General features: G+C 65.0%; 40 protein-coding genes (1 of these 40 cut by a window edge). 23 read left to right on the top strand and 17 right to left on the bottom strand.

Features of this window, described 5'->3' with window-relative positions:
- On the bottom strand, positions 1-587 hold a 587-nt coding region (locus XI08_RS19835; RefSeq protein WP_271575654.1), incomplete at its 3' end, for a family 16 glycoside hydrolase.
- A 71-nt stretch (positions 588-658) separates the two neighbouring features.
- On the bottom strand, positions 659-1,255 hold the full coding sequence (locus XI08_RS19830) for a superoxide dismutase (RefSeq protein WP_027548195.1): 597 nt from the start codon (positions 1,253-1,255) through the stop codon (positions 659-661).
- Between the two features lie 537 nt (positions 1,256-1,792).
- Here XI08_RS19830 and XI08_RS19825 point away from each other — a divergent pair.
- Both XI08_RS19825 and XI08_RS19820 read left to right on the top strand, forming a co-directional pair.
- Positions 1,793-2,524 (top strand): haloacid dehalogenase type II, encoded by a 732-nt coding sequence (locus XI08_RS19825; RefSeq protein ID WP_271575653.1) that lies wholly within the window; start codon positions 1,793-1,795, stop codon positions 2,522-2,524.
- Positions 2,525-2,565: 41 nt separating this feature from the next.
- Positions 2,566-3,033, top strand: a complete 468-nt coding sequence (locus XI08_RS19820; RefSeq protein WP_271575652.1) for a YbaK/EbsC family protein — start codon at positions 2,566-2,568, stop codon at positions 3,031-3,033.
- A gap of 91 nt (positions 3,034-3,124) precedes the next feature.
- Here the strand turns inward: XI08_RS19820 and XI08_RS19815 are convergent, their stop codons facing one another.
- Positions 3,125-3,346 (bottom strand): hypothetical protein, encoded by a 222-nt coding sequence (locus XI08_RS19815; protein ID WP_271575651.1) that lies wholly within the window; start codon positions 3,344-3,346, stop codon positions 3,125-3,127.
- A gap of 164 nt (positions 3,347-3,510) precedes the next feature.
- On the opposite strand from XI08_RS19815, the gene XI08_RS19810 reads away from it, so the two are divergent.
- Positions 3,511-4,341, top strand: coding sequence for an adenylate/guanylate cyclase domain-containing protein (locus XI08_RS19810; protein ID WP_271575650.1), 831 nt, complete (start codon positions 3,511-3,513; stop codon positions 4,339-4,341).
- Positions 4,342-4,399: 58 nt separating this feature from the next.
- Here the strand turns inward: XI08_RS19810 and XI08_RS19805 are convergent, their stop codons facing one another.
- From XI08_RS19805 to XI08_RS19795, 3 genes are all read right to left on the bottom strand, one after another.
- Positions 4,400-4,750 carry a hypothetical protein gene (locus tag XI08_RS19805; RefSeq protein ID WP_271575649.1) on the bottom strand — a complete coding sequence of 117 codons (351 nt, stop codon included), beginning with the start codon at positions 4,748-4,750 and terminating at the stop codon, positions 4,400-4,402.
- A gap of 210 nt (positions 4,751-4,960) precedes the next feature.
- Positions 4,961-5,944, bottom strand: a complete 984-nt coding sequence (locus tag XI08_RS19800) for a helix-turn-helix transcriptional regulator (RefSeq protein WP_271575648.1) — start codon at positions 5,942-5,944, stop codon at positions 4,961-4,963.
- A complete protein-coding gene (locus tag XI08_RS19795; RefSeq protein WP_271575647.1) occupies positions 5,931-6,059 on the bottom strand; it encodes a hypothetical protein in 129 nt (42 codons plus the stop codon). Before XI08_RS19795 ends, XI08_RS19800 begins: the two co-directional genes overlap by 14 nt.
- A gap of 170 nt (positions 6,060-6,229) precedes the next feature.
- On the opposite strand from XI08_RS19795, the gene XI08_RS19790 reads away from it, so the two are divergent.
- Positions 6,230-8,842 (top strand): autotransporter outer membrane beta-barrel domain-containing protein, encoded by a 2,613-nt coding sequence (locus XI08_RS19790; protein ID WP_271575646.1) that lies wholly within the window; start codon positions 6,230-6,232, stop codon positions 8,840-8,842.
- 9 nt (positions 8,843-8,851) lie between these two features.
- On the opposite strand, the gene XI08_RS19785 is transcribed toward XI08_RS19790, so the two are convergent.
- Entirely contained in the window at positions 8,852-9,838 is a 987-nt protein-coding gene (locus tag XI08_RS19785; RefSeq protein ID WP_271575645.1) for a tripartite tricarboxylate transporter substrate binding protein, read from the bottom strand.
- Between the two features lie 147 nt (positions 9,839-9,985).
- Between XI08_RS19785 and XI08_RS19780 the strand changes: the two genes are divergently transcribed.
- Entirely contained in the window at positions 9,986-10,243 is a 258-nt protein-coding gene (locus XI08_RS19780; RefSeq protein ID WP_271575644.1) for a hypothetical protein, read from the top strand.
- Between the two features lie 109 nt (positions 10,244-10,352).
- Here XI08_RS19780 and XI08_RS19775 read toward each other — a convergent pair whose 3' ends face one another.
- Positions 10,353-11,288: a LysR family transcriptional regulator gene (locus XI08_RS19775; protein ID WP_271575643.1), complete on the bottom strand. Its 936-nt coding sequence runs from the start codon at positions 11,286-11,288 to the stop codon at positions 10,353-10,355.
- Between the two features lie 114 nt (positions 11,289-11,402).
- Between XI08_RS19775 and XI08_RS19770 the strand changes: the two genes are divergently transcribed.
- The 3 genes from XI08_RS19770 (at position 11,403) to wrbA (ending at position 13,638) form a co-directional block, all read left to right on the top strand.
- On the top strand, positions 11,403-12,155 hold the full coding sequence (locus XI08_RS19770; protein ID WP_271575642.1) for an SDR family NAD(P)-dependent oxidoreductase: 753 nt from the start codon (positions 11,403-11,405) through the stop codon (positions 12,153-12,155).
- A gap of 37 nt (positions 12,156-12,192) precedes the next feature.
- Complete coding sequence (locus tag XI08_RS19765) at positions 12,193-12,891, top strand: pirin family protein (RefSeq protein ID WP_271575641.1); 699 nt, start codon at positions 12,193-12,195, stop codon at positions 12,889-12,891.
- Between the two features lie 147 nt (positions 12,892-13,038).
- On the top strand, positions 13,039-13,638 hold the full coding sequence (gene wrbA, locus XI08_RS19760) for an NAD(P)H:quinone oxidoreductase (RefSeq protein WP_271575640.1): 600 nt from the start codon (positions 13,039-13,041) through the stop codon (positions 13,636-13,638).
- Positions 13,639-13,915: 277 nt separating this feature from the next.
- Here the strand turns inward: wrbA and XI08_RS19755 are convergent, their stop codons facing one another.
- On the bottom strand, positions 13,916-14,800 hold the full coding sequence (locus tag XI08_RS19755; protein ID WP_271575639.1) for a protein-L-isoaspartate O-methyltransferase family protein: 885 nt from the start codon (positions 14,798-14,800) through the stop codon (positions 13,916-13,918).
- A 114-nt stretch (positions 14,801-14,914) separates the two neighbouring features.
- Positions 14,915-15,391, bottom strand: a complete 477-nt coding sequence (locus XI08_RS19750) for an Lrp/AsnC family transcriptional regulator (RefSeq protein ID WP_092187500.1) — start codon at positions 15,389-15,391, stop codon at positions 14,915-14,917.
- Positions 15,392-15,480: 89 nt separating this feature from the next.
- Between XI08_RS19750 and XI08_RS19745 the strand changes: the two genes are divergently transcribed.
- Entirely contained in the window at positions 15,481-16,053 is a 573-nt protein-coding gene (locus tag XI08_RS19745) for an RBBP9/YdeN family alpha/beta hydrolase (protein ID WP_442869844.1), read from the top strand.
- 21 nt (positions 16,054-16,074) lie between these two features.
- Here XI08_RS19745 and XI08_RS19740 read toward each other — a convergent pair whose 3' ends face one another.
- From XI08_RS19740 to XI08_RS19730, 3 genes are all read right to left on the bottom strand, one after another.
- Complete coding sequence (locus XI08_RS19740) at positions 16,075-17,220, bottom strand: GNAT family N-acetyltransferase (RefSeq protein ID WP_271575637.1); 1,146 nt, start codon at positions 17,218-17,220, stop codon at positions 16,075-16,077.
- 92 nt (positions 17,221-17,312) lie between these two features.
- The gene (locus XI08_RS19735; protein WP_271575636.1) at positions 17,313-18,692 is read right to left on the bottom strand and encodes an O-antigen ligase family protein; all 1,380 of its coding nucleotides are present in this window, start codon (positions 18,690-18,692) and stop codon (positions 17,313-17,315) included.
- A 45-nt stretch (positions 18,693-18,737) separates the two neighbouring features.
- Positions 18,738-19,805 (bottom strand): glycosyltransferase, encoded by a 1,068-nt coding sequence (locus XI08_RS19730; protein WP_271575635.1) that lies wholly within the window; start codon positions 19,803-19,805, stop codon positions 18,738-18,740.
- A gap of 240 nt (positions 19,806-20,045) precedes the next feature.
- Here XI08_RS19730 and XI08_RS19725 point away from each other — a divergent pair, with 240 nt between their 5' ends.
- Positions 20,046-21,032, top strand: coding sequence for a glycosyltransferase (locus XI08_RS19725; RefSeq protein ID WP_271575656.1), 987 nt, complete (start codon positions 20,046-20,048; stop codon positions 21,030-21,032).
- A 15-nt stretch (positions 21,033-21,047) separates the two neighbouring features.
- Here the strand turns inward: XI08_RS19725 and XI08_RS19720 are convergent, their stop codons facing one another.
- Positions 21,048-22,076: a glycosyltransferase family 2 protein gene (locus XI08_RS19720; protein WP_271575634.1), complete on the bottom strand. Its 1,029-nt coding sequence runs from the start codon at positions 22,074-22,076 to the stop codon at positions 21,048-21,050.
- 406 nt (positions 22,077-22,482) lie between these two features.
- On the opposite strand from XI08_RS19720, the gene XI08_RS19715 reads away from it, so the two are divergent.
- The 5 genes from XI08_RS19715 to XI08_RS19695 all read left to right on the top strand — a co-directional run bounded on the left by XI08_RS19715 (position 22,483) and on the right by XI08_RS19695 (position 28,321).
- Positions 22,483-23,283, top strand: coding sequence for a class I SAM-dependent methyltransferase (locus tag XI08_RS19715; RefSeq protein WP_271571242.1), 801 nt, complete (start codon positions 22,483-22,485; stop codon positions 23,281-23,283).
- Between the two features lie 291 nt (positions 23,284-23,574).
- Positions 23,575-25,938, top strand: coding sequence for an exopolysaccharide transport family protein (locus tag XI08_RS19710; RefSeq protein WP_271575633.1), 2,364 nt, complete (start codon positions 23,575-23,577; stop codon positions 25,936-25,938).
- Positions 25,931-26,737, top strand: coding sequence for a WecB/TagA/CpsF family glycosyltransferase (locus XI08_RS19705; protein ID WP_271575632.1), 807 nt, complete (start codon positions 25,931-25,933; stop codon positions 26,735-26,737). The genes XI08_RS19710 and XI08_RS19705 overlap by 8 nt, the downstream gene beginning before the upstream one ends.
- A gap of 19 nt (positions 26,738-26,756) precedes the next feature.
- Positions 26,757-27,749, top strand: a complete 993-nt coding sequence (gene galE / locus XI08_RS19700) for a UDP-glucose 4-epimerase GalE (RefSeq protein WP_271575631.1) — start codon at positions 26,757-26,759, stop codon at positions 27,747-27,749.
- A gap of 230 nt (positions 27,750-27,979) precedes the next feature.
- Positions 27,980-28,321: a hypothetical protein gene (locus tag XI08_RS19695; RefSeq protein ID WP_027547470.1), complete on the top strand. Its 342-nt coding sequence runs from the start codon at positions 27,980-27,982 to the stop codon at positions 28,319-28,321.
- On the opposite strand, the gene XI08_RS19690 is transcribed toward XI08_RS19695, so the two are convergent.
- The gene (locus XI08_RS19690) at positions 28,295-32,410 is read right to left on the bottom strand and encodes a bifunctional diguanylate cyclase/phosphodiesterase (RefSeq protein ID WP_271575630.1); all 4,116 of its coding nucleotides are present in this window, start codon (positions 32,408-32,410) and stop codon (positions 28,295-28,297) included. The genes XI08_RS19695 and XI08_RS19690 overlap by 27 nt on opposite strands.
- A gap of 304 nt (positions 32,411-32,714) precedes the next feature.
- Between XI08_RS19690 and XI08_RS19685 the strand changes: the two genes are divergently transcribed.
- The 3 genes from XI08_RS19685 to XI08_RS19675 are packed head-to-tail and all read left to right on the top strand — an operon-like array spanning position 32,715 to position 35,975.
- Positions 32,715-33,767, top strand: coding sequence for an Ldh family oxidoreductase (locus XI08_RS19685; RefSeq protein WP_271575629.1), 1,053 nt, complete (start codon positions 32,715-32,717; stop codon positions 33,765-33,767).
- Positions 33,768-33,788: 21 nt separating this feature from the next.
- Complete coding sequence (locus XI08_RS19680; RefSeq protein ID WP_271575628.1) at positions 33,789-35,156, top strand: LLM class flavin-dependent oxidoreductase; 1,368 nt, start codon at positions 33,789-33,791, stop codon at positions 35,154-35,156.
- Positions 35,157-35,171: 15 nt separating this feature from the next.
- On the top strand, positions 35,172-35,975 hold the full coding sequence (locus tag XI08_RS19675) for a fumarylacetoacetate hydrolase family protein (protein ID WP_271575627.1): 804 nt from the start codon (positions 35,172-35,174) through the stop codon (positions 35,973-35,975).
- Here the strand turns inward: XI08_RS19675 and XI08_RS19670 are convergent.
- Positions 35,958-36,878: a LysR family transcriptional regulator gene (locus XI08_RS19670; RefSeq protein WP_271575626.1), complete on the bottom strand. Its 921-nt coding sequence runs from the start codon at positions 36,876-36,878 to the stop codon at positions 35,958-35,960. The two genes, XI08_RS19675 and XI08_RS19670, sit on opposite strands and share 18 nt — an antisense overlap.
- A gap of 61 nt (positions 36,879-36,939) precedes the next feature.
- Here XI08_RS19670 and XI08_RS19665 point away from each other — a divergent pair, with 61 nt between their 5' ends.
- From XI08_RS19665 to XI08_RS19655, 3 genes are all read left to right on the top strand, one after another.
- Positions 36,940-37,386 carry a hypothetical protein gene (locus tag XI08_RS19665; protein ID WP_271575625.1) on the top strand — a complete coding sequence of 149 codons (447 nt, stop codon included), beginning with the start codon at positions 36,940-36,942 and terminating at the stop codon, positions 37,384-37,386.
- Positions 37,387-37,458: 72 nt separating this feature from the next.
- Entirely contained in the window at positions 37,459-37,962 is a 504-nt protein-coding gene (locus XI08_RS19660; protein WP_271575624.1) for a hypothetical protein, read from the top strand.
- Between the two features lie 73 nt (positions 37,963-38,035).
- Complete coding sequence (locus XI08_RS19655; RefSeq protein WP_271575623.1) at positions 38,036-38,710, top strand: MFS transporter; 675 nt, start codon at positions 38,036-38,038, stop codon at positions 38,708-38,710.
- Between the two features lie 14 nt (positions 38,711-38,724).
- On the opposite strand, the gene XI08_RS19650 is transcribed toward XI08_RS19655, so the two are convergent.
- Positions 38,725-39,180: an Lrp/AsnC family transcriptional regulator gene (locus XI08_RS19650; protein WP_271575622.1), complete on the bottom strand. Its 456-nt coding sequence runs from the start codon at positions 39,178-39,180 to the stop codon at positions 38,725-38,727.
- A gap of 153 nt (positions 39,181-39,333) precedes the next feature.
- Between XI08_RS19650 and XI08_RS19645 the strand changes: the two genes are divergently transcribed.
- Together XI08_RS19645 and iaaH are read left to right on the top strand one after the other, a co-directional pair.
- Positions 39,334-42,783: an indolepyruvate ferredoxin oxidoreductase family protein gene (locus XI08_RS19645; protein ID WP_271575621.1), complete on the top strand. Its 3,450-nt coding sequence runs from the start codon at positions 39,334-39,336 to the stop codon at positions 42,781-42,783.
- A gap of 76 nt (positions 42,784-42,859) precedes the next feature.
- Positions 42,860-43,100: the 5' portion of an indoleacetamide hydrolase gene (iaaH, locus tag XI08_RS19640; protein ID WP_271575620.1), read on the top strand. Its footprint extends 1,181 nt past the window's final position; only the first 241 of its 1,422 coding nucleotides appear in the window; it begins with the start codon at positions 42,860-42,862; its stop codon lies off the right edge, out of view.

Below are 43,100 nucleotides of genomic sequence, written 5' to 3'. Positions count from 1 at the left end.
AGCGCACCGTATGTCAGGTCGTCGAATACGGTGACACTGTCGGCCTTGGTCCACAAGCCGATCATGCCGGCGTCCCTGATCGATTCGTCCTCGACCTCGAACATCGGCTTGCCGTCATACGTTACCTTGAATAGCTTTCCCGCGAATTCGCAACGCAGGGAGTGCCATTGACCTGATGGCACCGACACCTTGACGCCATAGCCGCCTTTCCGGCCGACGATATCGAGCGCGCTGCGAACACCCTTGATCGTCTTGTAGAGTACGACATTGTCTTCAAGCGCGTTGGCCCGCACGACATAGTAATTGTCGGCATCCCTTGCGCGCCAGACAATACCGGCCGCACGATCCTCGGAGCCTGCGATCGCCTTGAACTTGACCTCGACGAACCCATCTCGGATGCTGGTGCCGTTCCTGAGCGCCACTGGAAACGTCGCCTGACCGGATTGTTTCAAGACGTTCGGCTTGCTTGGCGCCGTCGACTCCAGCTCGACCGTCCATTTGGGTCGGCCACGACCCGTCATCGTCAGAGTCCAGCCTTCGGGCGCTGCGCCGGTTGCTGCATTGTCAAAATTTACAGTTTCTGCCATCGCGTTTCCTTCCACCGACAATAGGAACAACGCCGCCCCCAGGAGCGCTACGCTCAGTCTTTGCACGACGCCTAAGCTTCCCGCCTGTATTGATCGTACAGTGCTGCAGCGTTGTCCCATTTGATCGCTTCCATGTAGATGTCGACATACTTCGCGGCCGCGGCGCCATAATCCATGTGATAGGCGTGCTCATACATATCGAGCACGAGCACGGGACGTCCGCCGGCCAGCGTCGTCGTGTGGTCGGCGGCCCACTGATTGACCAGCCGCTTGTCGCGCGGCGAGTAGGACAGAATCACCCAGCCGGAACCGCCGCCTTCGGCCTTGCCCATGGCGGAGAACTCCGCGCGCCACCGCTCCATGCTGCCGAAATCGCGCGCGATCGCGTCGGCAAGTGCTGTGCTCGGCTTGCCGGCACCGCCGAGCCCGTCGAAATAGATTTCATGGAGAATCATCGAGTTTGACGCGACGAGTTCCTCGCGCTTCAGGCCGTTGATGACGAAGTTCGGAGCTTTCGCGAAGTCGAGCTCGGCGAGTTGCGTTCCGATCGCGTTGAGTCGCTTTACGGCGCCGACATAGTTGTTCTCGTAGTGGCTGACGAGCACCTTCTCCGAGATGCCGGCAATGGATTTCGGATCGAACGGCATCGGCTTGGGCTGGTATGTCATTGGCTTGGCTCCTGTTGGCTGATTGGCTTGCGCAAGGACTTGCGTCCCCGCGAGTATTGCGGTCGATGCCGCGGCGGCCCCTACGCCCCTGATGAAGTCTCGGCGGTCGGTATTCGTGGTCATGGAGTCCTCCACTTGATCGTCGTCCCCAACGGGCCCCGTGTGCTCGCTAGCTCTTGGTGCTCGCCGTCTTGTCGCGTGCGCAAATAGACCGCGCGGTCCTCGCCGATACGAACATCGACGAGGGCCGGCGCGCTGGCGGCACCAATTGACGGGACAATTTCTGTGATGAGATCGAGATGAAAGAAGACATGCGGCGTCCTTGGTGACCAGGACGCGATACTTGGGCATGTCGCCTCGCGGGGAGATCGCAAATCCCCGTGCCCCGAATTAAACGCCTGCCGGCGGCAGTGTCAATCTGCTGCGCGAGGTCGACGGGGTGACGATTTCTTGAAGAAGGTTCCGACCTTGTCGCGCACCGGGCCGTTTCGGTATTGTCCGTGCGGCTTCCGCAAGGGATCCCGAAGGAGCGAGCCAATGAGAATCAAAGCCGTCGTCTTCGACGCCTACGGAACGCTCTACGACATCCAGTCGGTCGCGGAGACCACCGAAGACGCGTTTCCGGGCTATGGCGAGATCATCACGCAGGTCTGGCGGATCAAGCAACTCGAATACACCTGGTTGCGCTCGCTGATGCGGCGCTACCAGGACTTTGCCACTGTGACGCGCGACTCGCTGGCCTATACGCTGCGCATGCTCGGGCTCGCCTATCAGAGCGAGGCATTCGAGCGCGTGATCGGGAAATATCTGCATCTCGACCTCTATCCGGACGCGACGAGCGCGCTCGCAGCCTTGAGGCCGCGAAAACTCGCCATCCTCTCCAATGGCAGCCCGGAGATGCTCGATGCGCTCGTGCGCAACTCCGGTCTCGACCGCCTGCTCGATGCCACCATCAGCGTCGATGCCAGGAAGGTCTACAAGCCGAGCCCGGAGGCCTATGCGCTGATCGGCGAGGTGCTCGGCACCAAGCCAGACGAGGTTCTGTTCGTGTCCTCCAATCCCTGGGACGTCGCCGGCGCAAAATCGTTCGGACTGAACGTCGCCTGGATCGAACGGGTGACACCCGAGGCGATGGCGCTGGCTTGCGTCGAGGCCGAACTCGTGGCACCGCTGACGATGTTCAAGGCGATCCGCACCCAGATGGACGAGCTTGGCTTTGCGCCGGACCACCGCGTCCGCGCGCTCTCCGAGCTGCTAAGGATCGCCTAAGCATCGCCGCCCGCCCATGAGTTTGGAATGAGCTAACTGGAATGAGCCTGCAATCCGTTCGCGCCTTCTTCGCCGAGAATGCCCCCGACATCTCCGTCATCGAATCCCCGATCAGCTCCGCGACCGTGACGCTGGCCGCCGAAGCCTATGGTGTCGAGCCCGGCCGGATCGCCAAGACGCTGTCCTTGCGGATCGGCGAGCGCGTGATCCTGATCGTAGCGGCCGGCACCTCGCGGATGGACAACAAGAAGGTGAAGGCGCAATTCGGCGGCAAGCCGAAGATGCTGGGACTGGAAGAGGTCGCAGAGATCACCGGTCACGAGGTCGGCGGCGTCTGCCCGTTCGGACTGAAATCGCCGCTGCCGGTCTATTGCGACGTGTCGCTGAAGGCATTCGACGTCGTGGTGCCGGCGGCAGGCTCGACCCACAGCGCCGTGCGCATTACGCCGGAGCGGATGGCCGAGCTCACCGCGGCCGAATGGGTCGATGTCTGCGAGCACAGGCCGTAACTCGGGCACGTGTACACTTTGATAGCGCTGTTAGCGGTAGCGCCAACTGAAGCGATGAGCCAACAATGCTTATGTGGCGACAGGTCCGAAGTTAGCCGCCCCAGCCGCAATAGGGACGGCAGCGATAGCCTATACGATGCGAATGGCCCCAGCGCCAGTGCGCCCAGCCGAAACGCGCTTGCACCAGGTCGCTCTCCTGCACCATCGACTTGGCGGCGCCGGACAAAGGAGTGGCGGGAGCAGCCATTGCAGGTACGCCGAGCAATATCGCGCCAATCACGAAAAGTGCGGCAGGAATTTTGGTCATGGACATGACATTCCTCCGATCCACAGCTTCCGACCACAATCAACTTGGCTGACGGCAATTTGTTGCACGGTTATGACGGTTTCGGGACGGGACGGCCGGTCGCTGAACCGCGATGGCGCCAGATGTGACGCCTGATGCATTTGCCGGTCAGGGAGGCTAATGTAGGAACCATGACCGACGACAAGGTGAAACGACGACTGACCACCGTGCTGTGCGCTGACGTGTACGGCTATTCTCGTCTCATGGAAGCAGACGAGACCGGAACGCTGGATACGCTCCGCCGCTACCGCACGGCCATTGCGCGATTGGTCGAGCGTCACGACGGCCGCATCGTGAATACCTGGGGCGATGCCGTGATCGCCGAGTTCGCCAGCGTCGTCGAGGCCGTGCAATGCGCGGTCGAGATTCAGCAGGAAATTTCCAATCAGAATTCGGACCCGCCTGATGCGAGCCCGATGCGGTTTCGCATCGGCATCAACCTCGGCGATGTGATGGTGGACGGCTCCGACATCTATGGCGACGGGGTCAATATCGCCTCGCGGCTGCAAGAACTCGCAGAACCCGGCGGCGTCGTGATCTCGAGCTCCGTCTACGATCAGGTGCACAACAAATTATCCGTTGGCTTCGACTGCCTCGGCCAGCGCCCCATGAAGAACATTGCGCCCCTGACCAGCTATCGGTTGACCCTGGGCGGCCGGACCGCCGGACAAGGGAGCTTCCCGATCGAGGAACGCCCAACTCCCCGAGAGACAGCTCGTGCTCCGCGGACTGGCGACAGGCACGAGCCATCCTCGTGGACGCAAGTCGTGTTGGATTGGCTAGCGAAGCTGCCCCGCCCGATTGCAGCAGCCCTCACGGTCTCGGCCTTTCTGATTCTGATCAACGTTTTCACCAGCCATAAGATCTGGTTCCATTGGCCAGTCGCAGCCATTCTCTTCGCTGTCGTCCTGCGGACGGCGCTTCGAGATCGACCTGAATCGGACCGCAAGGGAGAGCGCTGAACGAGGCGGCACGACCGCATCTTCGCGCCTACCGCTGCATACCATGCGCCAGAGAGCGCTAGTCGTCGTCATCGTAAGGCCGCGGCTGCGCCGGCGGAGGTGGCGGCACAGCATTGTAGCGCGGTGGCGGCGCGGCCCGCCCTCGCGGGGCCTGCTGTTGCGGCGGCATCTGGTTGTTGGACTGGAACACCGCACGGCAGCCGCTGGAGAGTTGCGGCGTGTTCTGCTGCAAGCAGGCTGTGATGCGGCTCACATCCGGAATCTGGTCGCTGCACAGGCGCCACACATCGGGTGTGCAGGCCATCTGCTGTTCCATGGTTCCGCGATATTCTTCGGCGAATGCTGCGCCTTGCGCGACGATGCCGCCAATCGCGAGCGCCACACCCAGCGCAATCCGCTCTGTTCGCATGTCTCGATTCCTTCTCGATTCCCTCGAATTCTCTTCAATCAATGAGACGCGAGCTGGTTCTGGACCAACAAAAAAATGTGAAAGCGGCGTTGGAACCTTGTTCGATTTTGCCGATCTTCACCGCTGCGATTGGCCGCGCTGCGGCGACGCAACCTCGCGCGCCGCCGTTTGCGCCACGAGATCAAGGACGGACCAAAAACGTCCTTCCGACTACGGCTTGTCGCCCGTTTCCGCGTGCCGCGCTTTCGCGTCCAGCGGCGTCATGCCGAAACGGCGCCGAAATGTCCGGTGAAAATATGAGACGTCGTTGAAGCCGGAGAGATGGGCGATGTCGCTGACCTTGGCCGCCCGGTGCCTCGGATCGCGCAGCAGCCGTGCCGCCCGCAATAGCCGCTGCTCCAGCACGAACTCCGAGAACGTGACGCCGCTGCGCTCGAACAGCAATTGAATGGTGCGAGGGCTGGCGCGATGGCGCCGCGCGAGGTCTGCAAGCGTGAGGACGCCTTCGCCGAGCCGCGCCACAATGTCGGCCTTGATGGCTTCCAGCCGAGCCGCTGCGAAGCCGCGCTCTTTCGCCTGTTCGGTGGCGTCGCGCCTGCCGCCGAGCACCAGCACCATCAAATCCATCAGGTGTTGCGAAACGGCGTGCTGCGCCAGTGCATCGAGTCCCGGGGCGTGCTGAACCGCGAAGTCGTAATATCGATGCAGCAGCGCAGTGAGCGCGGGGTTGTGATCGAGCGGTCGCGCCACGCTGTCTTCGGCATCGGGGCAATAAGACAGCAGCGTCTTGCGGTCGAACAAAGCTGCCTTGTTGCCGCCCTCCTCGAGCTGCGAGACGAATGCGCCCTTGATCGAGGCGTCGATGAGGCTAATGCCCAGCGGCGCGACTTCGAGCGCGCGACGGCCCATGACGGCGTGCAACGGCGAATCCGGCGCCATCAGCAATGCCAGATTGTCGCTGGCGTTGAGCGTCATAAATCTGATCGGCGTGCCGCTGCAGGAGGATATAGTTGCCTGCGGCAACATCAGCGCTTTGACGTCGCAGTGAAAAGAGCCGTCGGACAAAGGCGAAAGATCGGCTGCCATTACGCGGCGGCAAAACTCCTCCCGCCACATCTCATAGGCAGGCCCATGCGGCTCGCCGGCATAGCCGAGGCGCGGCGCGCCATGGATCGATTGGTCATCGGCCGCCATAGGCGCGCGTCTCCAGGCTGGTGTAGCGGAATACCAATATCGCGTTGGCGGCTGCGCGCAACGCGCCGCACACAAGGTTGCGCGCCGGGCCATCGAGCTTTGCACCTCTGTCCATTTGCTGCGTCAACGCGCCGCGCCGCTGGCCCGGCCGTGCGTGGCATCGCCGCAACAGGCCGGCGCAAACCGGCGTCCTTGCGCCTTCAGCCATAATGCGTTTCGCATGGCTCCAAGAAGCGCCGCGCCGTTCCCGCTAGCAGTTCGGAGACTGCTACAAGGGAATTGTCGATGCCGATTGGAATACAGACCCGCGCGCAAGACGCCGTGACGGCGACCGTCCTGCGCAACAGGCTGCTCGTCACTACAGCGCTGGCGCCGATCATGCTCGGGGGACTGCTCTCGCTGGTACCCGATCTGGCGTTCGCAGCCTGCACCGTGGCCGGCACCGGCGTCATCGGCGCGCTCAATTCGGGTGACGTTGCGACCTGCACCGGCCCCGGCAACACCAACCACATCAACGCCACAGGCGGCAGCAACGTCACGGTCAATATCGGCGATGGTACGTTGACGTCACTCCTGCCCGGCGCCGGAATTCCCGCGATCGTTTACGACAGCACGTCGAATTCGAATGTGACCATAAATAACCAGGCCACGGTCTCCACCTATAGCGGAGCCGTCCTCCTGTCCAACGGCTCGAACAACAACAATGTGACGATCGCGGCCGGCGGGATCGCGGAAGGTACGGGCAACGCCGAAGCGGCGATCGTCATCGACAATTCGAACGGTAATCTCGTCAACATTCGCGGGACGGCAGTCGGCACCGGAGCAAACACGACGGGCCTCCGAATAGGCGGGAACGCCAATGTCGTCACTGTTTATCAGGGCGGATCCATCGGTGGCGGCCATACCGGCGTGCAATTCATTGCCGGCGGCAACACCCTCATCAATGCCGGCACGATCTCCGGCGGCTTCTTCATCGCCATCCAGGGCTCTTCCGGCACCGACACTATCCTCAATTCCGGAACCATCTCGGGCGGCGGCAGCGGAGCGATCGACCTGTTCGGGGGCGATGACGTGCTCACCCTCGCCCCCGGCTCGACGATCACCGGGTTTGTGTTCGGGGGCACCGGTACCGACACGCTGAGATTCGGCGGCAATGGCAGCGCCACGTTCGACCTCGGCACTCTTGGCGGCGGTGTGCAATATCTCGAGTTCGAGCAGCTCGCCAAGGTCGGCTCCTCGGTCTGGACGCTGACCGGCACCACCGCCTTCAATGGCGCGACGACGGTGGACGCAGGCGGCCTGATCGTGAACGGCACCTTGCCTTCGGTGGTTACCGTCAACGGCGGCTATCTCGGCGGCACCGGCACGGTCGGCGGCATCGTCGTCAACAATGGCGGCACGGTCGCAACAGGCAATTCGATCGGGACTCTCAATGTCAGCGGCAATGTCACCTTCAATGCCGGCTCGACCTTCCAGGTCGAGATCAATGCCGGCGGCCAGTCCGACAAGATCGCCGCAACCGGCACCGCAACCCTCAATGGCGGCACGGTGCAGATCGTGCCGCTCGGCGCGGGCTTTCTCGCCAACACCCAATACACGATCCTCACCGCGACCGGCGGCGTCAACGGCACTTTCGCGACGCTCACGACCTCGGGCAGCCCGCTGGTTTCGGGGCAGCTCAGCTACGACGCCAACAATGTCTACTTCCTTCTGCAACAGATCGGCGGCTTCGGCACGCTGTCGGGCCTGACACCGAACCAGGCCGCGGTAGCCGGCGCGCTGGATCAGGCGCAGTCCGGCGGCGCGTCGGGACCACTCGGGACCGCGATCAACACGCTCGCCGTGCTCAATGCATCGGGCATCAAGGCAGGTCTCGACGATCTCGCCGGGCAAATTCACGCCGATGGCCGCCGCTTTAGCACCGACCAGGCCGATGCATTCCAGGGATTCATGTGGAACGCCGGTACGCAATCGCACGGCGAGACCCTGCGCATGTCGGTGTCCTCCTACGCCGCGGAGCCGGCCGACCCGATCGGCAAGGCGCTCGGCGCGCGCCGCGCCGCGCCCGCGCAGAGCGTATGGTTTGGCGGCTACGGCAATTGGGACAAGGTGGCGGCGACCGACATCGCCTTCGGAACAAATGCAAGTGTCGCCGGCGCCGCGCTCGGCGTCGATCTGTGGCGCACGACGGGCTTCACCGCAGGTCTTGCGGTCGGCGCCTCGACCGGCAAGCTGCGGACGGCGGGCCGCGCCGACAGCATCGAGGCCAATGCCGGTCATGGCGGCTTCTACGCGCGTGGCGAGAGCGGCGGATTCAATCTCGCATCCGCGATCAGCTATTCCTTCGCGGCGCTCGAATCCTCGCGCACGATCTCGTTCCTGGGAGAAACCGCGACCGGCTCCTCGCATACCCACACCTTTGCCGCATCGCTCGGAATCGCGCGGCCGTTCGACGTCGGACGGGGTGTGACAGCCGAGCCGTTCGCCAAGGCCGACTGGTATGCGACGCGCCAAAACGGCTTTTCCGAGACCGGCGCACCCGGCGTGAATCAGCTGGTGCGGGCCGGCGGCTTCGACACCGCCTATGGCACGGCCGGTCTGCGGGCGCTTTACGACACCATGATGCCGAACGGTCGCGCGGCGCAGTTCGGCGCGACACTTGCCATACGCCACGAGTTTTCCGGCAATGCGCCATCCATGACCGCGGCCTTCGACGGCGCGCCGGGCATTCCGATCGCGATCACGGGCGTCGGACGGGCCCGCACGGCGGCACTCACCGGTGCCGAGATCCGGTGGGATCTCACTGCCGCGACGTCGTTCAAGGCCTCCTATGAGGGCGCGTTCGCACCGGGTCTCGACCGGCACACCCTGCGGGGCACGGTCCGCAGCGAATTCTGAGCCGGGCCCCTACTCCACCCGGCCGATCTTCTTCACCGCCGTGATCAGGCGCGCGCTATCGTCGGCGACGAAACGCGAGAACTCCGGCGCGTCCTGATAGGCGACGAGACTGCCTGAGGTGTCGAAGGCCTTGAGGACGTCCGGACTCGTCATCACCTGCGCCATGGCCTCGCGCAGCCGGGTCGCGATCGGCGCGGGAAGAGAGCTCGGTGCAAAGAGCCCGGCCCAGATGTACATCTCGACATCCTTGTAGCCGAGCTCCTGGAAGGTCGGCACGTCGGGGAAGCTCGCGATGCGTCGCGCGCCGCAATTGCCGAGCACGCGCAGCTTGCCGTCATCGACCTGCGGCTTCAGCGTGCCGGGCGCGGCGGCGATCGCCTGCACGGTGCCGCTGAGCAACGCGGTGAGCGCGGGACCCGCGCCGCGGAACGGCACATGCAGCAACTTGATGCCGGCGCTGTTGGCAAACATCTCCATCGCCACATGCAGCGTGCCGTAAGGTCCGGACGAGCCATAGGTGATCTGGCCCGGCCGCTTCTTCGCGTCCTCGATGAAATCCTGCGCAGTCTTCCATGGCGCCGAGACCGGCACCGCGAGCAGCGTGGGATCGGCGAGCACGCGCGCGATCGGCATGAACTGCGAGACCTCATAGGCGACGGGACGGTCGAACAGCCGGTCGGCCTCCGGCAGCACCGCGAGCGACGAAAGGGTCATCAGCAGCGTGTAACCATCAGGCTCGGCGCGCGCCGCCGCGGCATTGCCGACCGATCCGCCGCCGCCTCCGGCGCGGTTGTCGACGATCACGGGCTTGCCGAGGATCCGCTCCAGCGCCATGGCCACGGGGCGCGCGGCGAGATCGGCCTGGCCGCCGGCCGGAAACGGCACGATCATGGTGATGTTGCGGGCCGGATAGCTCTGTGCGAACGCCCGATCCGGTGACGCAGCCCGCAACAACGGCAATGCCGCGGCCGCGCGCAAGAGATCGCGTCGATCCATGATGGTCCCTCCCCTCGATCTTCTTTGTTTCGCAGCTAGCCTAGCGTGGCGATCGGCAAGAACAAGACGTTTACGAAGTCTTAACCATGCCCGGTCCGGCCCGGAACACATCCCTTCGCCCGCTGTTGCCCTCCCAGGGAGTGAGTGATGCGCAATCTTCGGACCATTGACGTCGCGTTGGACGAGATGCTGGTGAATCTCGCGGCGGTCGTGCTGCGGCTGTCAAAGCCCGAGGTGACGCGAACCCCGGAAGCGCGGCGCGCCTTGGCGCAATCGGTCCACCAATACGCGGTCTGCGCGGCACACTCGACGGATCCGCGCGTGCACGAATTGAAATCGGAGCTGGAAGAGACGCTGAGGCCGAACTTGCGAATTGTCGCAAGCAACGGCGTGAAGGTGTCGTAGCCGAACACCGTCATTGCGAGCGCAGCGAAGCAATCCAGAATCCCTCCGCGGAGACACTCTGGATTGCTTCGCTGCGCTCGCAATGACGAGATTGTTGAGGCCGCTCGCTCTACGACCCCTTCACCTTTCCGCGCGTCCGCCGCTTGCAGGTGCCCGGCAGCTTTGCCGCGAGAAAATCGCCGAGCGCTTCGACGCGCGCGGGGCGTGGGCCGCCGGGCGGCGTCACCAGGTGCACGGCGCCTTCGGCCTGCTTCCAGTCCTTCAGGATCACCTCGACCTCGCCGGAGGAGATGGCCTCGCCGACGATGAATTCGGGAAGCTCGGCGATGCCGAGGCCGGCGATCAGCGCCGGCATCACCGCTTCACCGTTGTTGACGCGAAGCTGGCCGCCCGGGCGCACGCTCGCCTGCTCGCCGGCGGAATTGGTGTAGTGCCAGACGTTGGGCGTCGAGAGATAGGCGTAGCTGAAGCATTTGTGCTCGGCCAGATGCATCGGATGCGTCGGGCGGCCGTGGCGCTTGAGGTAGGACGGCGCCGCCACCGTGAACCGCGGCATGGTGAAGAGCCGGCGCGCGATCAGCGAGGAATCCGGCAGCCGCGCGATCCGCACCGCCATGTCGAAGCCCTCGCCGATCAGGTCGATGGTCGCATCGCTTAAGTGCAGATCGACCGAGACTTCCGGATAGGTCTCGAAGAACTCCGGCAGCAGCGGCGCCACCGCCTTGATCCCGAACGTCATGGGCACGGCGAGCCGCACCAGGCCGCGCGGCGCCACCGATTGCGCCAGCGCCTCGTTCTCCGCCGCCTCACCATCGACGAGCAGGCGCGTCGCCCGTTCGGCGAGCTTGTGCCCGGCATCGGTCAACGCGAGCCGGCGCGAGGTGCGGTTGAACAGCCGCGCGCCGAGCCGCTCCTCCAGCCGGGTGACGGCCTTCGACACCGTCGCCTTGGACATCGCGAGCTCGCTCGCGGCCCCCGCAAACGACCGTAATTCCACGACTTTTGCGAAAATCGCGAGCGCCTCGAAATCGGGGAGTTTTGCCATGGGCCGATCCAATCGGGCTATTTAGGAAACAATGTGTTTCAACAGTTTCTATTTTTATACCACAGGCGGAGGCTTATCCAAGGGTCATCAGAAATTCAGGAATGGAGAAATCCAATGACCAAGAAGCTCTCAGGCAAGGTTGCCCTCGTCACCGGCGGCTCGCGCGGCATCGGCGCGGCCTCCGCCCGCGCACTCGCCGATGAAGGCGCGGATGTCGCCATCAGCTATGTCGCCTCGCCCGACAAGGCCGAAGCGGTCGTCACTGAGCTGAAGGCCAGGGGCGTCAAGGCCCGTGCCTTCAAGGCCGACCAGGCCTCGGCCAAGGACGTCACGAAGCTCGTCAACGACGTCGCCAAGGAATTCGGCCATCTCGACATCCTCGTCAACAATGCCGGCGTCGCCGCCGGTGGTGCGACCGACGATGCCAATGCCGACACTGGCGCGCTGGAACGGCAGGATCAGGTCAACGTGCACGGCGTGATCGCGGCAATCCGCGCCGCCTCGCAGTTGATGGGCGAAGGCGGTCGCATCGTCACGGTCGGCTCGATGCTGGCCGACCGCGCCTCATTCCCCGGCCTTGCCGACTACGTCGCCACCAAGGCGGCCGTGGTCGGCTACACCAAGGGCGCGGCGCGCGACCTCGGCCCGCGCGGCATCACCGTCAACGTCGTGCAGCCCGGCTCGATCAACACCGACATGAACCCGGACGACGACCGCGACTTCGCGGAAGCCCAGCGCAAGCAGCACGCGCTCCAGCGCTTCGGCCGCCCCGAGGAAGTCGCCGCCGGCGTGGTCTTCCTCGCAAGCCCGGAGGCCTCCTTCGTCACCGGCACCGTGCTCAATGTCGACGGCGGGTTCGGCGCCTGATCAAGGCGCCACCCGCTCAACCCAAGGAATTACGCAGATGATCGAACTCAGACCTTTCGCAAAGCTCGGCGGCGCCGATCACGGCTGGCTCAAGGCCAAGCATCACTTCTCCTTCGCAAGCCATTACGACCCGGACAACATGGGTCACGGTGCCTTGCGGGTGTGGAATGACGACGAGATCGCGCCGAACACCGGCTTTCCCGCCCATCCCCACGCCAACATGGAAATCATCACCTATGTGCGCGAAGGCGCGATCACCCATCAGGACAGCCTCGGCAACGAGGGACGCACCGAGGCGGGCGACGTGCAGGTGATGAGCGCCGGCAGCGGCATCCGCCATTCCGAGTACAATCTCGAGCCGAGCAAGACTCGGATCTTCCAGATCTGGATCGAGCCCGTGACGCGCGGCGGACAGCCGACCTGGGGCTCGAAGCCGTTCCCGAAGGCAGACCGCTCCGGCAAGCTCGTCACCATCGCGAGCGGTTTCGAGGACGACACGGACGCACTGCCGATCCGCGCCGATGCCCGGGTGCTCGCCACCACGCTGAAGGCCGGCGAGAGCGCGGAGTACGAGCCGCAGAAGTCGCGGCATCTTTATCTGGTGCCCGCGGCGGGCTCAGTCGAGATCAACGGCGTGCGCGTCAACGCCCGTGACGGCGCCGCGATCCGCGACGAGAGCACGCTGAAGATCACGGCGCTCGAAGACTCCGAGCTCGTGCTCGTCGACGCAGCCTAAAGCCCACCCCCACACCAACTCGTCATGCCCGGCCTTGAGCCGGGCATCCATCACCTTCGCATAAAGCTTTTCGAAGAGCGATGGGTTGCCGGGTCAAGCCCGGCAACGACAGCGAATAGAACAACTCATCACCCACCGGAGACCACCATGACCAAAGTTCTCGTCCTGTATTATTCCGCCTACGGCCACATCGAAGCGATGGCCAATGCCGTTGCCGAAGGCGTGCGCGAAGCCGGCGTCACCGTCGACATCAAGCGCGTGCCCGAGCTGGTTCCGGCCGAAGTCGCGAAAGCCTCCTATTACAAGGTCGACCAGGCCGCGCCGATCGCCAAGATCGAGGACCTCGCCAATTACGACGCGATCATCGTCGGCACCGGCACCCGCTTCGGCCGGATGGCATCGCAGATGGCCAACTTCCTCGACCAGGCCGGCGGGCTCTGGGCCAAGGGCGCGCTGCACGGCAAGGTCGGCGGCGCCTTCACGTCCAGCGCGACCCAGCATGGCGGCCAGGAGACGACGCTGTTCTCGATCATCACCAACCTCCTGCATTTCGGCATGGTCGTGGTCGGCATGAACTACGGCTTCGCCGGCCAGATGAAGCTCGACGAGGTCACCGGCGGCGCGCCCTACGGCGCCACCACGATCACCGGCGGTGACGGCAGCCGCCAGCCCAGCGCCAACGAGCTCGCCGGCGCGCGCTATCAGGGGCGCCAGATCGCGGAGACCGCCAAGAAGCTGCACGGCTAGCTGCACGGCTCAGCCTCGCAGTTAAGCTTTACGATCGACTGCATGGCTGATGCGACGAGGGCGGCATTCTCATTCGGGAATGCCGCCCCATCTCTGTGGGCAGGATATTTGACCAAAAGCGATACGAATGGCTTTCGAACTCTTGTTGATAGCGCAGATGATCCGCAGGCCCGCGCAGGCACTGGCGCGGCGCTGGTATTGCCGCAGCCTGTTCCGCGCCTCGCGCGGCCGGTTTCAGTGTGCCGGGTGCACGCGGTCGTAAGGCGCGTGTGACCCGCTAGGCCTGCGTGATGTCGGCGTGGGACGGAGTTGGATTTGTAAGGACAGGCGCAGGCGCCGTCGACAGCCACCAGCCCTCACCGGCGAACCAGCATGTCTGGTCGGGGGCGCCTTCCCTCCGCAACGACTGCACGCTCTCCCATCCTCTCGCGAACGCGTCGGCCAATCGCCGGCCGGCGTCCGCATCCTGCAATCCCGCGCAGCCGATGAACTGGGCACGGCTGAGGAATTTCGCCGGCCAGATCACGCCGTCGTCCGGGCGCGTGATCATCAGCATGCCGCCGAGCATGCCTTCGGGCGCGAGCGGAAACACCAGCCGCCCGCCGGGCCGCAGCGCATCGAGCCATTCGGCGGCCGGCTGCGCCGCGCCCGCGCAGACATAGATCACGTCGGCTTTGGGCAGATCGGACGCGATGCCCGAACGGTCGCGCACATCCGCATGGGTGATATCCTTCAGATTCGCGCGCGCAAGCCCCGCCAGATGTTCGTCGATCTCATAGGCATGGACGCGGCCGCCGGGGCCGACGAGATGCGCCAGGATTGCGGTGTAGTAGCCGCTGCCCGCGCCGATCTGGATCACGGTCTCGCCTTCCTTCACGGCGCAGCCGCTGAGCCAATAAGCGTGCGCACCGGGCATCCCGATATTGAGGCCACGCGTGCTGTCGAGCGCCAGCAGCGTATTCTGATAGAGGAACGCGGGATCATCATCGGGCGTCACGACATAGGGGTGGCCGCCGAGAGCGATCGACCACGGCCCGGGCCCGGCGAAAGGCTCGCGCCTCACGGTCCGAAAGGCCTCCTCGATACGGGGATCCGCGGTCCTCGCCGCGGCGCAGATCAACTGCGCATAGAATGCGCGATATTTTGCCGAACGATCTTCCATGTCGCCTCCGGGAAACAGAGGCGACGATAACACAACGCGCGCGATAATCGGAAGCTCTGCGCAATCGAGGGCTTTGTGACGGCGTGGTGACCTGTCGATCGCGCAGACAGCGCCTCAACCGCGTTCGGCTTTCTTCCTGATAAGGTCCTTGCCGATCGGCCGCGCCGGCTCGCTCCGCAGCACCAGCGAGGTCGTGACGGCACCGAAGCCGGCAATACGATCCACGATCGTCTCGAGATCTTCCGGCGCCGGAACCAGCACCTTCAGCACGAAGCAGTCATCGCCGGTCACGCGATGGACTTCGACGATGTGGGGAATCTCGCTGAACCGTTTGAGGCAGGTCTTGATGTGTTCATGCGAGGTGCGCAGGCGCACCAGCGCCATCAGGCCGAGCCCGAGGGCGCGCGGGTTGATGCGGGCGCCGTAGCCTTCGATGATCCCGGCTTCCTCGAGCCGCTTGACGCGTTCGGAGACGGCCGGCTGGGACAGCCCCACGGAACGGCCAAGCTCGGACAACGGCACGCGCGCATTGGCTTGCAGCGCCTCCAGGATCTTCAAGTCCTTGGCATCGATGCTCCCGAAGCGATCCAACAAAATTCTCCATTCCGCCTTGAGATCATCGGCAGACGGTCGATTCCGCCGATGACTTGCCATGTGATGCAGGACCGGGATCGGCCACACTGCAACGTCACCTCAGATATCACGGGACGATCATGCACGACATCATCACATTGCCGGGCCTCGGCGGCTCCGGAGACACCCATTGGCAGACACTCTGGGAGCGCACCGACACGCGCTTCACCCGATTTCAACCGGCGAGCTGGGACCAGCCCGACCTCCATGACTGGGAGCAATCCCTGGAGCGAGCGGTCGGGCACTGCGCGAAGCCGCCTGTGGTGGTTGCACACAGCCTTGCCTGCCTGCTGGTGGTGCACTGGGCCGCTCGCTTCCCATCCGCGATTGCGGGTGCGTTACTGGTCGCGGTCCCCGATCCGGACGGCGCCAATTTCCCCTCGGAAGCCGCCTCGTTCAAGCCGGTCCCGGACCGTACGCTGCGCTTTCCCTCGCTCATCATCGCCAGCACGAATGATCCCTATGGCGAGCTCGAGGTGACGCAGCGACGAGTGCGCGCCTGGCAGTCCGGCTTGATCGTGCCGGGCGCCCTCGGCCACATCAATGCGTCGAGCGGGCTCGGCGACTGGCCGCAGGGGCGCGCATTGCTGGATGCCTTCTGCGCAGGCCTTTCGAGATGATGAGCGAACAGGGGGCGCCTGTCAGCGCGTGCCCTTGCCGATCGCCCGCGCCGCGACGGCGGCGAGCCTGGGGTGGCGGCGCAGGCCCTGCGCAGCATGGTCGCGCCATGCGTAAGGAGCGCCGCGCCAGGACAGCGCGACGCTGACGTCGGTCAACGGCACCGGCTCGGCGCCGAAGCGGCGTTTGTAGTCCTGGTTGCCGATGCTGAGATCGAAACGGCGCACGCCCTGTGCATGCAGCGCCGCCATGGTGCGTTCGGTGACGAGCAGCCCCGGCGAGCAGCTCGACCATGGATCGCCGGCGTGGCTGATGCGCAGCAGGAAATAGGTCACGCCATGCCTGACGCCGAGCGTGGTGGCAACGACGCCCTCGTCGCACACCAGCGCCGAGACGACGGCATAGCCATCCGCAACGCCCTGGCGCGCGACCTCGCGATAGAATCGGGCATGCGTGTCGTCGTTGAGGACGAACCGCGAGCCGAGCTTGCGCATGCGCGCCTGCTGCTGGGCATCCATCACGTCCAGCAGCTCATGCGCGCGCGTGACATCCGCGGCGATCTCGAAGCGCGCGCCGGCATAGCGACTGAACACGCGCCAGCAGCGTGGCATCTGCATGCGCTTGATCGAGGCCTGATAGTCGTCATAGCTGTCGCCCGTCAGCACGAGATTTCCGTTCAGCGAGCTGGATCCGATATGACCGAGCGACACCAGCGGGTTCGGCTTGCCGCCGACATGCGCGGGCATCTTCCTCAGGCGCAGCAGGTCGAAGCGGTCGGGCAAGGCGCAGAGCGCGTCGACCAGCGCCTTGCCGATCATATCCATCGCCGCTCCATCCAGCGCGGCATCGAGCGCCAGGATCGGCGCGTTGTTGTCGGAGACGCCGAGGTCGGCGAACTCGACGACGCGGATGCCGCGCCTGATATGGCTGGTCAGCGGCACCACCGCGATGTCCTTGCCGGTCGCGGCATCGGAGATCACGGCGATGAGCGGGGCAAGATCGTGAAACGCCTCGTACCAGGCGCTGAGCCAGTAACCATGCTGGAAGGCGGTGCGATGGCCGGCATTCAGGCGCAATGCGGCCTGCCGCCAGTCACGCACGAAATCGACCGCGATTCCCGACGTGCTGGACACCCGATCATCTGGTTGCTCGACGCTGAGAAACGTCATCCGCGGGTCATGCAGTTACTGAATGTTTCCAGATAGATTATGTTTGCCGCAGACCACAAGTGACGTCGCTGCATATCGTTAAGCCTATGCCACTACGACGGTCCCGACTGCGACAAGCTGTCAGTGCACGGTTCCGTTTGCTCGACGCACTGGAATCTGGCCAGGAAGTGCAGACCGGCCACGGCAAGCGCGAACATGAACCAGATCGGATTCTGCCGTTCGAGCAGGAAGGTCTCGGTGGTCCCGTAATACAGGCCGAACAGCCACACGGTCAGGAACAGCTTGACCAGCGCAGCGCTGCGGTTGTGAGCCTGGGCCGACTGGAAATTGCGGAGCGGCGCAAGCACGAAGACGAGGATGACGAGCAGCAAGCCCGGCAGGCCGATGGTGACCGCGAGGTCGAGATAGCTGTTGTGGCTGTGCGCAGCGGACGTCGCCCATTCGGCGCCCTGGGCGGTCTGCCGCGCCGTCACGTCGTCCCAGAAAGCCGCATAGCCGTGGCCGATGATCGGCTTTTCGGCGACGGCTGCGAGCGCAAACTCCCAGATGTCGGAACGGCCGGTGAAAGTGGGATCGAGGGGAAGCAATCGAGTCATAGCGCCGAGCGACGGGCTCACGACACTGCCGACCGTCAGCAGGTTCATCACGATCAGCGGCACGAAGCAAATGAGCCGCTTCAGCCACAGGCTCGGTGTGAGACAGACCAGCGAGGCAAGGGCGTAGATCGCAAGGCACAGCACCGACGACGTCTTGCCGCCGGTGAAGATCAGGAAGATGCCGGCCAGCGCGGCGATCGTCGGTCCCATCACGAACGGCCCGGCGCCGCAGAGGTAGATGCCGACATAGACCAGGATGGTCATCACCGGCGATGCGACGTTCTTGTGGCCGAAACTGCCGCGCCAGTCGCCGGCGAGCTGCGGCTCGGTGAGGTCGAGCGCGGTGTGCATGGAATATTGCGGCGCGAGGAAGACGCCGAGATAGCACAGCACCAGCAGCACGAGCGCGGCAGCACCGAGGCACAGGTTGAAGCTGCGCTGCGTCGGCGGCAGCAATGGCAACAGGACGGCGAGCGACGTCATGCTGGCAGCGAGCACGAAGCGCTGCATCGAAACGCCGCGGCTCTCGGAGAAGACGATGTTGATCAACAGCCAGCCGACGAGGCAGAGATGCAGCGGGGTCACCAGGCTCTTCAGCGCAGGCGCATCCGTGACGGCGACGAGCGGCACTGCGACCACAGCCAGCAGACCCCAGGAAACATAGGTGAGCGCCATTCGTCCGCCGACGACGGCGGTAACGTCGGGATTGCGCAAATCGGGAAACGGATCGAGCGTCACCAGCACGAGGAGCAGGGCCGCAACCGCAACGAGGCAGCGCGCCGCCAGCACGGCATTCAGGCCCGCAAGCCCATCGCGCAGGACGTGGCCGAACGATCGGGCCTCGACGTCGGTCATGTCAGCGGCGCTGCGATCCATGGCTCAAGGCCGGCCTGGTGAACCCGGGGAAGCAAGCGCCAAGTCTTAGCCCATCCCCGTTAACCATCCGTCAACCAGCAGGCCGGATGCGTCGGACACCTTCTGCTGCCGCGCCACGCTTCGCGCGATCTCGTAATATTGCAGCGCCCGCTGTTCCAGCGTGAGATTGTCGAGCACGAAGCCGCGCGGATCGAACGTGTCAGCGGCGCAGCCGGTCCAGAAATCGTCCCAGCCCGCCTCGAACCCGGCGGTGTCGACGAACCTGGTGCCGCAACGGTGATCCCAGTACGGCACCGATGACACCGGCTCGAACTTCACCCGATGCGGATAATAGTCGGGGTCCCGCCACGGCCCGCCAGGATCCCAGGCGAACACCGGCACGCCGCAGGACAACGCCTGCTGATAGGCGATACCCTGGCTTTCGTTCTGGCACAGGAAGATCATCGCGCGCGAACGCGCCAGCGCGGCCTGATAGTCCTCTTCCTTGTAGCTGCCGTAGCGCAGCTCCGTGAACGAGCGTCCCTCCTCGAGCAGCCGGGCGCGGACAGGCTCGATCAACTCCGGCGCATAGCGCTCGCGGTCCCAGTGGACCTTGTCGTAGATCAGCACATCGATGGTCTTCTGCGAAGCGGGCGACGGCGCCCAGAGATCCGTATCGATGCCGACGGGCCAGGCCTCCGTGTCGGGCCAATAAGGCCGGTACATGTCGACGTACCATTGGCCGGGCACCACGACCTTCTTCACCGGCAGTCGCTTGAACAGGTCGGGATCGTCGAGCGGATGATTGTGGGCGGCGACGCCGAGCAGGATCGGATTCTTCCACACGAACTTGTCGAGCAGGAAGGTGCGACCGATGATGCAGGCGACTTCCTCGGGATGCTGCGCGATGTAGCGGTAGTCGTTGACGCGGTAGCGGATGCCGAGCCGATTGAGCCCTGCGCAGAGATTGCGGAACACGCGAAGCTGCCCGCTCATGCGCGGCTCGCCGAGCAGCATGCGGCGCGCCATGCGCCGCAGATGCCGGTCGCCGGGAAACCAGCGATCGTCCTTGTCCTCGTAGAAGAGGTTGAGGATCATGTCGTCGGGATCGTAGTCGAAAGTCGTTGCGGGCACTGGAATCCATCCGCGGCAGCCGGGTACGCATTCTCGCATGGGGCCGGCTGTCGCACTCCTCCAAATTTGCCACAGGCTTAATGCTGTTGGCTTAACGTTATTCTGTGAAACCGGCGTCGCGCAGGCCTTCCGGGAAACGATTTCGCCGTAATGCGAGTATCATCCGCGGCGGCCAAGGTTGCGATCGATCGCGTCAACAGATGCGCCCTGGTTAACAGACCCTTAAAGATGAGCCGCAGCTTGATCACCGCCGAAGACGTTCTCGATCTACCGGTCAGCTCACGCGTGGCGACGCCAGCGCGCCTTCCGCTGCCGGTGGGCTCGACCACATCGGTGTCCGTCGTCATTCCCGCCAAGAACGTTGCGGCCTATGTCGGCGAAACCCTCGCCAGCGCACTGGCGCAAGGCGAGGTGACCGAGGTGATCGTCGTGGACGACGGTTCGACCGACAACACCATTTCGATCGTCCGCGCCATTCGCGACCCGCGGCTGCGCCTGATGACCAACGATTCAGCCGGGGTATCGGCCGCACGCAATCTCGGCGCGCGACATGCCAGCGGCGAGTGGCTGCTCTTCCTCGATGCCGACGACCGCATGCGCACCGGCGCGGTGGCGGCACTGCTGGCGGCAGCGCGCGGAGCTCCGCGCGCCGTTCTCGTCTACGGCGACTACAACACGATCGACAGCGAGGGACGGCAGATCGGCCGGCGCGACCTGTTGAAAGGACGCCGCAAGCCCTCCGGCGACGTGCTGACGCGGCTCGCGGCCGGCAATTTCATCGTCAATGGCGGTATCGCGCTCGCACGCGCGGAGGCCTTCCGCGCCATTGGTGGCTTCGACACCTCCCTCAGATATTGCGAGGACTGGCACTGCTGGTGCCGCCTTGCCGCGATCGGCGAGTTCGAGTTCGCACCGAATCTTCTGCTCGACTACCGCCTGCACACGGCCAACACCATGAACGCGGCGATACGGACACCGCAGGATTTCTTCCCGGCGATCGCGCGGGTCTTCGACGACGGACTGATCCTGGCGAGATTGCCCGCGGGCAAGGCAGCCGGGCTGCGGCAGGCGGCCGAGATTCATCTCGTCACCTATTCGGCCATGCAGGCGGTCCGCTTCGGCAGATATCGCGAGGCCTTCACTTATCTCGGGATGGTCGGCCGCCGCTCGCTCAAATCGCTGCCGCGCTCCGCGCTCAGGGTCGCCCTCGCCTGCTTTGGCATCTAGTCCGCCACCACGCCGTCAGGACACGATCTTCGAGGCCTCATAGGGCTTCGGCTCGATGCCGAGCGCCGCGAGCAAGGAGCCGAGTGCGACCATCACGGGGTGCATCGCGACGACGGCCTTCGACGTCGCCAGCAGACGTGCCGCGCGTATTAGAGACAGCGGCAGCCGGCCGAGCATCTGCGCAAACACCCGCACCCGCGCCGCCACGCCCTGCGCGGCCTTGTACTGCACACGGTAGTTGATCGCGCCGATGCGCAGACCGCGCCTTGCGATCCAGCCGAGACTGGTGCGGCTTTGCGGCACGGTCTCGGTGATGACCGCCTCCGTCGTCCAGTGGAATGTCATTCCGGCATCGCGGCAACGCACGAAGAAGTCGCAATCGCCGCCGCCGAGGAAATTGAAGCGCAGATCGAAGGCCGGACTGCCGAGCCGGTCGAACGCCGCACGCGTGATCAGACAATTGCCGCAGCCATAGATCAGCGGCACCGCGCCGCTGTAGTCGTAGGCAGGGCGGAAGGCGGGATGACGCGAAAGCCAAGGCTGGCTGTCGTCGTCGAAGTCAGGCAGCACGGGCCCGCCGACCACGTCGGCGCCGGTCGCCTCCGCGGTGCGAACCATCAGCTCGAGCCAGTCGGGCGAGGCGATCTCGTCGTCGTCGATCATCAGGAAGCGGGTCGCAGCGGGAAACAGCGCCTGCGCCGTCTCGAACGCAGCGTTGATCGCCTGACAGTTACCCTGCCGCTGCTCGACAAGGCAGATGCCCTGGAGCCGGCCGGCGGCGAGATACTCCGCGGCAACCGGCGCGCTCTCGCGCCGCGCGGCGTCGTTCTCCACCATGACGACAGCGAAGGAGCGCGGGGTACGCTGGCTCGCGAGCGATTCCAACGTCAACCGCAAATGCTGCGGGCGGCGGAAGCAGGGAATGCAGACGACAATGCCGACCGACAGGTCGATGACGCGAGAGCTCGCCGCGATCTCCCGGTTGGGATCGCGCACGGCATCCGAGAGCCGGCTGGCGGACAGGTCTGTCGGGATCAGCGTCATGGAGTTCTAGATGCCCGAGATATGTTGAAAAAGCCCTGCGTCAATCGCATGAGCCGGTGCCGCCCCGTGAGGACACAGTGCCACGGGACAGATGCGTGCCAAAGTGAACAGCCGGATCGAGGCGCGAAACGGCACCTTTCCACGGATCTCTCGACAATGCAGACCTGCCGCCATGCGCTTAACCGCTTTCGCGTGTTTTCCCTGCCAATCCATGCGCGCGTGGTACTGCAAGTCGCAGTCCATCCGCTGCGGACGGCGCGGTAGGGACGATACTGTAGTTAACGGCCATGCGCATTAACCCGACCGTAAGCACCGCGACCTGTGAAGCGTCGCGGCACCGGATTTGCTCTTCGGGCATGCGAGACTTTTCCTGTAAATTTGAGTCGAACAAGCGCGGTCAGAAAATATGAACAAGCCAGCCACGATCGATTTCGCGACAGCCACGGCGATCCAGATCCCCGCGGCGACCGCGCAAGCCCAGGCGCTGCACGATCTGGTTCCCGGCGAAGCCCGCGACAGCCTGCTCGCCGTCCACGACGTACTGCGCCGCGAACTGCCGCAGGGCCGGCTCGCCATCTATGAAGCCGGCGGTGGCTCGTGCAGCGTTCTGCCGCCGGAATTGCCGAGCCGCAGCCGGGTCACCGTCGTCGACATCGACGAGGACCAGGTCCGCAACAACACCTACGCGGACGAAGCCATCCTCGGCGACGTGCAGACCTACGCCTTCGGCCGCGAAACCTTCGATCTCGTGATCTGCTACAACGTGATCGAGCATCTGCCCAACGTCGACGCTGCGCTCCTGAATTTTCGCGACGCACTCAAGCGCGGCGGGATGATCCTGATCGGCGCGCCCAATCCGCGCTCGCTGTCCGGCGTCGTCACCAAATATTCGCCGCACTGGTTCCACGTCTGGTTCTATCGGCACATCCGCGGCATCAAGGATGCCGGCCTGCCCGGCGAGCCGCCGTTCCCGACCTTCTTCCATCCGCTGGTGACGTTGCCGCGGCTCGAAGCGTTCGCCGCCGCCAACGGCCTCGAGATGATCTACCGCCGTGAGGTCGAGAGTCCGCGCTATCCCGAGATGCGCCGGCGCAAGCCGCTGTTCGCAGCCCTGGTCGATGCCGGTGCCGCAATGCTGAACGCCGTGCTGCCGCGCGGCACCGACGTTCGCCGCGGCGATTATCACGTCATCCTGCGGAAAAGCTGACGATCATGGCGCGCGCGCTGCCCATCGCAGGACAGGCGGAGCCTCGCGGGCATGCTGTGCGCGGTAACGAACCGTTAATCACTTGGGGACCCCGGCATCGCGCGTGTCACGGTGACGCGCCGGGAAGCGGCGTGCGCTTAAACGCTTTGTTTGCCATTTCGGTGAATAGTCCCTCAATGCGTATGGTTAATTTTCCCTGTTGCGTTGACTGGGCACCTATATCCCGGGTGCGTGGCAAGAAGCGAAGAGTAACCCCTCAGCCCGCGGCAGTTGGAATGGAAGCTGGGGATCATGCTTGACTACAACCAGCCGATAGATCGAGCCAGACCGGAGGCCCCGCAGCAGAAATCCGAGGCCGGCTTCAGCGTGCTGGAGCTGGTCAGCCTGCTTTGGCGGCGAAAGATCGCGATTGCGGCCGCAGCCCTGCTCGGCGCGACGCTTGCGGTCACCGTCGGCAAGAGCGTGACACCCCGCTACACCGCCACCGCCCAGCTCTATGTCGACCCGCGCGAACTTCAGCTGGTCGATCGCGAGCTCACGCCGCGTGCCCAGGACGTCTCCGGCATGGCCATGGTGGTGGAGAGCCAGGCGCGCCTGATTACCTCCAACAGCGTGCTGCTCCAGGTGATCCAGCAGGCTGGTCTCGACAAGGACCCCGAATTCGGCGGCGGCGGTGATGTCAGGAGCCTGATGTCGTCGCTGCTCGGCCTGATCGGCCTTCAGCCCCGCGCGCCCTCCGCCGCGGAGACGAAGGAAGTGCAGCTCGCGGCGCTCGACGCGCTGAACCGGCACATCACGGTCCGCAAGACCGAGAAGAGCTTCATCGTCGACATCGAGGTCTGGTCGACCGATCCGGCGAAAGCGGCGATGCTCGCCAACACGCTGACCAGCGCCTACCTCGCCGAATCCCGCAACTCGCAGGCTTCGGCCGCGCGACGCGCCACCAACGATCTCTCCGGCCGCCTCAAGGAGCTGCGCGAGCGGTTGCGCAGTGCCGAGACCGCGCTTGCGACCTACAAGGCCCAGAACAATTTCGTCGGCACCCAGGACGCGCTGATCAGCGACCAGCAGCTCTCCGCCAGCAACCAGCGGCTTTCCGCGGCCCGCGCGGCGACAATGGACGCACAGGCGCGGCTCGACCAGATCGAGGCGAGCCGGCGCACCGCTGCCGATGCCGGCGCGAATTCGGAAGCGCTGCAATCGCCAACCATCGCGAACCTGCGCGCGCAATATGCCGACGCACGCAAGAAGTACGCGGAGCAGGCCGGCGAGCTCGGCCCGCGCCATCCGGCGCTGCGCCAGACCGAGAAGCAGGTCGAGGATCTCAAGCGGACCATCAACGAAGAGATCGACCGCTTCGCGCAGTCCACCAAGAACGATCTGACGCGCGCCCGCGACTATGAGGCGTCGCTGAACCGGGCGCTGGAAGCGCAGAAGCGGCAGAGCGTGCAGCTCAGCCAGGCCGCCGTGCGCCTGCGCGAGCTGGAGCGCGAGGCCGATGCCAGCCGCGACGTCTATCAATCCTTCCTGAAGCGCTCGCGCGAGACCGAGGAGCAGGAGACCCTGAACACCTCGGCGGCCCGCGTCATCGGCGAGGCCACCGTGCCGCAGCGGCGCTCGTTCCCGCCGGCGATGAGCCTGTTCGCCATGATCGGCTTCATCTTCGGCGCGCTCGCGGCTTCAAGCTGGTTCGTCGCCGCCGAGCTCCTGTTCGCCGGCGCGCCCACCCCGGCCCGCCGTGAACGCACGCCGGCGCCGCAAGCTCCCCGAGTCCCAGAGACGACGCGGACTTCGGAGATTGCCCGGCCTCAGCAGGCATCGCGCACCCCGGAGGTCGCGCAGGCCCTGCCGGAACTTGCCGCGCCATCGCTGCAGCCCTCGATGGTCGAAAGGCCCCTGATCGAAAAGCCGTTGATCGCACGCCTGCAGGAGGCAGACGTCATCCACACGCTGGGTGCCATTCTCGCCACCGGTGGCGGCGTTGATCTGACACGGCTGGGCTGGCCGACGCTGCGCCCCGGCTTTCCCCTGACGACGCTGCTCAACGCCTGGCGCGACATGCGCGCCGCGGTCGCCCGACGTGCCGGCGGCAAGGCGATGCCGGTGATCGCGCTCGTTGGTGCAAGCGAGACCACCGGGCGCAGCGTGACCGCGCTGAATTTCGCACTCGCGGCCGCCCGCGACGGTGCCCGCGTGCTGGTGATCGATGCCGACCATCAGGCACGCTCGCTCTCGAACAAGGTCAACCGTCCGGGCAAGAGTGAGCCGAGCGCGCTCGGCTGGCTCTCGATCGGAAGCAAGGCCGCGCGCGAGATCAAGACGGTGAACGGCATCTCGGTGCTGCCGGCCGCTGAAGGCGATGCCGGCAAGGCGACCGAGGCCATCCGCAAGGCGATTTCGCAGGCGCGTGCCGCCGGCGGCTATGACCTCGTGATCCTCGACGGCCCCGCGATGCCGCTCCCGGCCGGCGGCCGCAAGCTGCTCGACGACGCCGACGCACTGGTGGCGGTGCTGCCGACCAGCCTCGACATCAACGACAGCCTGGAAGAGATCTTGAACACGCTCGGCCGCGCCGAGCGCAAGCTCGTCGGCGTCGTGCTCGACGAACTCGCCCCCGCAACCCAGGCGCGTCAGCGAGGCAGACAATATGCTTGAGCGCCGCGTCAATCTGGACGGCCGGGCCGCAACCGCCGACGTGCCGCGGATCACTCTCGGCGGCCTTCGCATGGCCGCGCTCGACCTGGAAGCGACCGCCGACTTCATGATCGAGGCGACCGATCCGCGTCATCGCATCGGCCGTCCGTTGCATCTGACCTCGGCCAATGGCGAGGTGCTGGCGCGCTGCTCGACCGAGCCGGAGACCGAGCGCCTGTTCCGCGCCGCCGACCTGATCAACGCTGACGGCCAGCCGCTGGTGGCGGCCTCGAAGCTGCAATCCTGGTTCCCGCTGCCCGAGCGCGTCGCGACCACGGACCTGTTCCACGTCGTCGCGCGCAAGGCCGAAGCGGTCGGCCGCACCTTCTACATGTTCGGCGCCAGCGAGGACGAGAACGCCGCGGCGGTCGAGAACGTCCGGAAGATGTATCCGAACCTCAAGATCGTCGGGCACAGCCACGGCTATCTGCGCGGCGAGGCCCTGCGCGCGAAGGTCGAGGAGATCAACGCGCTCGCGCCGGACTATCTCTGGGTCGCGCTCGGCGTGCCCAACGAGCAGGCATTCGTGGAGCAATACACGCCGCTGTTGACCAATGTTGGCGTTATCAAGACATCGGGCGGCCTGTTCAACTTTTTGTCGGGCAGCCGGTCCCGCGCGCCGCAGTGGATGCAGAAATTCGGACTCGAATGGGCGTGGCGCACATGGCTCGAGCCACGCCGCCTGTTCTGGCGCTATTTGACCACCAACCCCCGCGCACTCTATCTTCTCTTCAGCCGCAAACGGCCTTCCAATCGCTGAAAGAAGAGTAGAAGACGACATGACCGACCGACCGACCGTCCTCGTCACAGGGGGCGCGGGCTATATTGGCTCGCATGCCTGCCGCGCCCTGGCCGCCGCCGGCTATCAGCCCGTCGTTTATGACAATCTCTCGACAGGTCATCGCAGCTTCGTTGCCGGCCCCCTGGTGACCGGCGACCTTCTCGACGGCGCAGCGCTGGCGCGCGCCTTCGCCGATCACAAGATCACGGCGGTGATGCATTTCGCGGCGGCGAGCCTCGTCGGCGAATCCATGACCGACCCGCAGAAGTACTACATCAACAATTTGCAGGGCACGCTGTCGCTGCTCCAGGCAATGCGCAACGCAGATTGCCATCGCATCGTGTTCTCCTCGACCGGCGCCGTCTACGGCAATGCCGATTCCAAGGAGCTGCCGGAAGACTTCCCCTGCGCGCCGATCAATCCCTATGGCGCGTCGAAATGGATGATCGAGCGAATGCTCGCCGATTATCGCGCGGCCTATGGCTTCGGCGCGTTCTGCCTGCGCTATTTCAACGCCAGCGGCGCCGATCCGGCCGGCGGCATCGGCGAACTGCGCGACAACGAGACCCATCTCATTCCGCGCGCCCTGATGGCGCTCCAGGGCCATGTCGATTTCGCTGTGTTCGGCGACGACTACGACACGCCCGACGGCACCGCGATCCGCGACTACATCCATGTCACCGACCTCGCCGCCGCGCATCTCGCGGCGCTGAAGCTGCTGGAACAGGGACATGCCGGCGGCAGCTTCAATCTCGGCACCGGATCCGGCTTTTCGGTGCGCGAGATCCTCAACGCCATCAGGCAGGAGACCGGGCGCGAGGTGCCGCACACCGTCAAGCCGCGCCGCGCCGGCGATCCCACCTATCTGGTCGCCGATCCCTCCGCCGCGCGCAAGGTCCTGAACTTCGCGCCGCGCCATTCCGACCTGCCGACGGTCATCCGCACCGCCTGGGCCTGGCACCAGAAGGCGCATCCATTCAGGTCGCGTTAGGCAACCGTAACACCCGTACCTTGCCTGCCGTGCCTCCAAACGGCTAGAATGGCTGTTCGCCGCCGCCGTTGGCGCATCGCTGACGGCCGCATTCAGGCATCGCCGACGATGATGTCGGCATGCATGGCCCGGCCAATTTGGCGCGAGCCAACTTTTTCCGAGCGTCAAGGCCACGATCAAATCCGCGCGTCGGCCTGTCGTCGGGCGCGGATTCCGGGAGTATCGACCGCATGCATCAGGCTGCACGCCTGGAGTTCGAGCGCGTGATGGATGAGTTCGTTCGCTGGCATGTCGTGCCCGAGGACGAGCGATCGCCTGCGCCTGCCTGGTGGTGGGGGCCTGCCATGGCGGTGGTCGACGACCAGGAGCCGATGAGCGCCGCCTGGTGCTCCGAGCTCGGCCTGAATGAAGGCGCGAGCTTCGCCGACGGTGCGCGCACGATACTCGCGCTGTTCGTCGAGCAGACCTCGCTGACGGAACCGCAGGATTTTCCGAGCAAGGCCGAAGGCACGGATCACGAGGTCCGCGAATTGCACCCGCAGCCGTCAGACGACAGCGCGTTTCAGCCGTAGCGCCGCGGCTTCGGTGGCAACCGGATCCGGCTCGGGCTGGAGCGGCGGTGCAACCGGCAGGACCATCGGCCGCAGCAGCTCGGCCATCTGCCGCGCCGGCAGCGGCTTCGAGATCAGAAAACCCTGCATCTCGTCGCAGCCATTGGTGCGCAGGAACGCCTCCTGCTCGGCGTTCTCGACGCCCTCGGCGACGACGGTCATGCCGAGCGCCTTGCCCATGCTGATGATCGCCTGCGCGATCGCCTGGTCCTCCGAATCGTGCGGCAGATCACGCACGAAGGAGCGGTCGATCTTGATGGTGTCGATCGGGAAATGCTTCATCAGCGACATCGACGAATAGCCGGTGCCGAAATCGTCGATCGCGAGGCGAATGCCGCGGCTTTGGATAGCGTCAAGCACCTTGAGCGCGCGCCCGACATTGCGCATCATCATGCTCTCGGTGACCTCGAGCTGGAGCAGCACCGGCGACATGCCGGAGGCCGCTAGCGCCTCGTCGACATCCTGCAGCAGATGTTCGTCGGCGAACTGCCGCGGCGACAGATTGACCGCCATCGACACCGGCAACAGGCCACGGCGCTGCCAGGCCATGGCCTGTGCACAGGCCTCTTTCACCACCCAGCGGCCGATCGGCACGATCAGCCCGGTCTCTTCCGCAAGCGGAATGAACTGCGCCGGCGAGATGCTGCCGAGATCCGGGTGCGTCCAGCGCAGCAGCGCTTCCACGCCGGTGATCTGGCCGGTCTCCATATCCACCTTGGGCTGGTAGTTCAGCGAAAACTGCTCGCGCTCCAGCGCCCGGCGCAGCGCGCTCTCGAGCGACAGCCGCTCGATCGACTGCGTCTTCACCTCCTTGGAGAAGAAGCGGTAGCCGTTCTTGCCGTCCTCCTTGGCGAGATACATCGCCATGTCGGCGTTCTTGGTCAGCGTCTGCGCGTCGGAGCCGTTGGCCGGATACATCGCGATGCCGATCGAGGCCGTGGTGTGACATTCGTGGCCGGCCAGCTCCATGGGCTTGGCGAGCGCCGCGAGCAACCCGGTCGCGATCCGCTGGACGTCGTCGATCTCGCCGCACTGGTCGAGGATCACCACGAACTCGTCGCCGCCGAGCCGCGCCACCACGTCGCTTGCCCGCAGCGCGTTGCGGAGGCGGTCGGCGACCTCGAGCAGGAGCAGGTCGCCGGCCTCGTGGCCGAGCGAATCGTTGATGACCTTGAAGCGGTCGAGATCGATGAACAGCACCGCAAAGCGGTGGTCGTGGTGCTGCGCCGCGTCGATCGCCTTGCGCAGCAGCCCGTTGAAGGTCTCGCGGTTCGGCAGGTTGGTCAGGCTGTCGTGCGAGGCGAGATACTCGATCCGCTCGTCCGCCTTGTTCTTCTCGTCGGCGCGATCGAAATTCTCCATTGCGAAGGAGACGTTGTCGGCGAGACGCTGCAACAGCTCGACGAACTCGGACGTGAAGGTGCCCGGTTCGGTCGACATGTAGATCATGACGCCGACGGCCTGATCGTGCACGATGAGCGGAAACGCCGCGCCCGACCGTGCGCCGTCGCCGCGGACGGCGGCATGGAAGACCCGGACGCGGTCGTCGTTGAGATAGTCGTTGCTGATGCAGGGCTGGCGCGTGCGGAATGCCGTGCCGCTCATTCCGCGCCCCTCGGGACGCTCGGGGTCGATGGAGAGGCGGATGTTGCGCGTAGTGTCGGCGGACGGCCCGGCCGCGGCCACGATCTCGAGCTGGTCGCTGTCGGCCCTGGCCAGCGCGATCGTCGTCGAGGTGAACTTGGCGCCGTTCGATGCCGCGAGGCAGACGAGGTTGAACAGCTCGGCGCGGGACTTCGCCCGCATGATCGCCTCGTTGGTGGCGCTCAGCGCCGCGAACATGCGCGTCAGGCGTTCCTTCTGCGCCTCGGTGCGGGCCTTTTCCTCGGCCCGATCGAAATTGTCGAGCGCGAAGGAGACGTTTTCAGCCAGGCGTCCGAGCAGTTCGACCAGATCGGTCGTGAACGTATTCTCTTCCGGTGCGAGGAAAAGCAGAATGCCGATCGGCTCCTGGCCAGCCCGCATCAGCGGGAAGCTGGCAGCGGCCCGGGTTCCATCCTCGGTCGCCTTGGTGTGCCAGTACGACGATCGCGTGTCGTTCAGATAGTCGTTGATGACACTGGGCCGGCGGGTCCGAACCGAGATTCCGATGATGCCCTGGCCCTCGGGATGATCGGCGGAAACAACGCAGGTACGTCCGACCATTCGGCCCTGCAGTCGTCCCTTCCCCGCGACGACGCGAACGAGCTCACGCTTTTCGTCCATGATGCCTATCGTCGCCGAGGCGAACACGTCGCCCAGCACGGCCGCCTGGCACGCGACCTCGAACAGCTCCTCCCGCGTCTTGGCGCGCATGATGGCTTCGTTGGTCGCGCTCAGCGCCTCGAACATGCCGCTCAGGCGGCTCCGCTGCTTGTCGGCCCGCGCCTTCTCCTCCGCGCGATCGAAATTTTCCAGCGCGAAAGCGACGTTCGCCTGCAATCGCTCGAGCAGCTCGACGAATTCGGGAGTGAACGTGTCGCGCTCCGCGGCATTGAAGAGGAAGACCCCGTCGACCCGGTTGCCGTTCAGCAACGGCAAGGCAGCAGAAGAATGTATGCCGGCGCGACGTGCGCTTTCATGCCATGGCTTGATGCGATCGTCCGCCAGGACGTCGTTGCTGACCTGGGTCTGGCAGGTTCGGAAGGCCGTTCCGGTCACCCCTCGCCCTTCCGGTACCTTGTCGGACGTGGCGAAGGTGTAGCGGCGTAAATCATCCGCATGCGGTCCATAACTCGACGCGACACGGAGCAGTTCAGCTTCATGATTGGCCACGAAGATCGTGGTCGAGACGAACTTCGCGCCATGCACGGTCGCCTCGCAGACGAGGTCGAACAACTCCGATCGCGATCGCGCGCGCAGGATCGCCTCGTTGGTGGCGCTGAGCGCCGCATACATGCGCGCCAGGCGCTCTTCCTCCGCCGCGATCCTGGCCTTGTCGGCCTCCCGGCCGAAATTCTCGATCGCGAACGAGACGTTCTCCGCCATGCGCAGCAGCAGCGCGACGACTTCCTCGTCCTTGACCCATGACCTGCCGACGAAGGACAGGAGCACGCCGACGCTCTCGCCGTGCTTGATCAGCGGCGCGACCACGCAGGCGGCAACACCGGTGTTGACGTTGGCCTGCTCCCACGGCGTTCCCCGGGTACGGCTGGCGAGATCATCCTCGACGATGGCTTTCTGCGTCCGGAACACCTCGCCGGAGATGCCCTTGCCGTAGGGATTTTCCGGATCGATCGAATAGCGCGCCTGGGTGACCAGTTCGCGGTTTTGTCCGGTGGAGGCCACCGGCCTCATCCAATGAGAATCCGGGTCGCGGAGCAGGACGATGGTCGCAAGCGACTTGCCGCCATGCACGGAGGCGTCGCACACGAGCTGGTAGAGCTCCTGCTCGGTCTTGGCGCGGAGAATGGCCTCGTTGGTGGCGCTGATGGCGCCGAACATGCGGTTGAGCCGCCGCATCGCCCGCTCGCCGGTCTGCCGCGCGGTCTCGCGCGCGAAATTGTCGAGGGCATAGGAGATGTTGGCCGACATGCGCTCGAACAGCGACACCATCTGCTCGTTCAGCGAGCCGGCTTCGCTGCGGGTCACGTACAGCACGCCGACACTCTTGCCACTGCAGAGCAGCGGCAGCGCCGCGGCCGCGCCGATGTGGGCCCGGGCAGCGCCCTCGCGCCACGCCAGCGAGCGCGGATCGTTCAGATAGTCGTTGCTGACGCACAGCTTCTGATCGCGAAATGCCTCGCCGCCGACGCCCGATCCTTCGGGTGTGCCGGCGTCCGTGGTGATCTCGATCGAGCAAAGCCGCGGGATGTCGTCGCCACAGCCGGCCGCAAAGCGCAGCCGCCGGCCGTCCGGTCCCGCCAGGAACACGGCCACGGCCAAAAAGTCTCCGCTCGCAAACCCGGCGTCGCAGACCTTCTGGTAAAGCTCGTCCGGCGATTCTGCGTAGAGGATCGCTTCGTTGATGGCGCTCAGCGCCGCAAAGGTGCGCGCGAGTGTCGTCGGCACGATCTCAGCTCCCGGGCATTTCTGCCTAATTTTCCCGGGTACTTTATGAACGGCCATCGCCTAAACGGTCGTTATTGCGTGCCGCAAACCGTCGATCAAAGTGAACGAGCTGCGAACGACCTCCACCAAACTACCGAAAATACCGCCGCCCGGGACGAATCTTCGAACAAAGGTGCGCGCTCTTTACGAATTTGCAGCCCTGTATTGGTTTACGGGAGATTGATATCGGTCCTGCGCTTTGAGACGATGACCCCAACAACCGCCCGCCAGATGTCATGACAAGGGCGATGACCGGGGAGACGCCATGCCGATCGTCAGGGCCGACCGCCTCACACGCATCAGCGCCGCACTGCTCCAGGCGGCAGGAGCTTCCCAGGAAGAGGCCGATGCGGTCGCGACCGGCTGCGTCAACGCCAATCTCGCCGGCCACGACTCCCACGGTGTGATCGCGGTTCCCACCTATATCGACCGCATCAAGGCCGGGCACATCGTTCCCGGTGCGAAATGGACCATCGTCCAGGAATCGCCGACCACGACCGTGATCGACGGCCATTGGGGATTTGGTTTCCACGTCAACGCCAAGGCGATGGCGCTGACGATCGAGAAGGCAAAGACGGCGAATGTCGCCGCCTGCACCGTGTTCCGGCAGAGCCATGTCGGCCGCCTCGCCGCTTATCCGCTGATGGCGATGCGCGAAGGCATGATCGGGATTGCAACGGCGGACTCCGGCCGCTCGCCGAAGCACGTGGCGCCGTTCGGCGGCAAGGAGGCGCGGCTCGGCACCAACCCGATCTCGATCGCGGTGCCGTCCGATCTCGAGGCGCCGTTCTACCTGGACATGGCGACCTCGGCGGTCGCCGCCGGCAAGATCCAGCTCGCCGTGGCCCGCGGCGAGAATATCCCGGCGGGATGGATCATCGATGCCGAGGGACGGCACACCACCGACCCGGCCCAGTACCGCAAGGGCGGCGCGCTGCTGCCGCTCGGCGGCACCGAGGGCTACAAGGGCAGCGGGCTTGCTGCCATGGTCGAGGTGCTGTGCGGCCTGCTCACCGGCCTCGGCTTCGGCGTCGAGCCAACGGGGCGGCACAATGACGGCTGCTTCATGGCGGTGTTCAACGTCGCCGCGTTCCGCCCGCTGAAGGAGTTCAAGCGCGAGGTCGCCGAATTCGCGCGCTATCTGAAATCGACCCCGCCCTCCGAGGGCAGCACGGGCGTCTACTATCCCGGCGAGATCGAAGGCGAGCGTGCGCAGCAGCGGCTGCGTGACGGCATCGAGGTCGAGGATGCCACCTGGGAGAAGCTGCGCACGCTGGCGCGGGAGTACCGGCTCGACACGGTGCTCGACCTGGCCTGACGGAATACGGAGAACAGCAGCATGACGCGGCAGATGGTACTGGTCGGCTTCCTCCAGGCGCAAAACTGCACCAATTTGCCGAGCTCCTGGCGGCATCCGGACTCGCGCGACGATTCGATGTCGGCGGACTATTATCAGGAGATCGCCAGGATCCTCGAAGCCGGCAAGTTTCACATGGCGTTCTTCGACGACCGCCTGGCGATGCCGGACCGCTACGGCAACGACCACGCCCACACCGTCGAATACGGCATCCGCTGCGTGAAGATGGATCCGCTGATCGTGCTGACCACGATGGGCATGGTCACCGACAAGCTCGGCCTTGGCGCGACCTGCTCGACCACCTATTTCGAGCCGTTCGACGTCGCGCGCCGCTTCGCGACGCTCGATTTGATGTCCAGCGGGCGCGCGGGCTGGAACGTCGTCACCTCGCTCAATGACGGCGAGGCGCTCAACATGGGCCGGGACTCCCATCCCGAACATGATTCCCGCTACGACCGCGCCGACGAGTTCATGGAGGTCGTGCTCGGCCACTGGGACACCTGGGAGGACGGCGCGCTCATCATGGACAAGACGAGCGGCCGCTTTGCCGATCCGGCCAAGGTGAAGCGGCTCGATCACAAGGGAGCGGCCTTCAAGTCGCGCGGGCCGTTCACCGTGCCGCGCTCGCAACAGGGCCATCCTGTCATCATCCAGGCCGGCGCATCCGGCCGCGGCCAGCGCTTTGCCGGCCGCTGGGGCGAGGTGATCTTCACCGCCGCGCGCAACCTCGCCGCGGCCAAGGAGGGTTATGCGGCCGTGCGCAACGAAGCCGCCAAAGCCGGCCGCGATCCCGACCAGATGCTTCTCTGCAACCTGATGACGCCGGTCTGCGGCGCGACCAGGACCGAAGCCGAGGACAAGATGGCGCTGATCAACAAGCTGCCGCTCCAGATCGACGCGCTATCGCTGCTCGCCGAAGCGCTCAATTACGATTTCGCCTCCAAGGACCTCGACGAGCCGCTGACGACGGAAGAGCTGAAGAGCATGCAGGGCATTCTGGGCATCCGCGACGGCGTGCTGAAGAATTCGGGCAAGAGCAATCCGAGCGCGCGCGATTTCGTCACCTTCTCCGGCCGCGGCCAGGTGCAGGACGCGATGGTCGGCGGCCCCAAGGAGATCGCGGACAAGCTCGAAGAAATGTTCGTCGAGCGCGGCTGCGACGGCTTTGTCATCGCGGCGACCTACGTACCCGGCTCCTACGCCGATTTCGTGCGCCATATCGTGCCGGAATTGCAGCGCCGTGGCTTGTTCCAGAAGGACTATCGCGGCAAGACGCTGCGGGAGAACCTCGGCTTGAGGCGGCCCGCTGCCGGTGCCTGGAAGGTGCAGCCGCGCGATGCTGCGGAATAACAACGAGGACACCACATGCGCTGGCTGAAATTCACCGCCTCGGACAAAACCTCCTGGGGGATCGTTGAAGGCGACCAGGTCATCGCAGTCGACGGCGATCCCTTCGGCGAATGGCAGCGCACCTCGCGCACGCATCCGCTTAGCGACGTCAAGATCGAGCTGCCGCTGATCCCGCGCACCTTCTATTGCGTCGGCCTCAACTATTTGAAGCACCTGAAGGAGGCCGCCGACAAGCGCGGCGAGGTGCCGGCCGTGCCTGACCGGCCCGAGATCGGCTATCGCGCGCAAAACGCGCTGATCGCGCATGACGAGGAGGTCGTGATCCCCTCTTTCGCGACGGACAGGATCCATTACGAGGGCGAGCTCGTCGTCGTCATCGGCAAGAAGGTCAAGCACCTCACCAAACAGAACGCGATGGATTGCGTGTTCGGCTACACCATCGGCAACGACGTCAGCGAGCGCAGCTGGCAGAAGGCGGACCGCAGCCTGTGGCGCTCGAAGAACGCCGACACGTTCAAGCCGATGGGCCCGTGGATCGAGACCGAGGCCGATCTCGCCAGGATGCAGACGATCGTCAGGGTCAACGGCAAGGAGACCAACCGCTTCCACACCAACGACATGATCTTCGGCGTGGTGCCGTTCCTGGTCGAGCTGACCAAGTATTTCACGTTATGGCCCGGCGATGTGATCTGGATGGGCACCGACGGCGCCTCGCCGGACATCAAGCATGGCGATGTCGTGGAGATCGACATCACCGGCATCGGCACGCTGCGCAATCGGTTCGTGCGGGAGGACGGCAGATCAGCCCGTGCCGCCTGAGCGGCCCTTCACATGATCGATAAAGGCCCGCAACTTCGGCATGATTTGTCGGTGACCGGGATAGTACAGGAACACGCCCGGTGTCATCGGCGCGAATTGCTCCAGGACGGGAACGAGCTTTCCCGTCGCCATGGCACCGGTGGCCAGGGGTGCGGGCACTTGCGCAAGACCCACACCTTCGACGGCGGCTCCGAGCATCGTCGGAAAGTCGTTGGCGATGAAAGGTCCCGAAACCACGATCTCGATCGAACGGCCGTTGTCGTCGAGCGACCATGACGCAAGCGCACCGTTCGATCGTCGCAACCTCAAGCACGCGTGCTCACGCAGATCGTCTGGCCGCTCGGGCCGTCCGCGGCGGGCAAGGTAAGCCGGGCTGCCGAGGATAATGAGCGGTAGCGGATTCGTCAGGCGCACCGCGACCATGTCGGGGGCGATGAACTGGCCCAACCTGATGCCGGCGTCAAAACCTTCGGCGGCGAGGTCGACCAATTCTTCGCTTGCGGCAAGCTCCACCTCAATCTCGGGAAATGCCCGGCAGAACGACGCAATCAGCGGCTCCAGCAGGATCGGCACGACGGAGCGCGGTACGGTGAGACGCAGGAGCCCGGCCGGTCGCTGTCCAAGCTCGCGCGCCGCCCCGCTCGCCGCCACGAGCTCCTCGAAGGCGGGTCTGGCGCGCGCAAGGAATCTTTCGCCGGCTTCGGTCAAACCGACACTGCGGGTCGTGCGGATGAAGAGCGCGGCGCCAACGCGCGCCTCGAGCGCGCGTATCGCCTGACTGATGGCCGATGGCGTGACCCCGAGTTCAGCGGCCGCTCGGCGGAAACTGCGATGGTGGGCGACACTCAGGAACGCTTCCACGCCGTCCAGCGCACCGTGCCTGACTGTGAAGTTCTGCTTCATAGCCCGTGCACATTATCGCGAATAGTCACTCGCGGAAAGCAGCTTTACATCCGAATTGCAAATGAGCCGTGCCGCTGCAGCAACCGCCGCGATCGGAGAAATGAAATCGATGAAGACAATCCGCAACGTCGTCTTCGCAGTCCCCCTCATACTCACAGGCGCAATCTCCATGGCCGATCCTTCACTTGCCCAATCACAGACCGCGTCACCGACAACCGGGGTCATGGTCATCCTGACCGTCAAGGCGGGCGTCACCCGAGATCAGATCATGGCCGTCATGCCCGATGAAGTCAGGCAGACCGTGCAGCTCTATCTCAATGGGACGGTTCGCGAATGGTATTCGCGATCTGACGGGCGGGGCGCCGTATTCCTGTTGAATGTCGGGGATGTCGCCGAGGGACACGCGATCATGGAGGGCCTGCCGCTCGCGCGGCAAGAGCTCATGGACCACGACTACATCGCAGTCGGTCCGCTGATGCCGCTCGGTCTGCTGATGGCCAAACCCTGAGCGTCCGCCGACGCCGAACCGACTGGCTTCGACCGCACCCGGCCGGACAGGCCACCGCAAGGGAATCCGAACGTGCCGCAAAGCTTCAACCTTCCATTCGTGCTCAGCGTCGCAGGTGCTTTCCTGACAAGCGCGGTGGTGGCTTCGATCTACGTCTGGCCGGCACTCCGCGCCATGCCGCGCTATGAGGCCCTGAGACTTCTCGCGGCGTTCAACGCGTTCAGGTTCTTCGGCATGAATTTCATGGTGGCGGGATTCGTATCTGCGGAGCTGAGCCCGACTTTCGCCGCCGAGGTCGGATGGGGGGATTTCATTGCCGCCTCTCTCGCGCTCGCGTCAATCGCGGCACTCTCCTGGCGATGGTCGATCGCCGTTCCGGTGGTCTGGGCGTTCAACGTGTGGGGCACGCTGGATCTCTTGAATGCGTACTACATGGGCGTGACGAAAATCCAGGATCCCGGCCTCTTCGGCGCCGGCATTTATATTCCAGCCCTCTACGTGCCGCTGCTGCTCGTCAGCCATGTTCTCGTCTTCATGATTCTAATGAGGCCCGGATCAGAAGAAAAAGCGGCCTGACATGGCCCCTGACATGGCCGCTGGCCGCGATCTCGTGCGTCCCCCACAACCGACCTCTCTCTAGGGAACGCCGATGAACAGCGATGCTGCTTCCGTTGCCACCCCGGCCCAGCCTCCCATCCGGCTCGGCTTGATGTGGACCGTTCTATTCACGATCCTGTGGACCTGGCTGATCTACTCGCTCCCCGCACTTCCGGAGAGCGGTTTTCCGGCCCTCGGCGTTCGGCTGCTGGCCCATGGGCTCATTGCGGTCGGCCTGTGGCTCGGGCTCGAAAACACCGCGTTGACGCCAGAGCAACGCCGGGCGACCTGGCTGGTCGTCATGGTCCCCTTCACGCTTTGGGCTGCCCTCGCCTGGACGGCAGCCATCAATGGTGCATTCCGCACGGGCGCCTCCTTCTTGCCGCTGCTTCCCGCGGCGATCCTGCTGCCAGTGATCGTCGGCACTCCGGTGCTGATGCTATCGAAGCGAGTCGGACAATTGCTCGATGCAATGCCGACGACGTCGGGGCGGAAAGGAGCGATCTTCTGGAATATCTTCGGCCTCGCAGACTTCGCCGTCGCGATCGCCCTGGGAATGGCGATGTCGCCTGGCCCGTTCCAGTTGATCGTTCCGGATGACCCGAGCATGGCCGTCGATACCTTTCCGAACGTGTTGACCCCAGCCTTCGTCGTACCCAGCTCGATCCTGTTGCACGTGCTGTCGCTGCGCCAACTGCGCCGGCGCAGCCGGGCCGCGACAGTGTGAGTCCCGTCGTTGTCTCAGAACGGCAGCGCCACGCCGGCCTTGATCTCCTTCAGCACCACATTGCTGCGGACGTAACGGATGCCGGGAATGCGGAACATGAACTCGTCGAGGAATCTGTTGTAGGCGGCCATGTCCTGCACGACGACGCGCAAATGATAGTCGGCGTCGCCCGTGGTCGCGAAACACTCCAGCACCTCGCGGCGCGTCGTGACCCTGGCGACGAACTCGTCGACGAACTTCGCATCGTGTCGCTCCAGCGAGACGTGGAGGATGGCCGACATCGTGAATCCCGCCTGCTCGCGTGCGACCAGCGCCGCATAGCCTTGGATGACGCCGCTCTCCTCCAGCGCGCGCACCCTGCGCCAGCAGGCGGAGGTGGACATGCCGACCTCGTCGGCGAGTTGCTGATTGGTGGCGCGACCATCCTTCTGAAGATGGGCGAGTATTCGCGTGTCCTGCTCTTCGATCATGGAGGCCTCTCAAGTCGAGAACATCTACCAAATTTGATTGCCTTGTGCAAAATTCTACCGAAATTTTGATCTATGCGGGAAAAATGGGTAAGACCTACCAGTCTCCCAAGCATAACCTTCCATCATCAGGCAGGATGCCGCGCGAGGTCCGCCATGGACGCCATTCCGTCACTCGACAGCTACGAGCTCCCCGACCGCTACGACCGCGAGGAGGGCCGCGTCTTCCTCACGGGTACGCAGGCCATCGTCCGCATCGCGCTCGACCAGGCGAAGCGCGACCGTATGCGCGGTCTCAACACCGCCGGCTTCATCTCCGGCTATCGCGGCTCGCCGCTCGGCGGCATCGATCTCGAGCTGTGGCGCATCCAGGAACGTCTCAAGCGGGACCGCATCGAATTCCTCCCGGCCGTGAACGAGGACCTCGCGGCAACCGCCGTGCTCGGCTCGCAACAGGTCGAGACGCAAGCGGAGCGCGAGGTCGATGGCGTGTTCGGGCTCTGGTACGGCAAGGGCCCCGGCGTCGATCGCTCCGGCGATGCGCTCAAGCACGGCAATGCCTACGGCTCCTCGCCGCATGGCGGCGTGCTGGTGGTCGCGGGCGACGACCATGGCTGCGTGTCGTCGTCGATGCCGCACCAGTCCGACGTCGCCTTCATGAGCTGGTTCATGCCGACGCTGCATCCGGCCGATGTCGGCGAATATCTGGCGTTCGGCGAATATGGCTACGCGCTGAGCCGCTTCTCCGGCATGTGGGTCGGCTTCAAGGCGATCTCGGAAATCGTGGAATCGGGCGCATCCGTCGCGCTGCGCCCGTCGCGCGCCTTCCGCACACCCGACTTCACGCCGCCGCCGGGCGGCCTGCACTATCGCTGGCCCGACCTGCCGGGCCCGCAGATCGAGGAGCGACTGGAGGCGAAGAAGCACGCGGTCTATGCCTTCGCAAAGGCCAATCCTATCGACCGCCACATCTACGACATTCCGAACGCCACCTACGGCATCGTCACAACAGGAAAGGCGCATCTCGACCTGATGGAAGCGCTGCGGCTGATGGGCCTCGACGAAGCGGCCTGCCGCAGCATCGGCATCGACGTCTACAAGGTCGGCATGGTCTGGCCGCTGGCGCTGCATGACGCGATGGACTTCGTGAAGGGCAAGCGCGAGATCCTCGTGGTCGAGGAAAAGCGCGGCATCATCGAGAGCCAGTTCAAGGAATATTTCTACGACTATCCCGGCACCAAACCCGAGCGCATGGTCGGCAAGCACGACGAGCGAGGGGCGCGGCTGATCTCCTGGATCGGCGAATTGTCGCCGCGTGCACTGGCTGGCGTGCTCGCCCGCCGGCTCGATCCGATGTTTCCGGGCCTCAATCTCGCCGCACGCGCGGCTGCCTTGATGCCTGAAGCCGCGCGCACGATCAATGTCAGCGGCGCGACACGCACGCCCTATTTCTGCTCGGGCTGCCCACACAACACGTCGACAAAGGTACCTGAGGGATCGAAGGCGCTGGCCGGCATCGGCTGCCACTTCATGGCGAGCTGGATGGACCGCGAGACGTCATCGCTGATCCAGATGGGCGGCGAGGGCGTGAACTGGGCGGCGTCGTCGAAATTCACCGGCAACAAGCATGTCTTCCAGAATCTCGGCGAAGGCACATACTATCACTCGGGCTCGATGGCGATCCGGCAGGCGATCGCCGCCAAGGCCAACATCACCTACAAGATACTGTTCAACGACGCCGTCGCCATGACCGGCGGCCAGCCGGTGGACGGCCCCATCAGCGTCCATGCCATCGCGCATAGCGTCCGCGCTGAAGGGGTGGCGCGCATCGCGCTGGTGTCGGATGATCCCGCGCAGTTTTCGCCGGCGGACCTGCCCATCGGCGTCACCATCCATCCGCGCGAAGAAATGGACCCCGTGCAGCGCGAGCTGCGCGAGGTCTCCGGCGTCTCCGTCCTGATCTACCAGCAGACCTGCGCCACCAAGAAGCGGCGCCGCCGCAAGCGCGGGCAGATGGCCGACCCCAAGCGCTTTGCCTACATCAACGATCTCGTCTGCGAGGGCTGCGGCGACTGCTCGGTCGAATCCAACTGCCTCAGCGTCGAGCCGAAGGAGACGCCGTTCGGCCGCAAACGGCAAATCAACCTGTCGGCCTGCAACAAGGATTTTTCCTGCCTCAATGGCTTTTGCCCGAGCTTCGTCACCGTCGAAGGCGCGACGCGCCGGAAGAAGAGCGCGAGCGAGATCGACGCGGTCGGCCGCGCGGCTGCGCTTCCCCTGCCCGCTCCCCCCACGCTCGACCGTCCCTACGACCTGCTGGTAACAGGCGTCGGCGGCACCGGCGTGATCACCGTCGGCGCGCTGATCGGCATGGCCGCGCATCTCGAACGACGCGGCGTCTCGGTGCTCGACTTCACTGGCTTTGCGCAGAAATTTGGCCCGGTGCTGAGCTATATCCGCCTCGCCGCCTCGCCCGAGGCGTTGCATCAGGTCCGCATCGACCAGGGTGCCGCCGACGCGCTGATCGGCTGCGACCTCGTCGTCAGCTCGGCGCCAAAGGCGTCCGGCACCTATCGTCGCGGCACGCGCGCCGCTGTTAACACGGCAGAGATGCCGACCGGCGACGTCGTCCGCTTCCGCGACGCGGATCTCGCGTCCCCTGCCCGCCTGCGCGCAATCCGGCAGGTCGTCGGCAACGACAATCTCGACACCATCAACGCCAACGCGCTGGCCGAACAGCTGCTCGGCGATGCCGTCTATGCCAACATCATCATGCTCGGCTTTGCCTGGCAGCACGGACTGATCCCTGTCTCGCTGCAAGCGCTGCTGCGCGCGATCGAGCTCAACGGCGTCACAGTCGAACGCAACAAGCAGGCGTTTGCCTGGGGCCGGATCGCCGCTGCCGATCCGGACTTGTTGCCGAAGGCGGACGATACGCCCAAAGCCGAGACGCTCGACCAGCTCATCGCCCGCCGCGCCGATTTCCTCACCGCCTATCAGAACGCGGCCTATGCGGCACGCTACCGGACGATCGTCGCAAGAGTCCGCAAGGACGAAGCCAACCTGGACAGCGAGGCGATGACCGAGGCCGTCGCACGCGCATTATTCAAGCTGATGGCCTACAAGGACGAGTACGAGGTGGCGCGCCTGCACGTGCAGAGCGGCTTCCTCGACGAGTTGAAGCGCGAGTTCGAGGACGGTTTCAGCGTCCAGTATCACCTCGCGCCGCCGTTCCTGCCGTCCGAACGCGACGCCCGCGGCCGTCCGCGCAAGCGCGCTTTCGGCCAGTGGATCCAGATGCCGCTTGCTATGCTCGCGCGGCTCAAGCTGCTGCGCGGGACGCCGCTCGATCCTTTCGGCTACACCGCCGAGCGGCGGACCGAGCGCGAGCTGATCTCATGGTATGAGGGTGTGATCGAACGGATGCTTCGCGAGCTCGACGCGGCGCGCCTGCCCGATTTCATTGCGATCGCCAAGGCTCCGATGGATATCCGTGGCTACGGCCCGGTCAAGGACACCGCGGTCGCGAAGGTGAAGCCGGAGGTCGAACGGCTTCTCGCCGATGTGATCGCGGCATCGCCAGCAAAGATGCGCGCCCACGGTTGACGTGATGCCAGCGAGGCTTCAGCCTCCCGAACTCAAGGGGGCTCCCTGATGGAGCCCGGCAATCGGGTGACGCATCATGGATTTCGACCAGTTGACCCTGACCCAGGCCGCGGCCGACCTTCGCGCCGGGAAAGTCACGAGCACTATGCTCACTTCGGAAGCTCTTGCCCGCGCCAAAGCCAACACGGATCTCAACGCCTTCGTGATCCTGGACGAGGCTGGCGCCTTGAAGGCCGCAGCTGCATTCGACGCGAGCAACGATAGGAGCAAGCCGCTCGGCGGCGTTCCCATCGTGATCAAGGACAATATCGAGGTGG

The organism is Bradyrhizobium sp. CCBAU 11361, assembly GCF_028128935.1.
GTDB lineage: Bacteria > Pseudomonadota > Alphaproteobacteria > Rhizobiales > Xanthobacteraceae > Bradyrhizobium > Bradyrhizobium niftali.
This window is presented reverse-complemented; position numbering and strand designations above follow the sequence as displayed.

Excerpts from the sequence above, each read along its gene's own strand:
- XI08_RS19645 (WP_271575621.1), top strand. The coding sequence starts at position 39,334 with ATGGACGCCATTCCGTCACTCGACAGCTACGAGCTCCCCGACCGCTAC.
- XI08_RS19740 (WP_271575637.1), bottom strand. The coding sequence starts at position 17,220 with ATGACGTTTCTCAGCGTCGAGCAACCAGATGATCGGGTGTCCAGCACG.
- XI08_RS19680 (WP_271575628.1), top strand. The coding sequence starts at position 33,789 with ATGACGCGGCAGATGGTACTGGTCGGCTTCCTCCAGGCGCAAAACTGC.
- XI08_RS19705 (WP_271575632.1), top strand. The coding sequence starts at position 25,931 with ATGCTTGAGCGCCGCGTCAATCTGGACGGCCGGGCCGCAACCGCCGAC.
- XI08_RS19695 (WP_027547470.1), top strand. The coding sequence starts at position 27,980 with ATGCATCAGGCTGCACGCCTGGAGTTCGAGCGCGTGATGGATGAGTTC.
- XI08_RS19665 (WP_271575625.1), top strand. The coding sequence starts at position 36,940 with ATGAGCCGTGCCGCTGCAGCAACCGCCGCGATCGGAGAAATGAAATCG.
- XI08_RS19785 (WP_271575645.1), bottom strand. The coding sequence starts at position 9,838 with ATGGATCGACGCGATCTCTTGCGCGCGGCCGCGGCATTGCCGTTGTTG.
- XI08_RS19675 (WP_271575627.1), top strand. The coding sequence starts at position 35,172 with ATGCGCTGGCTGAAATTCACCGCCTCGGACAAAACCTCCTGGGGGATC.
- XI08_RS19655 (WP_271575623.1), top strand. The coding sequence starts at position 38,036 with ATGAACAGCGATGCTGCTTCCGTTGCCACCCCGGCCCAGCCTCCCATC.
- XI08_RS19670 (WP_271575626.1), bottom strand. The coding sequence starts at position 36,878 with ATGAAGCAGAACTTCACAGTCAGGCACGGTGCGCTGGACGGCGTGGAA.
- XI08_RS19815 (WP_271575651.1), bottom strand. The coding sequence starts at position 3,346 with ATGTCCATGACCAAAATTCCTGCCGCACTTTTCGTGATTGGCGCGATA.
- XI08_RS19825 (WP_271575653.1), top strand. The coding sequence starts at position 1,793 with ATGAGAATCAAAGCCGTCGTCTTCGACGCCTACGGAACGCTCTACGAC.
- XI08_RS19765 (WP_271575641.1), top strand. The coding sequence starts at position 12,193 with ATGATCGAACTCAGACCTTTCGCAAAGCTCGGCGGCGCCGATCACGGC.
- wrbA (WP_271575640.1), top strand. The coding sequence starts at position 13,039 with ATGACCAAAGTTCTCGTCCTGTATTATTCCGCCTACGGCCACATCGAA.
- XI08_RS19735 (WP_271575636.1), bottom strand. The coding sequence starts at position 18,692 with ATGGATCGCAGCGCCGCTGACATGACCGACGTCGAGGCCCGATCGTTC.
- XI08_RS19780 (WP_271575644.1), top strand. The coding sequence starts at position 9,986 with ATGCGCAATCTTCGGACCATTGACGTCGCGTTGGACGAGATGCTGGTG.
- galE (WP_271575631.1), top strand. The coding sequence starts at position 26,757 with ATGACCGACCGACCGACCGTCCTCGTCACAGGGGGCGCGGGCTATATT.
- XI08_RS19830 (WP_027548195.1), bottom strand. The coding sequence starts at position 1,255 with ATGACATACCAGCCCAAGCCGATGCCGTTCGATCCGAAATCCATTGCC.
- XI08_RS19770 (WP_271575642.1), top strand. The coding sequence starts at position 11,403 with ATGACCAAGAAGCTCTCAGGCAAGGTTGCCCTCGTCACCGGCGGCTCG.
- XI08_RS19650 (WP_271575622.1), bottom strand. The coding sequence starts at position 39,180 with ATGATCGAAGAGCAGGACACGCGAATACTCGCCCATCTTCAGAAGGAT.
- XI08_RS19800 (WP_271575648.1), bottom strand. The coding sequence starts at position 5,944 with ATGGCGGCCGATGACCAATCGATCCATGGCGCGCCGCGCCTCGGCTAT.
- XI08_RS19685 (WP_271575629.1), top strand. The coding sequence starts at position 32,715 with ATGCCGATCGTCAGGGCCGACCGCCTCACACGCATCAGCGCCGCACTG.
- XI08_RS19755 (WP_271575639.1), bottom strand. The coding sequence starts at position 14,800 with ATGGAAGATCGTTCGGCAAAATATCGCGCATTCTATGCGCAGTTGATC.
- XI08_RS19790 (WP_271575646.1), top strand. The coding sequence starts at position 6,230 with ATGCCGATTGGAATACAGACCCGCGCGCAAGACGCCGTGACGGCGACC.
- XI08_RS19720 (WP_271575634.1), bottom strand. The coding sequence starts at position 22,076 with ATGACGCTGATCCCGACAGACCTGTCCGCCAGCCGGCTCTCGGATGCC.
- XI08_RS19715 (WP_271571242.1), top strand. The coding sequence starts at position 22,483 with ATGAACAAGCCAGCCACGATCGATTTCGCGACAGCCACGGCGATCCAG.
- XI08_RS19820 (WP_271575652.1), top strand. The coding sequence starts at position 2,566 with ATGAGCCTGCAATCCGTTCGCGCCTTCTTCGCCGAGAATGCCCCCGAC.
- XI08_RS19810 (WP_271575650.1), top strand. The coding sequence starts at position 3,511 with ATGACCGACGACAAGGTGAAACGACGACTGACCACCGTGCTGTGCGCT.
- XI08_RS19795 (WP_271575647.1), bottom strand. The coding sequence starts at position 6,059 with ATGGACAGAGGTGCAAAGCTCGATGGCCCGGCGCGCAACCTTGTGTGC.
- XI08_RS19710 (WP_271575633.1), top strand. The coding sequence starts at position 23,575 with ATGCTTGACTACAACCAGCCGATAGATCGAGCCAGACCGGAGGCCCCG.
- XI08_RS19775 (WP_271575643.1), bottom strand. The coding sequence starts at position 11,288 with ATGGCAAAACTCCCCGATTTCGAGGCGCTCGCGATTTTCGCAAAAGTC.
- XI08_RS19805 (WP_271575649.1), bottom strand. The coding sequence starts at position 4,750 with ATGCGAACAGAGCGGATTGCGCTGGGTGTGGCGCTCGCGATTGGCGGC.